Origin of the sequence: Kitasatospora sp. NPDC004745 (assembly GCF_042873275.1) — a bacterium.
Lineage (GTDB): Bacteria > Actinomycetota > Actinomycetes > Streptomycetales > Streptomycetaceae > Kitasatospora.
Genome location: NZ_JBIALK010000004.1, coordinates 1 through 57,671 on the forward strand (window position 1 = coordinate 1; position 57,671 = coordinate 57,671).

A 57,671-nucleotide genomic window follows, 5' to 3' on the forward strand; every position below is an offset into this window, starting at 1 on the left:
GGTGTGGGGGGGGGGGGGGCGGGGGCGGCGGGGGGGGGGGGGGGGGGGGCCCCCCCCGGGGGGGCGGGGGGGGGGGGGGGGGGGGGGGGGGGGGGGGGGGGGGGGGCCGCCCCGGGGGGCCGGGGGCCCCCCACCGCGGGGATCAGCCGGAGTGCGAGGGGGAGCCGAGGTCGTCGAGGACGACCCCGGCCAGCAGCTCCGGCCGGGTGGTGTTGAGGTAGTGCCCGCCGTCGGGGCTGACGACCGTGCGGCTCGCCGGGACGAACAGCTCCCAGTTGGCCAGGGCCGTCGCGTGGTCCGCCATCAGCAGGTCGTCCTCGGCGAACACCACGGTGGCCGGGCACTGCAGGGCGGCCCGCCCGGTGTCGCCGAGCGCGAGGTGGAAGCCGTGCGTGGCCTCGACCGTGTCGTAGCGGAACGCCCGTGCCAGGTCCGCACGTTCGGCCGCGGACAGCGCGTGGACCTCCTCCAGGCCGGTGTTGTCGGCCATCCAGTCCATGATCTGCTGCTCGTTCATGTGCACCACCTCGTTGGCGGCGTGGTCGGCCGGGTCCACCGACCGGAGCAGCTTGGCCACGATCAGCAGGCGGCGCACGTCCCGGCCCCGCCGCTCGAGCGTGCGGACCAGGTGCAGGCCCAGCGAGGAGCCGGCGCAGTGGCCGAGCACCAGCACCGGACGGTCGCCGGCCTCCCGCACCACCTCGTCGGCGAGCTGCTCGGCGAGCACGTCCACCGCGACCATCGGGCGGTCGTCGGCCAGGGTGCGGCCCGGGAGCTCGGCCCCCAGGACCCGGACGGTCGCGCCGGCGTCGGCGAGCTGCCGGGCCAGCGGGACGTAGCTGACCGCGCCGCCGCCCGCGAAGGGGATGCAGACCAGGACGGCCTCGACCGTCTCCAGCCGTGCGCCGGAGGAGGCGGTGAGGTCGACCAGCAGGTCGCGGCGGGCGCCGTCGCGCTCGCCGAAGGCCGCGGCGATCAGCCGGGCCGTGGGCCGCACCAGCAGGTCGCGCAGGGCGATCCGGCCCTGCGAGGTCGCCGCGACCTTCATCGCGGCGATCGAGTGGCCGCCGATCTCGAAGAAGTTGTCGGTGACGCCGACCTCGACCGGCGGCACCCCGAGCACCGAGGCGAACAGGTCACGGACGAACTCCTCGTCCGCGGTGGCCGGCGGCTCCCGGTGGGTGTCGGCGTCCAGGCCGATCGGCCGGGCCGCCAGCACCTTGCGGTCGATCTTGCCGTTGGAGTTGAGCGGGAAGGCCTCCAGCCGGACCAGGATCTCCGGGTGCATGTAGTCCGGGATCAGCTCGGCGAGCCGGCGCTTGAACTCGGTGCGGTCCGGCTCGGCGGCGCCGGTGTAGAAGGTCACCAGCCGCTTCTCGCCGGCCACGTCGCGCGCCAGCGTCACCGCGGTCTCCACGCCGGGCAGCCGGTCCAGCGCACCGTCCACCTCGGACAGCTCGATCCGGTAGCCGCGGATCTTGACCTGGCCGTCCCGGCGGCCGGCGCAGTCGAGCAGGCCGTCGGGCAGCCAGCGGCCGATGTCGCCGGTGCGGTAGAGCAGTTCGGAGCGGTCGTCGAGGGTGTTCGGCGCGAAGGCGGCCGCGGTCCGCTCGGCGTCGTTGATGTAGCCGAGGCCCACGCCTGCGCCGGTCACGCAGATCTCGCCGTAGCTGCCGATCGGGCGCGGCCGCCCGTCGGAACCGACCACGTGGAGGCTGGTGTTGATGATCGGGCGGCCGATCGACACCCGGCTGACGTCCTGGCCCTCCGTCATGAAGAAGTGCGTGACGTCGTCGGAGCACTCGGTGGGCCCGTAGGCGTTGACCGCCGGGATGTCGTAGGTCGCGAACCAGCGCCGGGTCAGCGCCGGCGGCAGCGCCTCGCCGTTGATGATGTTGTAGCGCAGCTCGGGCAGCGGGCGCGGCCGCTGCTCGACCTCGGTGAGCAGCGCGTCGGTGTAGGAGGGCACCGTCTCCAGGATGGTGATGCCGTCGTCGACCAGCGCGGTGAGGAACGCCGGCAGATCCACCACGGTGTCGTGGTCGTAGATGACGGTCCGTCCGCCGGCCAGCCAGGCCACCAGCAGCTGCCAGACCGAGATGTCGAAGCACTGGGTGCTGATCTGGGCGACGGCGTCGGCCTCGGTCAGCTTCAGGTCGACGACCTTGGACAGCAGGTGGTTGAGCATCCCGGAGTGGCGCACGGTGGCGCCCTTCGGCTCGCCGGTGGACCCGGAGGTGAAGATGATGTACGCGGTGTCCGCCGGCGCGGGGCGCGCGGGCGGCTCGACCTGTGCGGCGTCGGCCGCGCCCGGGTCGTCGAGGACCAGGACGGACAGTCCGGGGACCCGCTCGCGCAGCGCGCCGCCGACCGGCTCCGCGTCCGCCGCCTCGGCCACCAGGTGGCGGCAGTCGCTGCGGCGCAGCACGGAGGCGATCCGGTCCACCGGGAAGGCCCGGTCCTGCGGCAGGTAGACGGCGCCGATCTTCAGCAGGGCGAGCATGGTGAGCGCCCAGCGGACGCCGCGCGGCAGCACGGTGGTGACCACGTCGCCGGGGGTGACGCCGGCCGCCAGCAGCTGCGCCGCGTAGCGGTCGGAGGCCCGGTCGAGGGCCGCGTAGGAGAGCCGCTCGTCGCCGTGGACCAGCGCGACGGCCTCCGGCGTGCGGCGCACCTGCTCGGCGAGGAGGTCCAGGAAGGTGCCCTCCGGCAGCGGGTGCGCGGGGCCGGCGGACATCGCCTGGAGCGCGGCCCGCTCCCGCTCGCCGATCAGCGTGCCCGCGGACCGGTCGGCCGACGGGTCCTCGGCCAGCGCCTGCAGGGCCCGCAGGTAGTAGCCGCCGACCCGCTCGGTCTGCGCCTCGGAGTAGACGTTGCGGTGGAAGTGCAGGCTGAGCATCACCTCGTCGCTGACGGCGTCCTGCGAGAACTCGGCCCGCAGCGGGAACTCGCTCTGCACGTTGACGATCGAACGGACCAGCTCGAAGCCGTCCCGCTCGGCCAGGCTCTTCAGCACGTGGAAGTGGGTGAAGTTGAAGACCGTCTCGAACAGGGTGTCCCGGCTGCCGACGGCCCGCTTGATCTCCGCCATCGGGAAGCGCCGGTGCGGCAGCAGCTGCGCCTCCGCGGCGTACACCGCGCGGACCGTGTCCTCCCAGCTGCGGCCCAGGTCGCGGACCCGGAACGGCAGGGAGTTGAGGAAGAGCCCGGCGATGTCCTGGCCGCCCTCGACCTCCGGGCGGCCGGAGTGCTCGTAGCCGGTGACGACGTCCGTGGTGTCGGCGACGAAGCCGAGCACGGCGACGTGGGCGGCCAGCAGGACGGCCTTGACCGGCACCTGGAGCTTGCGGGCGGTCGCGAGGATGCCCGCCGACAGGCCGGCGGGGAAGAGCACGTCGTGGATGCCGACGCCGGCGAACTCCGGGTCGGGGTCGGTGTCGGGGACGACCCGGGTGCTCTCCGCGCCGTCCATGACGTCGAGCCAGAAGGCGCGCTGCGAGGCGGAGGCGACGGCGGCGCGCTCCAGCTCCACGTACTGCCGGTGGGACATGGCGAGCCCGGCGCCGCCGTGCGGTTCCTCGCCGTCCAGGACGGAGAAGTAGGCGGAGAACACGTCGCGGTGGATCGTGTTGACGCTCCAGCCGTCCAGGGCCGCGTCGTGGTAGCTCAGCGAGTACTGGTACTCGTCGTCGGCGAGCAGGTGCAGGTAGACCCGGACGAGGTCGGTGCTGCCGTACCGGAAGCCGCCGCGCAGCTCCAGCTCGGCGAACTGGCGCAGGTCCTCCTCCTGCTCCTGCGGCGACCGGCCGCGCAGGTCGAACACCCGCAGCGGGGAGGGCGCGCTCCCGTGCACCAGCTGGAGCGGCTCGCTGAAGCCCTTGAGGTGGAAGGAGGTGCGCAGCAGGGCGTGCCGGCGCACGACCGAGTCGACCGCCCGCTCGAACAGTTCCGGGTCGACGGTGCCGTGGATGCGGTAGCTGAGGATGTCGTGGTACATGCCCTCGGTGCCGCCGCGCAGGGCCTCGTAGATGAGGCCGATCTGCAGCTGGGACATCGGGTAGGCGTCGACGAGGCCGGTCGGCAGCTGCGCCCGGTCCTCCTCGCCGATCAGGGCGAACGGCTCGGTGGAGACCTCGGCCGCCGGTGCGGCCGGGCCCTGCTCGCGTTCGGCGAGGTACCCGGCGAGCCCGGCGATGGTCGGGTGGCCGAACAGCTCCTGGAAGCTGAAGTCGAGGCCGGCGGCGCGGGCGCGGGCCAGCACGGTGATGAACTTGATCGAGTCGCCGCCGAGCGAGAAGAAGTTGTCGTCCGCGCCGATCGGCTCGACGCCGAGCACCGCGGCCCAGATCGCGGCCAGCTGCTCCTCGACGGGGCCGCTCGGGGCCCGGTGGGCGGCGGTGGCCGCCGGAGCCTCCTGGAGCGGCAGCGGCAGGCCCGACACGTCGCGCTTGCCGTTGTGGTTGGTCGGGATGGCGGGGACCTCGACGTAGTGCTGCGGGACCATGTAGGAGGGCAGTTCGCCCTCCAGGGCCGCGCGCAGGGCGGTCTCCCGGTAGCCCTCGCCGGCGACCAGGTAGGCGACCAGCATGCTGTCGCCGGACTCGCCGGGCCGGGCCACGACGGCGCACTGGCGCACGCCGGCGACCTGCTGCGCGACGTGCTCGATCTCGCCGAGCTCGATCCGGTAGCCGCGGATCTTGACCTGGGTGTCCAGTCGGCCCAGGTACTCGACGGTGCCGTCCGGCAGCCAGCGCGCCAGGTCGCCGGTGCGGTAGCGGCGTTCGCCGTCCTCGCCGGTGACGAAGCGCTCCGCGGTCAGCTCCGGCGCGTGCAGGTAGCCGCGGGCCAGGCCGGTGCCGGCGATGCAGAGCTCGCCCGGGGTGCCGATCGGGGCGAGCGCGCCGGAGCGGGTCCGCACGCTGAGCCGGATGTTGCTGATGGGCCGGCCGATCGGCACCGACCGGGTGACGTCCACCCCGGTGCACGGCTGGTGGGTGACGTCGACGGCGGCCTCGGTCGGGCCGTACAGGTTGACCAGCTCGCGGGCGTCGCCGAGGAGCTCCCCGAACAGCCGCACCTGGTCGACGGCGAGGGCCTCGCCGCTGGCGAAGACCCGGCGGATCGAGCCGAGCCGCTCGCGCTCGCCGGTGGCCTCGACGAAGCCGAGGAAGGCGTGCAGCATCGACGGCACGAAGTGCAGCGTGGTGGCGCGGCTCTGCTCGATCCGGGCGATGATCCGCTCCGGGTCGCGCTCGTCACCGTTCGGCAGGGTGGCGACGGCGGCGCCGGCGATCGACCACCAGAAGATCTCCCAGACGGACACGTCGAAGGTGAACGGCGTCTTGTGCAGGATCACGTCGTCGGCGCCGAGCGGGTAGGCGCTCTGCATCCACCAGAGCCGGTTGACGATGGCCCGGTGCTCGATCATCACGCCCTTGGGGCGGCCGGTGGAGCCGGACGTGTAGATGACGTACGCGAGGTCGTCGGGGCCGGTGACGGGCTCCAGGTCGCCGGCGGGCTGGGCGGCGACGGCCGGGTCGTCGAGCAGCAGCACCCGGTGGCCGTCGGCGACGGCGGCGGTGCCGGCGGTGGCCACCACCAGGCGGGCGCGGCTGTGGTCGAGCAGGTACTCGATCCGGTTTCGCGGCAGGGTCGGGTCGATCGGCAGGTAGGCGCCGCCGGCCTTGAGCACGCCGTAGATGGCCACCAGCAGGTCGGCGGAGCGGGGCACGCAGACGGCGACCGGCTCGCCGGGGGTGACGCCGGCCTCGCGCAGGGTGCGGGCCAGCCGGTTCGCGGCGGCGTTCAGCTCACCGTAGGTGGTGCCGTCGTCGACGACGGCGACCCGGTCCGGCTCGGCTGCGGCCCGCTCCTCCAGGAAGCCGTGCAGCAGGCGCTCCTGCGGGAAGGGCGCCGCCGTGTCGTTGAAGGCGCCGGTGAGCAGGGCCGCCTCCTGGTCGTCGGGGCCGAGCAGCGGGGCGAGGGCCGCCGCCGGGTCCGCGACCAGGGTGTCCAGCAGCCGGGCGAGGGTGGTCGTCAGCCGCTCGGCGGTGGCGGCGGTGAACAGGCCGGCGTCGTACTCCAGTTCGATCCTGGTGTCGTCGCCCGCGAGGTGCAGGTCGAACAGGAGGGGGCACCCGGCGGCCCGGGCGTCCTCGGCGCTCAGCGCGCCGTCCACGGAGAGCATCAGGTCGCCGGGCCGGACGCCGAGCCGGTCGAGCAGGCCGCGGACCGGCACGTCCAGGTGGGCCGAGACCTCCAGGCAGGCGGCCCGGACGGCGGTCAGCAGCTCGCGGCCGGACTCCTGCCCGGTGAGCTCGACGGTGACCGGGACGGCCCGGTCGGTGCCGCGCGGCGCGGGGACGAAGAGGGTGACCGCGGCCAGGTCGGCGGCGCGCGCCGCCAGCAGGGCGAGCGCCGTCGCGCCGACGACGGTGGTCAGGAAGGAGTCGCCGTTGGAGATCCGGCGGACGGCCGGGGCGGTCCCCGCGGCCAGCGCCGCGCTGACCCGGGCGGCGGGCTCCTGCTGGCGGACGTGGTCGCGGGTGACCACCGTGGGCTCGGCCCAGTAGGGCTTGCGGGTGTCCCAGAACTGCGCCTGCGCCGGATGGGCGTTGAGGGCTTGCTGGAGCTGGAGCGTGCTGATCGTCGAGGTTCCGCTAGCGGTTTGAGACATGGCGAGGCCACCCCCGGTGCGTGTGAGTCGGATCGTGGACGGACCGATCGGCCGGCGGCCGCCCCCTGGGCGGACCGGCGGGTCCGGTGTGTGCGTGTGGACGGCGGCCGGGGTGGGCCCGGCCGCCGTGGGCCTGCCTGGGAGGCGTGGGCCTGCCTAGGAGGCGGTGTCGGCCGGGGCCTCGGCCGGGTCGGGCGCGGCGCGCCGCTCCGGGACCGCCGCGGCGGCCTCCCCCTCCGCCGGCACGGGCGTGGCGGCCACGCGTTCGCGGCTCTCCAGGAACGCGGCCAGCGCGGTGCCCGCCAGCGTGCCCACGAACAGGCCGCTCTGGTAGGGCAGGTGGTGCAGCAGCAGGGCCCCCACGCCGGCGACCAGGCCGACGGCCAGGGCGCGCCGCGAGGTGAAGGTGGAGACGACCAGTCCGATGTAGGTGGCGTAGACGGCGAAGTCGAGCCCCCACTCGCCCAGCCCCGACAGGCTGGCCCCGAAGACCCAGCCGCAGAGCGTGCTGAGCGCCCAGGCGGCGTAGATCACGGCCGAACCGCTCAGGACGTACCAGCGCCGGTTGTCCTCCTCGGGCGCCGGCTCGCCGAAGCGCTTGGCGGCCAGCGCGTACACGGCGTCGGTCATCCCCCAGGCGATCCCGAACCGCCACCAGAAGCCCATCGGCCGGACGTACGGCGCCAGCGCGGCCGAGTAGAAGACGTGCCGCAGGTTGATGAGCAGTACGGTCACCACGGTCAGCGGCCAGGCCGCCCCGGCGGTGATCATGCCGAGGCTGACGATCTGGGCGGAGCCCGCGTTGATCAGCAGGCTCATCAGCATGGCCTTGCCGAGCCCGAGGCCGCGCTCCTGGGCGAGCGCGCCGAACAGCAGCCCGAACGGCACCGCGCCGAGCACGACCGGGACGACCGACAGGACACCCTGCGCGGCCTCCGCGCCACGGCTGTGTCGGGGCAACATCAATCCAACCTCTTTCCTGGGCAGGGGCGGGCGGCGCTCAGAGCGCGAACTTGGTGAGCACGTATCCGGCCATGGCGACCAGGAACACGAGGAAGAAGGCGTCCCGCTTGACGGCACCCATCGCGAAGCCGCACACGGCCCCGCCCACGTACGGCGCGAGGGTCCGCAGGTCGCCGCCGCCGTCACCGGGCAGCAGCACCGAGGGCACGATGATCGCCATCAGCACCGCGGGCATGACGTACGGCAGGGTGCTGCGGATCCGCGCGGGCAGGTGCTCCGGCCCGATCGGCCCGAACAGCGCGTAGCGGACCGCGAAGGTCACCGCCCCGCACAGGATGATCGTCAGTGTGGTCATCGGTCCCGTCCCAGGTCAGAAGGAGAAGTCGGCGGCCTCGACGGGCCCGCCGGGCTCGTCCTCGGGCTCCGGCAGGACCCTGCCCCCCGGAGCGCGGTCCAGCTCGTGCAGGGTCTCGACGACGCGGTCCAGCAGGAAGTCCGCGGAGGCCCGCTCGAACAGCGCGGTCGAGTACTCCAGCTCCAGCGCGTACCCGGACGGCTTCCGGAAGGCCTGCAGGTTGAGGTCGAACCGGCAGGTGCCCGCGTGCGGGAGCGTCAGGGTGATCCGCCGGCCGTCCTTGCGGAAGCTGTGGAAGTCGATGTCCTGCAGGGCGAAGAAGGCGTCGAACAGTGCGTTGCGGCTCAGGTCCCGGGGCACGTCGAGCCGCTGGACCAGCGAGGCGAACGGGTACTCCTGGTGGTCGAGGGCGTCGCGGTGCTCCGCGCCGAGCGCCGCCAGCAGCTCCCCGAGGTCCGCCTCCGGCCGCAGCCTGGCCCGCAGCACCACGGTGTTGACGAACATCCCCACCACGGTCTCGAGGTCGGGGTGCGGGCGGCCGCCCATCGGGCTGCCGACGGTGACGTCCGACTGGCCGCAGAGCCGGGCCAGCGTCGCCGTCCAGGCGGTCAGCAGCACCACGAAGGGGGTCGAGCCCTCCCGGTCCGCGATCGCCCGGACCAGCTCGGCGTCCGCCGGGGACAGCTCGCGGACCGCGACGTCGCCGGCCGTGCCCCGCAGGGCCGGCCGCGGCCGGTCGGTGGGCAGGGCGAGGGCGGGCGCGGGCTCGGCGAACTTCGCCAGCCAGTACCGCTCGGAGCGCTCCTGCTCCGCACCCGTCAGCCGGCCGTCCGCCCACTCGGCGGCGGCCGCGTAGCCGACCGGCGCCGTCCGGGGCTCCTGACCGGCGTAGTACTCGAACAGCTCGTCGACGAAGACGCGCAGCGAGATGCCGTCGAAGACGATGTGGTGGAAGTCCAGGTGCAGGACGTCCCCGCCGGGCCCCCGGCGGACCAGCACGGCGCGCATCAGCGGAGCCGCCGCCAGGTCGAACGGGGCGAGGGCGAGCGGGCGCCCGTCCCGCGGTCCGTCGTCGGCCTCCAGCACCCGCAGCTCGACGGACGCCACCCGGTCGACCACCCGGCGCACCTCGCCGTCCGCGGTGACGAAGCGCGTCCGCAGCGCGTCGTGCCGGGCGGTCATCGCCGCGAGGGCCGCGCGCAGCCGCTCCGGGTCGAGGGGGCCGCTCACCTCCAGACGCACCGGGATGTTGTAGACGAGGCTGTTCGGGTCCATCTGCCAGAGCGCGAACAGCGCCCGCTGCTGCGGGTGCAGGACACCGCTGCCGGTCGGCTCCGGGACGGGTGCCAGCGGGGCGGTCGGCGCGGTCTCGACGGCCTTGGCCATCGCGCCGAGGGTGCGCGCCGCGAAGAGCTCGCCGAACCCGAGGGCGGCGCCGGCGTCGCGGGCGAGCCGGCCGATCAGCACCCCGGCGGTGATGGAGCTGCCGCCGAGCAGGAAGAAGTCGTCGTCCAGCCCCAGGCCCTCGGCGTCCACGTGCAGGACGTCGGCCCACAGGGCGGCCAGCCGCAGCTCCGCCGGGGTGGCCGGCGCCCCGCTGGCGCCGCGGCGCGGGGCGGGCTCGGGCAGCCGGGCCCGGTCCACCTTGCCGTTGGCGTTCAGCGGCAGCCGGTCCACCGGGACCAGCACGTCGGGGCACATGTAGGCGGGCAGCCGGCGCCGGAGCTCCACCAGGACGTCCTCGACGGTCAGGCCCGCTCCGAGCACCGCGTGGGTGACCAGCTGCTTGACGCCGCCGGGCCCGCCGCGCGCGTGGGTGTGGCTGTCGACCGTGCCGGGGATCTCCAGCAGGGCGTTGTCGATCTCGCCGAGCTCGATCCGGTGACCGCGGATCTTCACCTGGTTGTCGGCCCGGCCGTGGAAGGCGAGCAGCCCGTCCGCGTCGCTGCTGACCAGGTCGCCCGTCCGGTAGTGGCGCACGCCGTCGACCAGGACGAACTTCTCGGCCGTCAGGGCCGGGTTGTTGAGGTAGCCGCGGGCCAGGCCCGCCCCGCTGGTGTACAGCTCGCCGATCCCGCCGACCGGGACGGGCCGCTGGTCGGCGTCGAGCACCGCGACGGAGGTGCCGCGGATCGGCCGGCCGATCGGGACGGCGGACTCGTGGCGCCGCTCGATCGGGAAGATCGTGGTGAAGGTGGTGTTCTCGGTCGGGCCGTAGCCGTTGAGCACCCGCAGGCCGGGGCAGGCCTCGCGGACGGTGTTGACGTGCCGGCAGGACAGCACGTCCCCACCGACGATGAGGGTGCGCAGCCCCGCGAAGAGGCTGACGTCCTCGTCGGCCAGCTGGTTGAACAGCGGCGAGGTCAGCCAGAGCACGGTGACGTCGGCGGTGTGCAGCGCCCGCTTCAGCAGGGCCGGGGTGAGCAGCGTCTCCTGGTCGACGAGGTGCAGGGTGGCGCCGTTGAGCAGCGCCCCCCAGATCTCGAAGGTCGCGGCGTCGAACTCCAGGGCGCCGGTCTGCAGGAAGCGCTCGTCGGCGGAGAAGTCGAAGTAGTCGGCGTCCCGGACGAGTCGGACCACGCCCGCGTGCTCGACCATCACGCCCTTGGGGCGGCCGGTGCTGCCGGAGGTGTACATCACGTACGCCAGCGGCGAGGCGGGGGCCTCGTCGGCCGGCCCCGCGGCCAGGGCCGGGCGCGGCGGCAGGTGCGGCTCCGCGGCGAGCAGGGCACCGAGTTCGAGCAGCTCGACGCCGGCCGGCACGGCGTCGGCGACGGCGTCCTTCAGTCCGCTTCCGCACAGCACCAGCGGCGAGCGCGAGTCGTCCAGGATGCCGGCGATGCGTTCGGCCGGGTAGGCGGGGCTGACCGGCAGGTAGGCGGCGCCGGCGAGCACCGTGCCGAGGATGGCGACGACGGCCTCGGCGGAGCGGTGGAACGCCAGCGTGACGAGCGTTTCGTCGCGCGCGCCGAGCGCGGTGAGCCGCTCGGCGACGGCGGCGGCGCGCTCGTGCAGCTGACGGTACGTCAGGCGCTCGTCCCCGTGCACCAGGGCGAGGGCGTCCGGCGTGCGCCGGGCCTGGGCCGCGAAGAGGTCGTCGAGCCGGGCGGTGGTGGGCTGGGTGTGGGACATGGTCGCTTCCTGATCAGCTTCTTATCCGCGGGCGAGCTCGACGGCCGGGGTGATCGGCTCCTCGAACGGGTCGAACCGGCCGATGTCGCCGAAGTGCTCCCGGACCCAGTGGTCACTGTAGACGGTGTCGAGATAACGCTCCCCGAAATCCGGGGAAATCGCCACGGCGCAGGCCCCGGGGCGCTCCTCGCGCAATCTCCGGAAAGCCCCGGAAACCACCGTGCCGGTCGATCCGCCGAAAAGGAATCCGCGCCCGGCGAGATATCTGCACGTACGAATGGTGTCTATTTCCTCGACCAGCACGATCTCGTCGACCACGCTTTCGTCGACGATGTCCGGGCGGTGGCTGGACCCGAGCCCGGGAATGAGCCGCCGGCCGGACGGGCCGCCGAAGGTGATGGATCCGACGGCGTCCACGGCCACCACCTTGGCCGGGTGGCCGATCTCCTTCAGGAATCGCCCGCAGCCGGTCAGCGTGCCGGTCGTCCCGGCGCCGACGAAGAGGAATTCGAGATCGGGAAAGCTCCGGACGATCGACGGCGCGGTGGCCTGGTAGTGGGCCCGCCAGTTGCCCTCGTTGGCGTACTGGTTCAGCCAGAGCAGCGACGGGTCGGCCGCGCACGCCTCCTTGACGTGGCGGATCCGGCTCCCGAGGAACCCGCCGTTCTCGTCGGGCTCCGAGATGACCACCACCTCGGCGCCCAGGGACTCCATGAGGAGGATGTTCCGCTCGTTGCAGCGCACGTCCGTGACGCACACGAACCGGTAGCCGCTGTGCGCGGCGATCGACGCCAGGGCGATCCCGAGGCTCCCCGACGACGACTCGATGATCGTCGACCCCGGGTGGAGGCGCCCCGCCTCCTCGGCCGCCCGCACCATTCCGGCGGCGGCCTTGACCTTGACGGATCCGGCGAAGTTGAAGCCCTCGCACTTCAGCGAGAGGGCCTGCCCGAGCATCGGAGAGAGGTCGACGAAAACCTGGTCGAAGACGACGTCGTGCGGCGCCCCGACCCTGATCGTTTCACTAGGCCCATGCGAAGCCATGCGGCTAATTCCTCCCCAAAATCGGCCGCCGCGACATCCGTGGACGGTGGTCCCGTGATGGGTCGCAGAATGTGTTTCCTGTTGGAATACCGGCGCAACGCCTGAACGCATCCTTCCGCATGTGATGACGGTTGATCAAGGTGAGCTTTGTCCGGTTTGCGCCGTACATGCCGACTGATCCGTACATGCAAACTGTCGCGACTCGCGTAGAGTGACGGGCATCACAGCTGAATTTGAGATGGCCGGCGGACGGCTCAACGAATTGTTGACCAAATCCCCGACCGGGCCTTTCGCGACCCGCGGAAGTGATTCGGAACGGACTGCCACGGAAAACCGGCCGACCGGAATTTAGCACTCCGGGATCCGCCCCGCCCGCTGCCGCACGGCACGCCGCACCCCGGCACACCGCCCGCCGCCGGGGACCGGCCGGCGGGCGGGGCCCGCGTCGTTAGGCTGCCGGGCATGAGCCGGAACACGACGCCTGCGGCGACCCCAGCGGACCTCGTCATCCTCGACACCGCGGAGGTGGCCGAACGGGCCGGGGCGGACGGCGAGTTCGCGGCCGGCGCGCACCGGATCCTGGCGGAGCTGGTGGCGGCGGGCGCCGCGCTGGGGTGGCTGGAGCCGCCGTCGGCGGCGGAGGTCGCGGACCTGGTCGAGGAGGTGCTGACCCGCTCCCGGGCCGGGGACGGCGCCCTGCGGGCGGCCTACCTGGGCGGGCGGCCGGCCGGATTCGGCTACTGGCTGCGCCACCGGCGCCCGACCCACCGCCCGCACGCGGACCTGGAGAAGCTCGCGGTCTCCTCCGCCGCCCAGGGGCGCGGCATCGGGCGGGCGCTCACCGCGGCGCTGATCGCGGACGCACGGGCGGCCGGCATCGAGGTGCTCACCCTGGACGCCCGCGGCGACAACGCCGACGCCCTGCACCTCTACGCCTCCCTCGGCTTCACCGAGTACGGGCGGCTGCGGGACTACGTCGCCGTCGGCGAACGCCGCTACGACAAGGTGTTCGCCATGCTGGACCTGCGCCGCAGTTGACCGGCCGTCAGGCGGCGACGCCCCTCCCCCGCACCGGCCGGGGCGCCGTCAGGCCTCCGCCACCGCGGCCTCGGCGAGCGCGTCCAGCACCGGCCGGATCAGCGGGTGGCCGTCGGCCCCGGCCCGGACGGCCGCGAACACCCGGCGGGTGGCGAGCTCGCTGTCCACCCGCCGGACGGCGACCTGCCCGAGCTCGACGCCGCGCAGCGCCGAGCTCGGCACCAGGGCGACCCCGGCACCGGCCGAGGCGAGGGCGACCACGGCCCGGAAGTCGTCGGAGGAGTGCACCAGGCGCGGCTGGAACCCGGCGTGCTCGCAGGCCAGCAGCACCACGTCGTGGCACGGGTTGCCCGGGTAGGGCCCGATCCACGGTTCGTCGGCGAGGGCGGCGACGGCGAGCGCGCCCTCCTCGGCCGCCAGCGGGTGGCCGAGCGGCAGCACCGCCTCGAACGGCTCGGCGTACAGCGGGACGCGGGTGAGCCGGGCGTCGTCGGCCCGCGGGGCGCCCCGGTACTCGACGGCCACGGCGAGGTCGGCCCGGCCGTCCAGGACCATCGGCAGGCTGGCGTCGCCCTCCGCGTCCAGCACCTTGAGCCGGACGCCGGGCGCCCGCCCGGCCAGCAGGCCGATCGCCGGGGCGAGGACGAGCGCGATGCCGGTGGCGAAGGAGGCCACGGTGACCTCTCCGGAGACGCCCGCGCTGTAGGCGGCGAGGTCGGCCTCGGCGCGCTCCAGCTGGGCGAGCACCACGTCGGCGTGGCCGAGCAGGATCTCCCCGGCGGCGGTCAGCCGCACCCCTCGGCCCTCGCGGGCGAGCAGGTGGTGGCCGGTCTCCTGTTCCAGGGCGGCCAGCTGCTGGGAGACCGCGGACGGGGTCAGGTAGAGGGCGGCCGCCGCGGCGGTCACGGTGCGGTGGTCCGCCACGGCCCGCAGGGTCCGCAGCCGTCTTGCGTCGATCACAGGCCAATTCTGCCAGCGTGCGGGGGCCGTCCGGGCGGGTGCGGGCGCGGGCGGCGGCCCGGGTGGTGCCCGGACGCCACCGGCGGTACGACCCCTGGCGTATTTCCGGACGAGATCCCTTCGCCCGGTTGACCGCTCCGGCCGGGCGGCGATTGGCTCGTTCCCGAGCCGGGCCCGGGGGATCCGGCGGCCCGGCGCCGTCATCAGGGGAGGATGATCCATGACCACCGCACGTTCCCGCCGCCGGCTGGCGCGCACCGCCTGCGTCCTGGTCACGGCCGCCGTCGCGGCCGGCGCCGCGCTGCCCGCGGCCCAGGCCCGCCCGCCCAAGGGCGACACCGCCCGGGTGAGCGAGGGCCCGAAGGGCGAGCAGCTGAACGGCGACTCGTACCCGCTCGGGGTGACCGCGGACGGCCGCACGGTGCTGTTCCGCTCCACCGCGACCGGCCTCGCCCCGAGCCACGCCGACGGCAGCGAGGGCCTCTACGTCAAGGACCTCCGCAACGGCCACGTCGCCGAGGTCGGCCTGGCCGGCGACGGGTCCCGGCTGAACGCGGACGTCTACGACGCCACGATCAGCGCCGACGGCCACTACGTCGCGTTCAGCACCGCCGCCACCAACGTGCTGCCCGGGCAGCAGAAGCACGCCTACGACGTCTTCGTCCGCGACCTGTGGACCGGGCGCACCGAGCTGGTCTCCGCCGGTACCGGCGCGACGACCGACGACCAGAGCATCCGGATGGCCGTCAACCCGAGCCTGAGCTGGGACGGCCGCTACGTCGCCTTCGCCTCCGACCGCACCGACCTCGGGGGGAACGTCCGGCGCGGCCGGCAGAACGTGTACGTCACCGACCGCTGGACCGGCACCACCCGGCTGGTCACGGTGGGCGCCGACGGCTCGCCGGCCGACCAGAACTCCTTCGAACCGACCCTGAGCGCGGACGGCCGCACCGTCGGCTTCACCTCGCGGGCGAGCAACCTGCGCCCGCCCGAGGAGACCCCCGCCGACCCCGCCCCCGCCGACCCCGCCCCGGGCGGCGCGGACGACGCCGCGCGGCCCGCGCCCGCCCCCGGCGCCGGACCCCGGCTGGCGGTGCCCCGGTTCTACCCGTTCTACGTCTGGAACGCCGGCACCGGCAGGATCAGCGGCGCGAGCTACGACGAGACCGGGGCGTTCCGGGCCACCGGCCAGGACGGCCGGATCAGCCCCGACGGCCGCTTCGCGGTCTACAGCGTCCCGCAGCCCGGCGGGCGGCCCGGCTCGCACGGGATCCACCTGGTCGTCTACGCCCGCGAGCTGGCGACCGGCAAGGTCACCCAGGTCAGCACCCCGCTGCCCGGCACAAGCACCGACCTGTCCTCCTACGAGGGCGTCATGACCCTGGACAGCCGCTGGGTGTACTTCACCTCCGACGTCGAGACGCTCGTGCCCGACGACACCAACCAGCAGTCGGACGTCTTCCGCCGCGACCTGTGGACCGGCCGCACCGAGCGGGTGAGCCTCACCCGGGACGGCGCGCAGAGCACCGCCTCGTCGTTCACCCCGTACGTGGACGCGCTGGGCGACACCGTGGTCTTCGACGCCACCGACGGCGACCTCGTCCCGGGCGACACCAACAACGTCACGGACGTCTTCCGGCGCCGCCTCTGACCGCCCGGCCGCCCCGCCCCGCCCCGGCCCGGTCCCCGGCCCGACTCCCCGGCGGAATACGTTTGTTGACGTATTTTCCGCCGGGATCACCGATAGCCGTTGACCACCCGCGCCTCCCGGCGATTGGCTCTCCCCGAGCCCGCCGCCGGGAGGGAGCCCGGCCGGGCGATCGAAGGGGAGGACCGACCACATGGCACGCAGCACCCGTACCACCCGCAACCGGTGGCTGGCCGGCGGCGGAAGCGTCCTGGCGGCCGTCGCCGTGCTCGCCGCGACCGCCGCCCCCGCCCAGGCCGCCCCGGCGCCGCGCGGCACCGTCCAGGTCAGTGTCGGCGTGAACGGCACCGCGCCCGACGACCAGTCGTGGGGCCAGGGCGTCAGCGCCGACGGCCACTACGCCCTGTTCACCTCCTGGGCCAAGAACCTGGTGTCCCAGCCGGCCAAGAGCGGGCGGGACGCCTACGTCCGGGACCTTCGCACCGGCCGCACCGAGCGGGTCAACCTGGCCGACGACGGCTCGGCGCTGGACGGCTTCACCGACTACGTCGCGATCAACGCCGACGGCCGCTACGTCGCCTTCGCGAGCGACGCCCAGAACGTCCTGCCCGGCATGCAGCTGCAGGGCCGCTCCGAGGTGTACGTCCGCGACCGCAGGACCGGCCGCACCGAGCTGGTCAGCGGCGGGCTCACCAGCACCGACGGCGACAGGTTCCACGCCTCGTACGCGCCGTCGATCAGCGCGAACGGCCGCTACGTGGCCTTCGTGTCCAGCCGGACCGACCTCGTGCCCGAGCCCGGGGGCGGCGACCCCTCGCTCGCCCGGCCGTACACCTGGGACTACAACGTCTACGTCACCGACCGCTGGACGGGGCGGACCCGCCTGGTCACCCTCGGCACGGACGGCAAGCCGGGCGACGGCATGTCCCTCAACCCGACGATCAGCGCGGACGGCCGCACCGTCGGCTTCACCTCGTTCGCCGGCAACCTGCTGCCGGCCGGGCAGACCCCGGCCCTCGCCGCCCCGGCCGCCGCGGGCGCCGCGGCCGGCGGCGCCGCCGACGTCGAGCCGGCCCCGGGCACCGCCCCCGCCCTGCCCCGCGGCGCCCGCGAGGGCGTGGCGCGGCCGAACCTCGCCCGGCCGACGACCGGCGCCTACTACACCTACGACGTGGCCTCCGGCCGGATCTCCGCCGCCAGCCTCGACCAGGACGGCAAGCTCGGCTTCGCGAGCTTCGACGCGACGATCAGCCCGGACGGGCGGCGCGCGGTCTACGCCCTCCCCGAGCCCGGCGGGTCGACCAACGGCCACCGGTACCACCTCGTGCTGTACGTCCGGGACCTCAGGACGGGCACCGTGACGAAGGTCAGCGGCGGGCTGCCCGGCACCAGCTCGGTCGGCACCTCCGACCACGGCCGGATCACCGCCGACAACCGCTGGGTGTACTTCTCCTCCGCCGCCGACAACCTGGTGGCCGGCCCGCAGCACGCGGGGTGGGACGTGTACCGCCACGACCTGCGCACCGGCCGCACCGAGCGGGTCTCCACCGCCCCGGACGGCTCCCTGGGCAACGGCTCCTCGGTCGACCCCTTCGTGGACGCCGACGGGGACACCGTGGTCTTCGGCTCGACCAGCGGGAACCTGACCGCCGGCGCGGGCGGCCCGGAGAGCACCGGCTACCAGGTCTTCGCCCGCACCACCGGGCAGCACGGCGACGGCGACGACCAGGGCCAGGACGAGGACGACTGACCGGCCCCGCCCCGCGGCGGCGCCCTCCGGGCGGACCGCGCCGGGCGGACGGCCCCGGGGAACGACTCCCGGAGAACGGCTCCCGGGGAACCGCGACGGGGGCGGGACGTCGGCCGGGCCGGCGTCCCGCCCCCGCGGCGGGACGGTGGGGCAGGTGGTTCGTGGTGGTGGGCCCGCGGGCCGGTCCGGTTCCGAGCGGACCGGCCCGCGGGCGTCCGTGCGGGCCCCTGCCGGGCCCGGTGGGGCGTTACTCGCCCAGTGCGGCGCGCGCGTCCACGAAGGCGGCGACGGCGCGCTCGACGTCCTCGGTGGAGTGCGCGGCGGACAGCTGCACCCGGATCCGGGCCTGGCCGTGCGGGACGACCGGGTAGGAGAACCCGATCACGTACACCCCGCGCTCCAGGAGCAGTTCGGCGAGCCGGCCGGCGCGGGCCGCGTCGCCGATCATCACCGGGGCGATCGGGTGGTCGCCCGGGAGGATCTCGAAGCCGGCCTCGGTCATCTTCGAGCGGAACAGCGCGGTGTTGGCCGCCAGCCGCTCGCGCAGCTCGTTGGAGTTCTCGACCAGGTCGAGCACCTTCAGCGAGGCCGCCGCGATCACCGGGGCGAGCGAGTTGGAGAACAGGTACGGGCGGGAGCGCTGGCGCAGCAGGGCGACGATCTCCCGGCGGGCGGCCACGTAGCCGCCGGAGGCGCCGCCGAGCGCCTTGCCGAGGGTGCCGGTGATGATGTCCACGCGGTCCATCACGCCGTGCAGTTCGGGGGTGCCGCGGCCGCCCGCGCCGACGAAGCCGACGGCGTGCGAGTCGTCGACCATGACCATCGCGTCGTAGCGGTCGGCGAGGTCGCAGATCTCCTGCAGCGGGGCGACGTAGCCGTCCATCGAGAAGACGCCGTCGGTGACGATCAGGCGGCGGCGGGCGTCCTGGCTGTCCTGGAGCTGCTTCTCCAGGTCGGCCATGTCGCGGTTGGCGTAGCGGTGGCGGCGGGCCTTGCTGAGGCGGATGCCGTCGATGATGCTGGCGTGGTTGAGCGCGTCGGAGATGACGGCGTCGCGGTCGTCGAGCAGGGTCTCGAAGACACCGCCGTTGGCGTCGAAGCAGGAGGAGTACAGGATGGTGTCCTCCTGGCCGAGGAAGGCCGACAGGCGGTCCTCGAGCTCCTTGTGGACGTCCTGGGTGCCGCAGATGAAGCGCACCGAGGCCATGCCGTAGCCCCAGCGGTCCAGCGCGTCCTTGGCCGCGGCCAGCACCTCGGGGTGGTCGGCCAGGCCGAGGTAGTTGTTGGCGCAGAAGTTCAGCACCTCGCCGGGGCGGCCGCCGCCGGTGACGGTGACCGCGGCGCTCTGCGGGGTGCCGATGACGCGCTCGGGCTTGAACAGGCCCGCCTCGCGGATCTCGTCGATGGTGGTGGCGATGTCGGCGCGCACGTTGTCGAACACTGCGGACTCCTCACAAGTCGGCGGGGTGGCTCAGGCGGTCCAGTCGAGGATGATCTTGCCGCAGTTGCCACTGGCGGCGTCGTCGAACGCGGCCTCGAAGTCGGTGGCGGCGTACCGGCCGGTGATCACCGGGCTGAGGTCCAGGCCGCCCTCCAGCAGCACCGACATCGCGTACCAGGTCTCGAACATCTCGCGGCCGTAGATGCCCTTGATGGTGATCATCGACGTGACGATCGAGGCCCAGTCGACCGGGAACTGCTCGGCGGGCAGGCCCAGCATGGCGATCTTGCCGCCGTGCGTCATGTTGGCGATCATCGACTGCATCGCCTCGGGGCGGCCGGACATCTCCAGGCCGACGTCGAAGCCCTCGCGCAGGCCGAGCTTCTGCTGGCCCTCCTCGATGGTGTGCTCCGCGACGTTCAGCGCCAGCGTGACGCCGACCTCGCGGGCCAGGTCCAGGCGGTACGGGGAGACGTCGGTGATCATCACGTTGCGGGCGCCGGCGTGCTTGGCGACGGCGGCGGCCATGATGCCGATCGGACCGGCGCCGGTCACCAGCACGTCCTCGCCGACCAGCGGGAAGGACAGCGCGGTGTGCACGGCGTTGCCGAAGGGGTCGAAGATCGCGGCGACGTCCAGGTCGACCGGCACCCGGTGCACCCAGACGTTGGACGCGGGCAGCGCCACGTACTCGGCGAAGGCGCCGTCGCGGTTGACGCCCAGACCGACCGTGTTGCGGCACAGGTGGCGGCGGCCGGCCAGGCAGTTGCGGCACTTGCCGCAGACCAGGTGGCCCTCGCCGCTGACCAGGTCGCCGACCGAGATGTCCGCGACGCCGGCGCCGAGCTCGGCGACCTCGCCGACGAACTCGTGGCCGAGGACGAGCGGGGTCCTGATGGTCTGCTGCGCCCAGCCGTCCCACTTGCGGATGTGCAGGTCGGTGCCGCAGATGCCGGTCCGCAGCACCTTGATCAGCACCTCGCCGGGACCGATCTCGGGCTTCGGGACGTCCACCAGCCAGAGGCCGGGCTCGGCCTGCTGCTTGACGAGTGCCTTCACGGGCGACGGCTCCTGACGTGCGAGTGGACGGCCTTCGGGGTGGGCAGGCCGGAGGGCGCCGGTGCGGCCGTCCTCGCGGACGTCCTCCGGGCAGGCAGCAATCTGCCTGGTGGGAGGGGGTGCGGTCCATCGAGGAATTCTTAAGGGCGGCCACAGCTGGGCTAAACGATCGTGCCCGAGCTGGGGACGGGGGCCGGTGCGGCGTGCCGGTGCTCACCCGTCCGGCCGAGCGCGGGGCGCCACCCGCGACACCGACCGCCCGGCGGGCCCCGGTGCCCGGCACCCGGACGGCGGCCCGGCCGGCCGCCCGGTTGGGACACCCGGCTGACCGGGGCAGCCGTTCGGGCCAGCGCCGCCGCCGCCGGCGCGCGGGCGCCCGCCGGCGGTGCTTACCGTGGCGGGGCTCCCCCACGGCCCCGTGGCGCAGCGCTCCGGGGCTCCCGGCCGCAGAGAGGCGCCCGCGCAGATGACCGACACCCGACGGCCGCGTCCGGCCGCACCCCGCACCACCGGCCGCGTGAGCGCCGCCGCGCTGGCCCTGACCGGGCTGCTCGCCGCCGCGGCCTGCTCCGGCGGGTCGACCACCGCCCGGCAGTCCGGCGAGCCGGCCGTGACCGCCGAGCCCGTCGCGGTCAGCCCGTCCGCCGGCACCCCCGGCTCGCAGGCCCCGTCCGCCGCGGGCTCCTCCGGCGCCGTGGTGCCGCTGACGGCCGACGTCACCAAGCAGCTGGACGCCGCGATCACCCGGGTGATGAGCCAGGCCGCCGTCCCCGGCGTCAGCGTCGGGATCACCACGCCCACCGGCACCTACGTGAAGTCCTTCGGCGTCGCCGACAAGGTCTCCGAGACGCCGATGGACCCGGGGCTGCGGATGCGGATCGGCAGCGAGACCAAGACCTTCACGGCGACGGCCGTCCTACGGCTGGTGGACCAGGGCAAGGTCCGCCTGGACGACCCGATCGCGAAGTACGTGGACGGCGTGCCCGGCGGCGACGGCATCACCGTGCGCCAGCTCGGCGAGATGCGCAGCGGGCTGTTCCCGTACTCCTCCGACCCGGACTTCGTGAACACCCTGATCAGCGACCCGAACCGGGTGTTCACACCGGACCAGCTGCTCGCGTACGGGTACAAGCACCCGGCCGTGTTCCCGCCCGGCGCGCAGTTCCAGTACAACAACAGCAACTACATCATCCTCGGCAAGCTGCTGGAGAAGGTCGGCGGGCAGCCGGCCGGGCCGTTCATCAAGGACCAGGCGATCACCCCCGCCGGGCTCGGCCAGACGCTCTTCCCGGTGGGCGCGGAGTTCCCCGACCCGCACGCCCACGGCTACACCGACCAGACGCCCGACGGGTCGATTGAGGACGCCACCGACTGGGACCCGTCCTGGGCCTGGACCGCCGGGGCGATCATCTCCACCCTCGCCGACCTGCAGAGCTGGGCGAAGACCGTGGCGACCGGGACCCTCCTCAAGCCGGCCACCCAGGCCGAACGGCTGAAGACCCTGCCGACCGGCGACCCCGGGGTCGGCTACGGCTTCGGGATCTTCGACAACAACGGGTGGATCGGGCACAACGGCTCGCTGCCCGGCTACGAGAGCGTGGCGGTCTACCTGCCGCAGGCGCAGAGCACGCTGACGATCCTGCTCAACACCGACGTGCTGTACCAGGGTTCGGAGCCGTCCTCGCTGTTCGCGAACGAGATCACGAAGATCATCTCGCCGAGGAACCCCTACTCGATCCCGCCGGCGACCGCCGCCCCGTCCCCGCCGGCCTCCGGGTCGGGTTCGGGTTCGGGCTCCGGCTCCGGCACGCCGACCGGCACCGGATCCCCCTCCACCGTGCGGACCTGACGGTCCGGCGGCAGTCGGCGCGGCGCCCGGCCCCTCCCGGTGGAGGGGCCGGGCGCCGCGGCGTCAGATCCCCAGCACGCGCGCCAGGTCGCACGAGACCGGCTCCTCCAGCTGCGCGTAGGTGCAGCTCTCCGGCGTGCGGTCCGGCCGCCAGCGGCGGAACTGCGCGGTGTGCCGGAAGCGGGTGCCCTCCAGGTGGTCGTAGGCCACCTCGACCACCCGCTCGGGGCGCAGCGCGATCCACGAGAGGTCCTTGCCGCCGGTCCACCGGCTGACCGCGCCGGGCAGCCGCCCCTCGGCGTGGGCGGCCTCGTCCGCCCAGGCCCCCCACGGGTGCCCGGAGAGCTCGGCCATCCGCAACGGGGCCAGCTCCTCGGCCAGTTCGCGGCGCCGGGCCATCGAGAAGGCCGCGCAGACGCCGACGTGCTGCAGCCGCCCCTCGGCGTCGTTGATGCCGAGCAGCAGCGAGCCGACCACCGGGCCGCTCTTGTGCTCGCGGTAGCCGGCCACCACGCAGTCGGCGGTGCGCTCGTGCTTGATCTTGAACATGGTCCGCTCGCCCGGCCGGTAGGGCTGGTCCAGCGGCTTGGCCACCACGCCGTCCAGCCCGGCGCCCTCGTACTCGGCGAACCAGGTCTGCGCCACGTCGCGGTCGGTGGAGGCCGGGGCGGTGAACACCGGGTCCGCCGCCCCGCCGAGCGACGCCTCCAGCGCTTCCCGGCGCACCGACAGCGGCTCGTCCAGGAACGGGACGTCCCCGAGCGCGAGCAGGTCGAAGGCGACGAAGGAGGCCGGTGTCCGCTCCGCCAGCAGCCGCACCCGGCTCGCCGCCGGGTGGATCCGCTCCAGCAGCTCCTCGAAGCGCAGCCGGCCGTCCCGGGCGATCACCACCTCGCCGTCCAGCACGCAGCGGGGCGGCAGCTCGCGCTTCAGCGCCTCGACCAGTTCGGGGAAGTACCTGGTCAACGGCTTGCCGGTGCGGCTGCCGAGCTCCACCTCGTCGCCGTCGCGGAACACGATCGTGCGGAAGCCGTCCCACTTGGCCTCGTACTGCATCCCGGGCGGGATCCTGGCCACCGACTTGGCGAGCATCGGCGCCACCGGCGGCATCACGGGCAGGTCCATGGCTCCGATCCTCGCGCGCCCGGTGCGAAGCCGCGCGCCGGGCGGCAGCCGGCGAGCGGTGGGCACCTGGCGGCGGCGGGCTGCGGGCGGCGGGCGGCGGGCGAAAAGGCGCGCGCCGGGCGCGGCGCCCTTAGCGTGAGAGGCATGGGCTCAGCCGTCGAACTGGATGTCGCCGGGCGCACCGTCCGGCTGTCGAACCCGGACAAGGTGTACTACCCGGAGCGCGGCTTCACCAAGCTGGACGTCGCGCAGTACTACCTGGCCGTCGCCGACGGGGTCCTGCGCGGGCTGCGCGACCGGCCCACCACGCTGCAGCGCTTCCCGGACGGCGTGGAGGGCGAGTTCTTCTACCAGAAGCGCGCCCCCAAGAGCCTGCCGGAGTGGCTGCCCACCGCCCGGATCAGCTTCCCCAGCGGACGCTCCGCCGACGAGATCTGCCCGACCGAACCGGCCGCCGTCCTGTGGGCCGCCAACCTCGGCTGCCTCACCTTCCACCCCTGGCCGGTCCGCCGCACCGACACCGAGCACATCGACGAACTGCGCGTCGACCTCGACCCGCAGCCCGGCACCGACTTCCGTGACGCCGTCCGCGCCGCCCACGAACTGCGTTCCCTGCTCGGCGAGTTCGGACTGCGCGGCTGGCCCAAGTCGTCCGGCGGCCGCGGCCTGCACGTCTACGTGCCGCTCGCACCCGAATGGACCTTCACCGACGGGCGGCACGCCGTGATCGCGCTCGGCCGCGTCCTGGAACAGCGGATGCCCGGCCGGGTCACCACCGCCTGGTGGAAGGAGGAGCGCGGCGAGCGGATCTTCGTCGACTACAACCAGATGGCCCGCGACCGCACCATCGCCTCCGCCTACTCGCTGCGCGCCCGCCCCCGGGCCACCGCCTCCACCCCGCTGCGCTGGGAGGAGCTCGACGACGCCTCCCCCGAGGACTTCGACCTGCGCACCGTCCCCGCCCGATTCGCCGAACTCGGCGACCTGAACGCGGAGATGGACGGCCAGGCGTTCCGGCTGGAGGGTCTGCTGGAGCTCTACGACAAGCAGCTCCACGACGAGGGCCTCGGCGAGCTGCCCTACCCGCCCGACCACCCCAAGGCCGCCGGTGAACCGACCAGGGTCCAGCCCAGCCGCGCCAGGAAGCAGTGACCGGCCGCGCCCACCGAGTGGTCGACTAGGCTGACGCCGCCCGGGGGGACGGCCGGGCGTCGGGACGACCGGGTGACGGGGCGACGGAGGGGTGCGGATGGGCACGCGGGGGCTGGCGGGGATCCTGGCGGACGCGGCGGGCGGCGTGTTCCCGCCCCCGGACGGGACCGTGACGGTGGTGCCGCAGCCGTCCCCGCGCGAGGCCGGGGTGCTGTCGCTCTCCGCCCACGCCGTCGTCTTCACCGACGAGGACCCGGCCTGGGTGCACCGGGCCCTCGCGGACTCCCCCGGCGACCGGCTGGCGGCGCCGCTCTGCCCGCCGTTCCTCACCGCCCTCGCCCGGCGCACCGGCCGGGTCGTCAACAACATCGACCTGCTGACCGTGGCCCCCCGGCTGCCCGGCCCGCCGCCGCTGCCGCTGACCCCGGTCGAGGACCGGGAGCACCCGCGCGTCGTCCGGGCGCTGCGCTACCGCGACGACGTCCGGGTGTACACCACCGACGGCGGCGTGCTGGTCCTGGGCCGCGGCGTCGCCGGGCGCTGGGAGTGCGCGGTCGAGGTCGACCCGCAGGCGCGCGGGCGCGGCCTCGGCCGGGCCCTGGCCACCGGCGCCCGGCACCTGCTGCCCGAGGGCGACGTCGTCTGGGCGCAGCAGGCGCCCGGCAACGCCACCAGTGTCCGGGCCTTCCAGGCCGCCGGCTACCGGCCCGTCGGCGCCGAGACGCTGCTGGTGGTGGACCCGTGACGCACCCGGCCGCCGACCCCGGCGCCGCCCCGGCCCGGCCCGGCGGGCCTCACTGACCGGTCATGGTCAGCGCGAACCAGAAGACGCCCCCCAGCGCCACCAGGGTCGCCAGCAGGACGCCCGCCACCACCCCGGACAGCACCAGCCCCCGCCCGACCGGCCACGCGTACAGCCCGGCGCCGGCGGCGAGCACCCCGGCCACGGCGGGCACCAGGGCCAGCGCCAGCAGCGTCAGCGTGCGGGCCACCTCGGCGTCCGAGACCACGTGGCAGTCGTCGCCCCGGCAGCCCACCCGGACGTCCGAGCCGACCGTCGCCCCGGCGAACACCCGTGCCTGCTCCAGCGCCGGTCCGCCGTCGTCCGGGTGGAACACCCCCCGGCAGTCCGAGGGCGGCGGCCCGTCCTCGTAGGCCGGGATCAGGCACCGCTCCGCCCGGAACACCCCGGGCACGCCGACCCAGCCGGCCGCCTGCCCGAACTGGCGCACCGGGCCGCCCGCGAGCCACACGGCCAGCCACACCAGCGCCATCCCGGCCATCACCGGCCCCCAGCGCCGAGCCGTCACCGCCATCCGCCACCCCCCGGTCCGCCCACCCCGTGCGTGTGACGCCGCGGACGCCCGGACGGTTGCACCGGCGGGGCGGGAACGGCACCGCCGAGCCGACGGGGTGACCGCCCGCCGGCGTCGGGATCAGCCGCCAGCCGGGCGGAGGGGCAGCGAGAACCTGACCTTGGGCCGGGCCAGGGCCCCCGCGCGGCGGTAGAAGCGGATGGCGTCGGCGTTCCAGTCGGGTGTCTGCCACTGCAGCTCCCCGGCGCCGCGGGCGGCCGCCGCGTCCCGCACGGCGTCGAGCAGGGCGCGGCCCCAGCCCGCTCCCCGGTGCGGCTCGGTGACGAACAGGCAGTCCAGGTGGGCGTGGTCGGCCGCCTGCCAGGTGGAGAACTCCAGGGACCAGGTGGCGTAGCCGACCGGTTCGCCGCCGTGGTCGACGACGAGGCACCAGGCTCTCGGGCGCGCCGCGAACAGGGCGGGCGCCAGGCGGTCGGCGAGGTCGGCGGGCACCGGTCCGGCCTGCTCGTGGGCGGCGTGGGCGGCGCACAGGCGGGCCAGGGCGGGCAGGTCGGCGGCGGTGGCCGGGCGGATCACACCGCCCGGCCGCGCGGTGTCCGTCAGCATGCGCAGGAGATGCCCGAGCGCGGGGCGGTCAGGTCGTCGACGGGGCGCTGCTCCGCCCCGGCGGCGCTGTCGTAGGCGAAGCCCTCGCGCACCCAGTACTCGAAGCCCCCGAGCATCTCCTTGACCTGGTAGCCGAGGCGGGCGAAGGCCAGCGCCGCGCGGGTCGCGCCGTTGCAGCCGGGGCCCCAGCAGTAGGTGACCACGGTCCGGGCCGGGTCGATCAGCTGCGGCGCGAGTTCGGCGATCCGGGCGGTGGGGATGTGCAGGGCGCCGGGGATGCGGCCCTGGTTCCAGCCGGCCTCGCTGCGGGTGTCGACCACCACGACCCCGGGCACGCCGGCCAGCAGGTCGGCGTGCACGTCGGAGACGTCGGCCTCGAAGGCGAGCCGGGCGGCGTAGTGGGCGGCGGCCTCGGCCGGGGCGGCGGCGGGCACGCTCAGGACGGCACTGGCGATCTCGGCGGAAGCGGTCGAAGACATCCGGGCACCTCGTGTTCTCGCTGGTCAGGGCGGGTTTCGCCGGGCCGTTCCGGGCTTCCCGGTCGGCGACGGCTCCATCCTCCGACCCCGGGCCCCGCCCCCACGAGTGGCGTGAACGCCTGAGGTCGTGAAGATCCCGCCAGCCCCGGGCCCGGCGTGCCGCCGGGGGCGCCGGCCGGGAACCGGGTTGGTGATCTCCGCCCGGTGCCGTACAGTCGGTCTCACCGACGCGGGGTGGAGCAGCTCGGTAGCTCGCTGGGCTCATAACCCAGAGGTCGCAGGTTCAAATCCTGTCCCCGCTACCACGTAGCCCGAAGGGGCGGACACGCAACGCGTGTCCGCCCCTTCGGCGTTCCGGCACCCCGCGGGGCGCCGGGGCCGCCCCGGTCAGTGCTCCCGGGCGCCCGCCGGGGCCAGCTCCGCGATGATCCGCACCGCGTCGGCGACCTGGGCGTCCGTCAGGTCGCCGCGCGCCGTCAGCCGCAGCCGGGACACCCCGTCCGGGACGGACGGCGGGCGGAAGCAGCCCACGGCCAGGCCGGCCCGGCGGCAGTCGGCGGCCCAGGCCACGGCGGCCTCCGGCCCCGGGGCCCGGACCGACACCACGGCCGCGTCCGGCTCGCAGGCCCGCAGCCCGGCGGCGGTGAGCCGGGCGGCCAGGGCGCGCGCCACTTCGCGGGTGCGCTCGGCCCGGTGCGGCTCGGCGCGCAGCAGGCGCAGCGCGGCGAGCGCGGCGCCGGCGGCGGCCGGGGCGAGGCCGGTGTCGAAGATGAAGGTGCGGGCGGTCTCGGTGAGGTGGCGGATCACCCGGTGCGGCCCGAGCACGGCGCCGCCCTGCGAGCCGAGCGACTTGGAGAGGGTGACGGTGGCGACGGTGTCCGGCTGCCCGGCGAGCCCGGCGGCCGCCAGGGCCCCGCTGCCGCCGGGGCCGAGGACGCCCAGCCCGTGCGCGTCGTCGACCAGCAGCGCCGCGCCGTGCGCGCGGACCGCGGCGGACAGCCCGGCCAGCGGCGCGGCGTCGCCGTCCACCGAGAACACCGAGTCGCTGACCACCAGCGCCCGCCGCCGGGTGCGGCCGGCGAGCACCTCCCGGACGGCGTCCGGGTCGCTGTGCGGGGCCCGGTGGACGTCCGCGCGGGCGAGCCGGCAGCCGTCGATCAGCGAGGCGTGGTTGTAGGCGTCCGACACGATCAGGGTGTCCGGGTCGGTGAGCGCGGTCAGCGCGGCGAGGTTGGCGGTGTACCCGGAGGAGAACACCAGTGCGGCCTCCACCCCGCAGAAGTCCGCCAGCTCCTGCTCCAGTTCGGTGTGCAGGGCCGTCGTGCCGGTCACCAGCCGCGATCCGGTCGACCCGCCGCCCCAGCGCAGGGCCGCCTCGGCCGCCGCGGCCGTGACCGCCGGGTGCCGGGTCAGCCCCAGGTAGTCGTTGCCCGCCAGGTCGAGCACCGCGTCCTCGGCCGACCGGCTGCGCAGGGTGCGCGTCAGCCCGGCGTCGGCGCGCAGCCCGGCGGCCTCGTCCAGCCAGTCGAACACGGCCTCCGGGGCCAGGTCAGTGGTGTGCGTCGGGGACGCGAGCGGGTGGACCATGCCCGGCACTCTGGCACGCCCGGCACCCCCGATCAATGTGCGCCTCCGCACAGCCCGCGCACCGCCCGTCCGGGGCCGCGCGGCGCCCGCCCCGGCCCGCGGCCCGGTCGTGCCCCGGTCGTGCCCCGGTCGCGGCCCGGTCGTGCCCGGGCCGGGCTTTGCCCGCGGTGGCGGCCAGCAGGCAAGATAGCCGGGTGACCCTCCTTGATCTGATGCCGAAGCCCGCCACGCCCGATGCGCTGTACGAGACGTTCGCCGCGTGGACGGAGGAGCGCGGGATCACGCTCTACCCGGCGCAGGAGGAGGCGCTGATCGAGCTGGTGTCGGGGAACAACGTCATCCTGGCCACGCCGACCGGGTCGGGGAAGAGCCTGGTGGCGGCGGGGGCGCACTTCGCGGCCCTGGCGGAGGGCCAGCGGACCTTCTACACGGCGCCGATCAAGGCGCTTGTGTCGGAGAAGTTCTTCGACCTGGTCAAGATCTTCGGCACCGAGCAGGTCGGCATGATGACCGGCGACGCGAGCGTGAACCCGACCGCGCCGATCATCTGCTGCACGGCCGAGGTGCTGGCGCAGATCGCGCTGCGGGACGGCTCCCGGGCGGACATCGGCCAGGTCGTGATGGACGAGTTCCACTTCTACGCCGAGCCGGACCGCGGCTGGGCCTGGCAGATCCCGCTGCTGGAGCTGCCGCAGGCGCAGTTCCTGCTGATGTCCGCGACGCTGGGCGACGTCCGCCGGTTCGAGGAGGACCTGACGCGCCGCACCGGCCGGCCGACGACGGTGGTGCGCAACGCGACCCGTCCGGTGCCGCTGTTCTACGAGTACCGCCGCACCACCCTGCACGACACCCTGGAGGAGCTGCTGCAGACCGGCCAGGCGCCGGTCTACGTCGTGCACTTCACGCAGAAGGAGGCGGTGGAGCGGGCGCAGTCGCTGATGAGCATCAACATGTGCTCGAAGGCGGAGAAGGAGGCCATCGCCGACCTGATCGGCAACTTCCGCTTCACCACCAAGTTCGGCCGCAACCTGTCCCGTTACGTGCGGCACGGCATCGGCGTGCACCACGCGGGCATGCTGCCGAAGTACCGCCGGCTGGTCGAGCGCCTCGCCCAGGCCGGCCTGCTGAAGGTGATCTGCGGGACGGACACCCTGGGCGTCGGCGTGAACGTGCCGATCCGCACGGTGCTGTTCACGGCGCTGTCCAAGTACGACGGCAACCGGGTGCGGATCCTGCGCGCCCGCGAGTTCCACCAGATCGCCGGCCGGGCCGGCCGGGCCGGCTTCGACACCGTCGGCCAGGTGGTGGCGCAGGCGCCGGAGCACGTGATCGAGAACGACAAGGCGATCGCGAAGGCCGGCGACGACCCGAAGAAGAAGCGCAAGGTGGTGCGGAAGAAGGCCCCGGAGGGCTTCGTCGGCTGGACGGAGGAGACCTTCGACCGGCTCATCGCGGCCGACCCGGAGCCGCTGGTCTCCCGGTTCAAGGTGAGCCACGCGATGCTGCTGTCGGTGATCGGCCGCCCGGGCAACGCCTTCGAGGCGATGCGCAAGCTCCTCACCGACAACCACGAGGACCGGCCGGCGCAGCGCCGGCACATCCGCACCGCGATCGCGATCTACCGCTCCCTGCTGGTCGGCGGCGTGGTCGAGCGGCTGCCGGAGCCGGACCCCGAGGGCCGGATCGTCCGCCTCACCCTGGACCTGCAGGAGAACTTCGCGCTCAACCAGCCGCTCTCCACCTTCGCGCTGGCCTCCTTCGAGCTCCTCGACCCGACCTCGCCCTCGTACGCGATGGACGTCGTCTCGGTGGTCGAGGCCACCCTCGACGACCCGCGGCAGATCCTCGCCTCGCAGCAGAACAAGGCCCGCGGCGAGGCCGTCGGCGAGATGAAGCGCGACGGCGTCGAGTACGAGGAGCGGATGGAGCGGCTGCAGGAGATCACCTACCCGAAGCCGCTGGAGGAACTGCTCACCCACGCCTACGAGGTGTACCGCCGGGCGCACCCGTGGATCGGCGACCACCAGCTGGCGCCCAAGTCCGTGGTCCGCGACCTGTACGAGCGGGCGATGACCTTCTCGGACTACGTCGGCTTCTACGAGCTGGCGCGCACCGAGGGCATCGTGCTCCGCTACCTGGCGGGCGCCTACAAGGCGCTGGAGCAGACCGTCCCCGAGGACGTGAAGACCGACGACCTGAAGGACGTCATCGCCTGGCTCGGCGAGCTGGTCCGCCAGGTCGACTCCAGCCTGCTGGACGAGTGGGAGCAGCTGGCCAACCCGACCGACCCGCAGGCCCCCGAGGTGACCCTGGACGACCGGCCGGCGCCGGTCACCGCCAACGCGCGGGCGTTCCGGGTGCTGGTGCGCAACGAGATGTTCCGCCGCGTGGAACTGTGCGCGCTGGAGCACTACGAGGAGCTCGCCGAGCTGGACGGCTCCTACGGCTGGGACGCGGACCGCTGGGCGGACGCCATGGACGGCTACTGGGACGAGTACGACGACCTGGGCACCGGCCCGGACGCGCGCGGCCCGAAGATGCTGCTCATCGAGGAGGAGGACTCCGCCTGGCGGGTCCGGCAGATCTTCGACGACCCGGAGGGCGACCACGACTGGGGCATCAGCGCCGAGGTCGACCTGTTCGGCTCGGACGAGGAGGGCCGCGCGGTGCTGCGGGTCACCGCGGTGGACCGGCTCGGCGGCTGACCGGCAGCCGCCCCGGCCGACCGCTCGTGGAACGGCCGGGGCCCGGAGGGGACGCACCCCCTCCGGGCCCCGGCCGTTCGTCAGGTCCGGGCTCTCGTCCCGGCCCGCCGTCACATCCAGACGAACGGCGCGCCCGCGGCGTAGGAGAGCGCCCGGTTGGCCTCGTCCAGGATTTGCTCGTTGCTGGGCGCCGGCCCCGACGGCACCGGGACCGGAGCGCTCGGGACGGGCGAGGCGCCGGCGCCGGGCGTCCGGGCGTCGCTCAGCCGCGAGTTGGTCACCGTCACGTAGTGCCCGACGGCCGCGACCCGCGGCTCCACGGCCGCCTTGGGCGCACCGGACGGCGCCACGGGAGCGGCGGAGGCGTCGGGGAGGATGAAGGCGAGCGCCCCGGGCTTGCCCCGCAGGGTCTCCGCCGCCTTGACGGCGGCGGCCTGGTCGCCGAAGCGCAGCACGGTCACGCTGCTGAGCACCGGGCGGTCCTGGCCGGTGAAGCTGAGGGTCAGGTAGGCCTGGCAGCCGCTGTCCCTGAGCAGCTCCTGGGTGCGGTCCTGCAGCACCTCGGTGCAGTTCTCGCCCTGCCGGATGCCGTTGCGCCGGGCCTTGTACGCGCCCGCCTCGATCGGGCGCTGGGGCGGGAAGTAGGCGTCCGCGACGAGGCCCTCCGGGTCGGTGCGCGGCGGCGGGGCGCCGACCACCGGCGGGGTCCTGGACGCGTCCTTGCTGGAGGGGCCGAGCCCGGGTATGTAGTCACCGGGCATCGGGCGGGTGATGATCCATCCGCCGGCGGCGACCACGCCGACCACCACGACCCAGCCGACCGCCCGGCGGGCCGTCAGGCGCCGGTTGCGGCCGCCGGTCCGGCCGGGTGACCGGCCGCCGGTGAGGTCCTGCTCCGTGCCGGCGGCATCCCCGCCCGCAAGCTCCGCGCCCGCGCCGGCGGCCCCGCCGGTCCGCCGCCCTGCCTGGCCGTTCAGGCCCTCTCCCGGAGTCGGGGTGCGCTCCCCCTGCGTGGTCATGGCGCAGATTCTAAGCAACCGCCGGGTGGCCCAGGTCACGGGGTGGGCGGTTGTCGATCATCGTCGGCGGAGCCCCGGGCCGGGCCGCCCGCCGTCCCTGCCGGCCCGCGCGGACTACCCGCCGGTAGCCCCGGCTCCGCGCCGGCGTCAAGCGCGTGACCAGGGGCGACGCCGTGAGCTTCGACACTGTGGCAAGTGGCACATCCTTCCACGGATCTTCTGGCGGGTTTCCTCTGGCGTCATTCGAGCGGCACCAGGCAGGATCGCCCCATGGATCTGCTCGATACCCTCACCGCCAAGGGCCTGCGCGGCGAAGTCCCGACCCGCGAGGAGGCGCTGGCCGTCCTCGCCACCACCGACGACGAGCTGCTGGACGTGGTCGCCGCGGCCGGCAAGGTGCGCCGCCGCTGGTTCGGCCGCCGCGTCAAGCTCAACTACCTGGTGAACCTGAAGAGCGGGCTCTGTCCGGAGGACTGCAACTACTGCTCGCAGCGGCTGGGCTCCAAGGCCGAGATCCTCAAGTACACCTGGCTCAAGCCGGACCAGGCCGCCGACGCCGCCCGCGCCGGTGTGGCCGGCGGCGCCAAGCGGGTCTGCCTGGTCGCCAGCGGCCGCGGCCCGACGGACCGTGACATCGACCGGGTCACCGACACCATGGCCGCCATCAAGGAGGCCGACCCGGCGGTCGAGATCTGCGTCTGCCTGGGCCTGCTCTCCGACAACCAGGCGGAGCGGCTGAAGGCGGCCGGCGCGGACGCCTACAACCACAACCTCAACACCTCCGAGGCCACCTACGGCGACATCACCACCACCCACACCTACGCGGACCGGGTGGACACCGTGCAGAAGGCGCACGGCGCGGGCCTGTCGGCCTGCTCCGGCCTGATCGCGGGCATGGGCGAGAGCGACGAGGACCTGGTCGACGTGGTGTTCGCGCTGCGCGAGCTCGGCTCGGACTCCGTCCCCGTCAACTTCCTCATCCCCTTCGAGGGCACCCCGCTCGCCAAGGAGTGGAACCTCACCCCGCAGCGCTGCCTGCGCATCCTGGCGATGGTCCGCTTCGTCAACCCGGACACCGAGGTGCGGATCGCCGGCGGGCGCGAGGTGCACCTGCGCTCGATGCAGCCGCTCGGCCTGCACGTCGCCAACTCGATCTTCCTCGGCGACTACCTGACCAGCGAGGGCCAGGCCGGGCAGGCCGACCTCGACATGATCAAGGACGCCGGCTTCGAGGTCGAGGGCGCCGGCGAGGCCACCCTGCCGCGCCACCGCGCCGACGTCGCGGCGGCGGCCTCCGGCTGCGGGACGACCGCCTCCTCCCCCTGCGGCACCGCCGCGTCCGCCTGCGGCAGCGGCGGCGGCTGCGGGCCGTGCGGCGGCCACGGCCACGCCGAGCCGGCCGCGGACGCCCCGGCCGCGGAGCCGGTCGACGAGCTGCGCGACGACCTCGTCAAGGTCCGCCGTCGCGGCGCCGGCACCGAACTCGCGCCCAACGCCTGACCGTTCCACCACCCTGGAGTCGCCCACCATGCCCCCGCTCCCCGCGGACTCGCTGCTCGCCCTCGACCGCGCCCACGTCTGGCACCCGTACGGACCGATGCCCGGCACCGCCACCCCGTACGTGGTCGAGTCCGCGTCCGGCGTCCGGCTGCGCCTGGCCGAGCCGGTCGCGGGCGGGCACCGCGAGCTCGTCGACGGGATGTCGTCCTGGTGGGCGGCCATCCACGGCTACCGGCACCCGGTGCTGGACGAGGCCGTGCGCGAGCAGCTGGGGCGGATGAGCCACGTGATGTTCGGCGGGCTCACCCACGAGCCCGCCGTGCGGCTCGCGGCGAGGCTCGTCGAGATCACCCCGGAGCCGCTGCAGCACGTCTTCCTCGCCGACTCGGGCTCGGTGTCCGTCGAGGTCGCGATGAAGATGTGCCTGCAGTACTGGCGGTCCACCGGGCGCCCGCAGAAGCACCGGCTGCTCACCTGGCGCGGCGGCTACCACGGCGACACCTTCCACCCGATGTCCGTCTGCGACCCGGACGGCGGCATGCACCACCTGTGGGGCGGGGTGCTGCCCGGGCAGCTCTTCGCGCCGCAGCCGCCGGCCGGCTTCGACGCGCCGTTCGACGCCGGGTACGCCGCGTCCTTCGAGGAGCTGATGGCGCGCCACGCGGACGAGCTGGCCGCCGTGATCGTCGAGCCGGTCGTCCAGGGCGCCGGCGGGATGCAGTTCCACTCCCCCGCCTACCTGCGGATGCTGCGCGAACTCTGCGACCGCTACGGGGTGCTGCTCGTCTTCGACGAGATCGCCACCGGTTTCGGCCGCAGCGGCGCGCTGTTCGCCGCCGACCACGCGGGCGTCTCCCCGGACGTGATGTGCCTGGGCAAGGCGCTCACCGGCGGGTACCTGACGCTGGCCGCCACCCTGTGCACCGGCGAGATCGCCGACGGCATCAGCCGCGGCGAGGTGCCGGTGCTCGCGCACGGCCCGACGTTCATGGGCAACCCGCTGGCCTGCGCGGCCGCCAACGCCTCGCTGGACCTCCTGCTGGGCCAGGACTGGGCCGTCGAGGTGAAGCGGATCGAGACCGGGCTGCGGGCCGGCCTCGCCGGGGCGGCCGGACTGCCGGGCGTGCGGGACGTGCGGGTCCGCGGGGCCATCGGCGTGGTGCAGCTGGACCACCCGGTGGACGTCGCCGCCGCCACCGGGGCCGCCGCCCGCGAGGGCGTGTGGCTGCGCCCCTTCCGGGACCTGATCTACACCATGCCCCCCTACGTGTCGCAGGACGAGGACGTGGCCCGCATCGCGGCCGCCGTGACCGCCGCGGCGGTGGCGGGGTGAGCGCGCGCGTCCTGTTCGTCACGGGCACCAACACGGACGTCGGCAAGACCGTCGCGACCGCCGCCGTCGCCTCGGCGGCGCTGCAGGGCGGCCTGCGGGTCGCCGTCCTCAAGCCCGGGCAGACCGGCGTCACCCCGGACGAGCCCGGCGACGCCGCCGAGGTCCGGCGGCTGGCCGGCGCACCGACGACCGGCGAGCCGGCGACCGGTGCGCTGACCACCACCGAACTGGCCCGCTACCCGGAGCCGTTGGCGCCGGACACCGCCGCCCGGCGGGCCGGGCTGCCCTTCCTCTCCCCCGCCGACGTGGCCGGGGCCGTCGCCGAGCTGGCCGCCACCCACGACCTGGTCCTGGTCGAGGGCGCCGGCGGGCTGCTGGTCCGCTACGACGACGACGGCCGCACCCTCGCCGACCAGGCCCGGGCCGTCCTGGACGCCGGACTGCCGGCCGAGGTGCTGCTGGTGGCCGCCGCCGCATTGGGCACGCTGAACATCGTCTCGCTCACGGCCGAGGCCCTGGCCGCCCGCCGGCTCCCGCTCGCGGGCGTCCTGGTCGGCTCCTGGCCGGAGCGGCCGGGCCTCGCCGAGCGGTGCAACCTCGCCGACCTGCCGCGCTCGGCCGGCGCCCCGCTGCTCGGCGCACTGCCCGAACGGGCCGGCGCCGCCGCCGACTTCCCGGCCCTCGCGCTCGCCTCGCTGGCCCCCGGACTGGGCGGCACCTGGGACGCCCAGCAGTTCGCCGACGCCCACCGGCCCGAACCGCCGCCGCTTCGCTCGAAGGGGTGACGCCCCGCCCCGAACCGGGGACCGGACGGGCGGCGGATCACTACCGTGCTCGCATGACGGACGGGATGACGGTGGACGAGTCGCTGCGGGCGCTGGCCGCCCTGGAGGCGGCGTGGAAGGACGACGACGAGGCGCTGGCCGCCCTGGCCGCGGGCGGCGCCGACGAGCGCGCGCTCCCGGCGCTGGTCGCCGCGTACGGCGAGCACGCGATGGACACCCTGATGGCGCTGGCGCTCGGGTTGCGCTCCAGCATGAGCGACGAGGAGATCGCGGAGCTCTCCGACGCCGTCGGCTCCACCATCGGCGCCCGGATGAGCACCCTGCTCACCCGGGCCCTCAAGACCTGGGGCGAGCTCGCCGACCGGGACGACCTCACGGCGACCAGGGCCATCGCCCACGCCGTGATCGACGCCATGCGCGCCGTCACGGAGGACCCGAGCCGGACCGAGGTCCTGCCGCTGCTCGCCACCTTCCGCAGCTACGCCCTCGCCCACCCCTGAGCACCGGCCGGATGGGTCGGCGCCACAGGCCTGCCCCGCCCCGCCTGTCCTGCCTGCCCTTCCTGCGGTCAGGCCGACACCCGGGGCGGCGGGTTGTCGCGCAGGAGGTCGTGGCCGACCTCGGTGACGGTGTGGCGGACCTGCTTGCCCTCACGCCGGGTGCCGATCAGGCCGGCCGCGCGCAGCGCGGCGGCGTGGGCGGAGGCCGAGGGCGGGGTGACGCCGAGGCGCCGGGCGAGTTCGGTGGTGGAGCAGCCCCCGGCGACGGCGCGCAGGACCCGGGCCCGGGCGGGGCCGAGGGCCGCGGCGAGTCCGTCGGCGGCCTGCGGCCGGGGCGCGGGCTCGGCGGCCGGGGCGCCGAGCGGGTGCAGCAGCAGGCTCTGGCGGTCCGGTCCGGCCAGGAGGCCGATGCTCTGCTGGACGAAGTAGTTGGGCCGCAGCTCCAGGCCCCGGCCGGCCAGGTCGAAGGAGCCCTCCAGCTCGCCGAGGGTGCACTCCAGCACGCCCTCGTCCCGCCAGACCGCGTTGGGGTGGAGCGAGTCGAGCATCGCGCCGATCCCGGAGCGGGCTGCGGTGCGGGCCCGCACCGCGATGTCGGCCTCCAGGGCGCGGCGGATGTCGGGCCAGTCCGGGGCGAGGCAGGAGCGGAACAGCGCCCAGGCGCCGTCGCCGACCTCGCGCAGGCCCCGGGCGCCGTCGTCGCGCAGCCGGGCGAGGGCGGTCGGGAGGCCGGCCCCGCTGCCGAACATCGCGACGCCCTCCTCGACGGCCTGTTGGGGGACGGCGAGGAGGGCGTCGAGTTCGTCGTCCAGCTGCCGGCGGACGGCGTCGAGGTCCGCCACCATGAAGTCGGGGACTCCGATCGCACTCGCGTTGACCACGTCGAGGAAGCGCCGGGCCCGGTCGGGCACGTGGCGGCGGGCGTCCCGCCACCAGCGTTCGCTGCGCGAGCCGGTGCCCTGGTGCACGCCCTGCCGGGCCGAGCCGGCCATCAGGTGGTCGAGCGGCGATATGACGAAGCGGGTCCTCGCGAGGTCCGCGACCCCGAACCTCAGTGCGATCACGAACCTTCCTCCGGCTCCCCGCAGCCACCCCTGACCTGGCGCGATCTTGACTATTAGGCCCAGAGGCTAATACATGGCCGTCCGGCGGCCGCCCTTGGCATGCTCGTCCCGTCGGCGCGACGGGGACCCGCTCCGGCCCCCACCGCGAGGGGAGTGGGGGCCGGAGCATCCCCGGCCGCCCGTTCGGTTCAGCGAACGAACGGCGGCCCTGGCGAACCGCACCGGTTCAGTGCGCGCTCCCCGGCGACGACCCCAGGGCCGGTCGGGCCGCGGGCTCCAGCGCCGCCCGCCCGGCCGCCCCGTCCGGCACCGCTCCGTCCGGACCCGCTCCGCCGTCCGTGACGTGCAGCCGCTGCTCCGCCCGGTACTGCAGCAGCAGCACCGAACGGACCGGCTCGCCGCCGACGGCGGTGTAGGAGTGCGGCAGGGAGGCGTCGAAGCCGACGTAGTCGCCGGGGCCCAGCTCCAACTCGCGGCGGCCCGCCCTGACCCGCAGTCGGCCGGACTGCACGACGGTGTGCTCGGTGCCGGTGTGGCCGGCGGAGATCTGCGTGCCGTCGGTGCGCACCTGCTGGTCGTAGACCTCGAACACCACGCCCTCCGCCTCGATCCGGCGCAGCGGGCGCAGGTCGACGCCGCGCCCGCTCAGCACCTCGGCGTCGGCCGCCCGCACCACGGTGACCTCCTCGGCGGGCCGCCCCTCCACGAGGTCGGAGATCGGCACGCCGAGCACCCGGGAGAGCCCGAACACCGTCTCCAGGGTCGGGTTGCCGGTGCCGGACTCCAGCTGGGAGAGGGTCGCCTTGCCGATCCCGGCCCGCCGGGACACCTCGGAGAGCGACAGCCCCTGCTGGGCCCGGACACGCTTCAGGTTGGCGGCGAGGACGCCCCGGACGGATCCCTCGGAGTCGCTCACGCTCGACCTCTTCTCTTCGGACTCTGTTCGATATACCGTACGGGACGCATGCCGACGGACGGGTCAGCGTAGCGAGACACCCCACGTCCACCACCCTCACCAGGAGACCGCAGTGACCGAGTCCGCCGACACCATCACGTACCGGAAGAACGGCCTGACCCGCGGGGTGACCGAGGAGCTCGCCGAGAGCATGAAGCACGGCTGGGCCGACACCGAGCGGTCGGACCTCGCGCCGCTCCCGCAGGCCGGGCACACCGCCCGCCGCCGCGCCGAGCTGTCCGCCGCCTTCCCCGGCGAGCTCCTGGTGGTCCCGGCCGGCAACCCCAAGGTGCGGGCCAACGACACCGACTACCCGTTCCGCCCCACCTCGGACTACGCCTACCTCACCGGCGACCGCTCCGAGGACGCGGTGCTGGTCCTGGAGCCCACCGGCGACACCGGCCACCGCGCCGCCGTCTACCTGCGCAACCGCTCCGACCGGGAGAACGGCGAGTTCTGGCTCGACACCCACGGCGAGCTGTGGGACGGCCGCCGCAACAGCCTGACCGAGAACGAGCGCCTGCTCGGCCTGCCCTGCCGGGACGTCCGCGGCGTCCGGGCGGACCTGCAGGCCGCCACCGCGCCGGTGCGGGTGCTGCGCGGCCACGACGCGGGCGTCGACGAGACCCTGCGCGAGCGGGCCACCGCCGAGCGGGACGAGGAGTTCCGGGTCTTCCTGTCCGGCCAGCGCCTGGTCAAGGACGCGTTCGAGATCGCCGAGCTGCGCTTCGCCTGCGAGGCCACCGCCCGCGGCTTCGAGGACGTCGTGCGGGTGCTCGGCGCCGACACCGAGACGGCGGAGCGGCTGATCGAGGGCACCTTCTTCGTCCGCGCCCGGGTCGAGGGCAACGACGTCGGCTACGGCACGATCGCGGCGGCCGGCGCGCACGCCACCACCATGCACTGGGTCCGCAACGACGGCCGCGCGAAGCCGGGCGAGCTGCTGCTGCTCGACGCGGGCGTGGAGACGCACCACCTCTACACCGCCGACATCACCCGCACGCTGCCCGTCGACGGCCGGTTCAGCGACCTCCAGCGCAAGGTCTACGACGCCGTGTACGCGGCGCAGGAGGCGGGTATCGCCGCGGTGCGGCCCGGCGCCGACTTCCGCGACTTCCACCGCGCCGCGCAGCGCGAGCTCGCCGAACACCTCACCTCCTGGGGCCTGTTCGGCGACCTCACCGCCGACAAGGTCTACGAGCTGGGCCTGCACCGCCGGTTCACCCTGGCCGGCACCGGCCACATGCTCGGCATCGACGTCCACGACTGCGCCCACTCCCGCACCGAGATCCACGTCGACGGCCCGCTGCGCCCGGGCATGGTGCTCACCGTGGAGCCGGGGATCTACTTCCAGCAGGACGACCTGACGGTGCCGGCCGAGTACCGCGGCATCGGCGTCCGGATCGAGGACGACATCCTGGTCACCGAGGACGGCAACGAGAACCTCTCCGCAGCCCTCCCCCGCCGCTCCGACGAGGTCGAGGCCTGGCTGGCCGCCCTGCGCGGCTGACGGAGGCGCCGCCCGCCCCCGGCCCGGTCGACGGGCGGGGGCGGGCGGCGGCCGGGGCGGACCGGGCCGGGGGCGGATCAGGCCGGCAGTGGCTTGACCCAGCGGCTCCACTGCGGCTCCGGCCGGTACCCGGCGGCCTGCCAGGTGCGGTGGCCCAGGGCGTTGTCGTCGAGCACCATGGCGTCGGCACGGCGGCCGCCCAGCGCGGCGAAGCGCCGCTCCGCGGCGGCCAGCAGGGCGGCGCCGATGCCGCGCCGGCGGTGGTCGGGGTCGACGGCGAGCCGGTAGAGGTGGCAGCGCCAGCCGTCCCACCCGGCGATGACGGTGCCGAGGACGGTCGCCGGGTCGCCGGCCGGGGTGGCGACGATCAGGCACTCGGGGTCACGGGCGAGCAGCGCGGCCACGCCCGCCGGGTCGTCCGTGATGCTGGCGCCCTTGGCCGCCCTGGCCCAGAGGGCCAACAGGGCGGGGATCTCGTCGGGGGTGGCGGTGCGCAGGGCGATCTGTTCGGTCATGCGGGCCTGTCTAGCAGCGGGCCCCGGGCCGCCACCGGGAATTCCGCTCCGCGGACGGCCCTCGGCGGGGACGACGGCGCCGCCCGCCCCGGCCCGGTCGACGGGCGGGGCGGGCGGCGGCGCGAACGCGACGACCGTCAGAAGTGGCAGCCGTCAGAAGTGGCGGCCGTCAGAAGTGGCGGCCGGACTCCCGCTCGGACTTCTCGATCTGGTCGATCCGGCGCTGCAGCTGATCGGCCTGGGCGCGGGCCTTGCGGGCGGCGTCCCGCTCGCCCTCGTGGTCCAGGCGGTTGGCCTTCTGGCGGAGGTCCTGGACCTGCTGGCGCATCTTGTTGAGGTCAACGGTGACGGAGGCGGCCGCCGCGGGCTGGGCGGCGGCGACCTGGGCGACCGTCGCCAGGGCGCCCCCGGCCAGGGCTGCGGTCAGGACGAGGGCCGAGATGCGTCGACGCATGGTGACTCCTTACGGTGGTGCGGTTTCACTGGCCGGGAACCATCTGATTACCGGCCGGTAACCATGGTGGCATGACCGTGCGTCACCGATGGCACCACCGGTGCCCGGGCACCACACCCGCACCACACCCGCACCGAAACCCCATCGCTCCGAAACCCCTCGCACCGAAAGCCCGTCGCTCCGGCACCGGGTGAGCACCCGTCAGCCGAGCCGCCACACCGTGGTGGTCTTGACGGCGGTGTCCTCCAGGTCGGCGACCACCGGCACCCGGTAGTCGGCGAGCGCGGTGAACCGGTCCCGGGGCAGGTAGGCCCGCCCGGGGTCGCCGACGACGACGGTCGCGCCGCGGGCGGCGGCCCGCTCCAGGAAGGGCAGGAAGCGGGCGGCCATCTCCCGCTCGTAGAAGACGTCCCCCGCGAGCACCACGTCGGCCGGGGCGCCGTCGCCGTCGACCAGGTCCACCAGGGCGGCCTCCACCCGCACGCCGTTGGCCCGCGCGTTCAGACCGATCGCGGCCACCGCGTAGGCGTCGATCTCGGCGGCGTACACCGACCGCGCCCCGCACAGGGCGGCGGCGACCCCGACCACCCCGGACCCGGCCGCCACGTCGAGCACCGTCCGCCCGGCGACGAGCTCGGGGTGGTCCAGCAGGTGGCGGCTGACGGCCACCCCGCCGGCCCAGGCGAAGGCCCAGAACGGCGGCGGCAGCCCCACCTCGCCGCGGGCCCGCTCGGTGGTCTCCCACAGGGCGATGGCGTCCTCGGCCATGTGCAGCCGGACCTCGGGGACGAACGGGACGGGCTTCAGCTCGGTCGCGCTCCGCACGAAGGCGAGGTCGGTCTCCGGCTGAAGAGTGCGCAGCTCACTCGGCATGTCGGCAGCATAGGGCCCGCGCCGGGGTGCTCACGCCCGGCCGGCCGCCTTCTGGGTGCGCCGGGCCAGCGAGTCGACCACGACGGCGGCCAGCAGCACCAGACCGGTGATCATGAACTGGATGGCGTTGCTCAGGCCCTGGATGTTCATGCCGGACTGGATCGAGCCGATCACCAGGGCACCGAGCAGCGCCGACCAGGTCTTGCCGCGGCCGCCGAACAGGCTGGTGCCGCCGATGACGGCCGCCGCGATGGCGTTCATCAGCAGGTTCCCGCCGCCGGAGGTCTGGCTGGCGGACTGGATCTGCGCGGCGAGGAAGAGGCCGCCGACCGCCGCCATGGTGGAGCAGATGGTGAAGACGCTGATCCGGATCCAGGACACGTTGATGCCGGCCCGGCGGGCGCCCTCGATGTTGCCGCCGAGCGCGAACACCTGGCGGCCGTAGGCGGTGCGGCGCAGCACGAAGTCCAGCACCACGATGAAGACCAGGAAGATCAGCAGGGCCAGCGGCAGCCCCTTGTACTGGTTGAGCGTGTAGGCGGCCAGGAAGGCGATGATCGCCAACAGGACGGTGCGCAGCACGACGTCGGCCACCGGCCGGTACGGCACCCCGGCGGCGCGGCGCCGCCGGGCGTCCAGCAGCGAGGCGAGGACGAACAGCGCGACGCCCACCACCGCCGCCCCGTAGGCGGCGGCCTGCTGCCCGTAGATGGTGCTGTAGAGCCGGGAGACGATGTCGGTGCCGGGGAGGTTGACGGTGCCGGTCGCACCGAGCACCTGGAGCATCAGGCCGTTCCAGCCCAGGTTGCCGGCGAGGGTGACGACGAACGCCGGGACGCCGACCTTGGCGAAGAAGACGCCCTGGATGAGGCCGACGACGGCACCGCCCGCGAGGGCGACCAGCAGCGCCACCCACTGGTTGACGCCGTGGGTGACCAGCAGGACGGCGTAGATCGCCGCGCACAGGCCGCTGACCGAGCCGACCGAGAGGTCGATCTCGCCGAGCAGCAGCACGAAGACCACGCCGATCGCGATCATGCCGGTCCCGACGATCTGCTGGGACAGGTTGGAGAGGTTCTGCGCGGACAGGAAGCTGCTGTTCAGGCTGCCGAACACGGCCCAGATCACGATCAGGGCCAGCACCACCGGCAGCGAGCCGAGTTCGCCGCTGCTGAGGCGGCGGCGGAACTCGCCGACGTAGCCCTTGACGCCCTCCTGGCGGACGATCAGCCGCGGGTCGACGGCCGGGGTCGCCTCGGGGGCGACCGGGACGGGCGCGTTGACGCCGCCCTTGGGCATGCTGTCCTCGGGCAGCGGGACGTGCTGGCGCTCGGGCTCGCCGCCGGGGGCGCCCCCGGGGAAGTTCTCGGTCACTGGGAGCCCTCCGTGCCGCGGGCCTGCCGGCGGGTCACGGCGTTGTCCGTGGCGCCGGTGATGGCCGAGATGATCTGTTCCTGGTTGGTGTAGCGCTTGTCGAAGACGCCGTTGTTGCGGCCGAGGCGCAGCACCGCGACGGTGTCCGCGACGGCCATCACGTCCGCCATGTTGTGGCTGATCAGGATCACCCCGAGGCCCTGCTCGCGCAGCCGCTCGACCAGGTCGAGCACCTGGGCGGTCTGCTCGACGCCGAGGGCGGCGGTGGGTTCGTCCAGCATGACGACCTTGGGCGAGCCGATCAGCGCGCGGGCGATCGCGACCACCTGGCGCTGGCCGCCGGAGAGCGAGGCGACGGGGATGCGCACGCTCGGGATGCGGATGGAGAGGGTGTCCAGCAGCGTCCGGGAGCGCTTCTCCATCGCGACCTCGTCGAGGATGCTGAAGCGCCGGATCTCGCGGCCGAGGAAGAGGTTCCCGACCACGTCGAGGTTGTCGCAGAGCGCGAGGTCCTGGTAGACCGTCGCGATGCCCAGGTGCTGGGCGTCCTGCGGCCGGTGGATGGACACCCGGCGGCCCTGCCACTCGATCGACCCGTCGTCCGGCTGGTGCACGCCGGCGATCGACTTCACCAGGGTGGACTTGCCGGCGCCGTTGTCGCCGACCAGGGCCAGCACCTCTCCGGCGTGCACCTCCAGTTCGATGTCGGTGAGCGCCTGGACGGCGCCGAACCGTTTGGAGACCCCGCGCAGGGCCAGTACGGTCTCACCTGCCACAGTGACCAACTCCCTTGCCCCGCCTCCGGTGTGGAGGCGGGGCCTGCTCGTTACGGGACGCCGCGGACTACTGGAGGCCGGCCGCGGTGCAGGCGGCGGCGTACTCCGGGGTGCAGATCTGGGCGACGGTGTACAGGCCGTCCTGGACCACGGTGGTCTTGACGTTGTCCTTGTTGACCACGATCGGCGTGATGAGGTTGGACGGCACCTTGTTGCCGCTGCCGCTGGTCGACGAGGTGGGCACCACGGTGGAGGGCAGCGACTGGCCCTGGGCCAGCGTGACGGCCATCTGCGCGGCGGCGTCGGTCTCCGGCTTGAACGGCTTGTAGATCGTCATGGTCTGGGTGCCGACCAGGATCCGCTGGATGGCGTCGAGCTGGGCGTCCTGCCCGGTGAGCGGGGTGTTGATCCCGGCGGCCTTCTGCGCGGTGGCGATACCGGCGGCCATGCCGTCGTTGGCGGAGTAGATGCCGACCACGTTGTTCGGGCCGATCGCGGTGATGCCGGCGGCGGCCTCCTGGTTGGCCGTGTTCGGGTCCCACTGCGGGGTGTCGTACTCCTTGCCGATCTTCAGCTTGCCGTCGATGGCGCTGTGCGCGCCGGCCTTGAAGTCGGCCGCGTTGGGGTCGGTGGGCGAGCCGTTGATCATGATGATCTGGCCGCTGTTCGCCTTGTCCCCGACCGCCGCCACCAGGGCCTGGCCCTGGAGTTGGCCGACCTTGTGGTTGTCGAAGGACACGTAGGCGTCCGCCGGGCCCTGGGCGAGGCGGTCGTAGGCGACCACCTTCACGCCCGCGTCGTGGGCCTTCTGGACGGAGGACTGGATCGACTTGGAGTCCACCGCGTCCAGGATCAGCACCTGGTCGCCCTTGGTCAGGGCGGTGTCCACCTGGGTCTGCTGGAGCGTCGCGTCCTGGTTGGCGTTGTAGTAGTCGATCTGCGCGTCCGGGGCCAGTTCCTTGATCTTCTGCTCGATCAGCGGCCGGTCGAACTGCTCGTAGCGGGTGGTCTTGCTCTCCGGCAGCAGCAGGCCGATCCGCACGGCTCCCCTGCCGCTCACACTCGCGCCGCCCGAGCTGCCCGAGGAGCCGCCACTGCTGGTGGTGGACTGCTTGGCACTGCCGCAGGACGCCGCGCCCAGGCCGAGGGAAACCACTGCGGTCACCGCGAGGACGCGGCGAAGCCCGATGCTCATGAGGAAGCCTCTCCGGTTGAGTTCGCCCCCGCTCCTCCGAGTCTGGGAACCTCCGGCCGTCACCACGATCCCGGCTGGGCCGAACGGGTCACCGGGAGCGTCCGGGCTCGGCCGTCGGAGGGAGCCGCGCACCCGTCGGCGCCCGCCGAGGGCCGTCGACGGCCGTCGACGATGCCGGGCGGGGCCGGCGGCGCGTCCGGTGTCCGACCGTCAGCATTCGCTCCGCGCTCACCGCGCGGCGGTCACCGTCCCGCGATCGCCGTCCCGCGGTCACCGGTCCCCCGGTCACCGTCCCGCGGTCACCGGTGCGGGGCCGCCATCGGGAGCTCCGCCCTCAGCCGGGTGCCGGACGGCGCCGGTACGACGGCCAGGGTGCCGCCGTGGTGGCGGGCGATGTCCCGGGCGATCGAGAGGCCGAGTCCGCTGCCGCCCTCGTCCCGGCTACGGGCGTCGTCCAGCCTGGTGAAGCGTTCGAAGACCCGCTCGTGGTCGGCCGGCGGGATGCCCGGGCCGTCGTCCTCCACGTCCAGGACGGCCACGCCCCGGCCGGGGTCGGCGGCCAGCCGCACGTGGACGGCGCCGGCCGCGTGCCGGTCGGCGTTGTCGAGCAGGTTGGTGAGCAGCCGCCCGAGCCAGAGCGGGACGCCGTCGACGGCCACCCCCGGGGCGAGGTCGGTGGTGCGCCGGTGCGCCCCGGCCGGGCGGCCCAGCACGGTCGCGGCGACCAGCCCGGTGAGGTCGGTCCGCTGCCGGGGCCGCTCCTCGGCCCCGCCGCCCGCGTCGAGCCGGGCGAGCAGCAGCAGGTCGGTGGCGAGGCCCTGCAGCCGGTCGGTGTCCTGGAGCGCGCCGTGCACCAGCTCGGCCCGCACCGCCGGGTCGGGGTGGGTGTCGGCGACCTCCAGCTGCGTGCGCAGCACCGCCAGCGGGCTCCGCAGTTCGTGCGAGGCGTCGGCGATGAACCGGCGCTGGCGCCGTCCGGTGTCCTCCAGCCGGTCGAGCATGGCGTTCATGGTGGCGGCGAGCCGGGCGATCTCGTCGGCGGTGCCGGGTTCGGGCACCCGGCGGTGCAGGTCCTGCCCGGTGATCGCGTCGACCTCGGCCCGGATCGCCTCCACCGGCCGCAGCGCGTGCCCGGTCACCCGCCAGGTCACGACGACCCCGGTGAGCAGCAGCAGCGGGCAGCCGACGGCGAGCGCGGCCCGGGTGGTGTCGAGGGCCTCGTCGGCCGCCCGCAGCGAGGTGCCCGCGTAGACGGTGACCGGCCCGTCCGGGGTGTCGGTGGTGACGGCGGTGAGCCGCTGGCGGTGGTGGTCGTGCAGCGGATCGACGTCGTGGGTGGTGTGCGAGCCGGCCCGGCGGGCGGCGGTGAGGGCCGGCCGGCCGCTCAGGTCCGGGCTGGCGGCGAGCACGGTGCCGTGCGCGTCGACGGCCTGCAGGAAGTCGGTGCCGTGTCCGGCGTGCAGCACGGGCGTGAGCCGCCCCTGGGCGGCGAGTTGGGCGACGGTCTCGGCCTGCTGGCGGGTAGCCGAGGCGGCGGAGGCGACCAGGTCCGCGCGCACGGTGGCGAGCAGTCCGGCGCCGGCCAGGGCGAGGGCCGCGGCGAGCACCGTCCCGGCGGCGGCGGTGGCCCGGGCTCGCACCGACCGGGGGACGAACCGGTGCAGCCGGCGCGGGAGCCGCGGGAGCCGCGGGGCACGGAGGGCGCTCCGGAGCCGGGGGACGCGCGGGTGCACCTCAGCCGCCGTCCGGGGCGAGCCGGTAGCCGGCGCCGCGCATGGTCTGCAGCGCGGTCCGGCCGAACGGGGCGTCGATCTTGCGGCGCAGCGCGTGGACGTGGACCTCGACGACGCTCGGGTCGGCGTCGTGGTCGGCGTCCCAGACCTGGTCGAGGATCTCCCGCTTGGAGACCACCGTCCCGGCGCGCGCCGCCAGGCACTCCAGGATCGCGAACTCCCGGGCGGTCAGGTGGACGGGCGTGCCGGCCCGGGTGCAGGTGAGGGCGTTGGCGTCCAGGACGAGGTCGCCGAGGGTGTGCAGGCGCGGGCGCCGCAGGTCGACCCGGCGATGCAGGGCGCGCAGGCGGGCGAGCAGCACGACGAAGGAGAACGGCTTGGAGAGGTAGTCGTCGGCGCCGGTGTCCAGCGCCTCCGCCTCGTCCCACTCGCCGTCCTTGGCGGTGAGCATCAGGATCCCGGCCCGGCAGCCGTCGGCGCGCAGCCTGGCGCAGACCCGGTAGCCGTCCAGGCCGGGCAGCATGATGTCGAGGACGATCACGTCGTAGGGGTGGCGGCCGGCGAGGACGAGGCCGTCGGGCCCGTTGGCGGCGGTGTCGACGGTGTGGCCGTCCGCCTCCAGGCCCCGGCGCAGCGCCGTGGCCATCCGGTGTTCGTCCTCGACGACGAGTATGTGCATCCGCTCAGGGTGCCAGGTGGCCCCGCGCGCCCCGCCGCCGGGCGGGTCCCACCGGGGGGGGGCGGGTCCCAACGGGGGGGCGGGTCCCAACGGGGGGCGGGGCGGTCTTAAGCGGGGGTTCAGGAAGGGTCCGCCATGATCGCCGGGCGCGACCCGGGGGTTCCGGGCGCGATGAACAGCCCAGGCAAGGAGAACGCCCGATGAGCGACGCCACGTCCTCCACCACCCCGCTGCCCGAGGGCCCGGAGTGGCAGCCCGAACCGGCGCCGAAGCGCTCCCGGGCGGCCCGGCTGCGCGGCTGGGCGAGCGGTCAGGAGAAGCGGATAGCCGCCGGGGTCGCCGCGGTCGCGCTGGTCGGCGCGGGCGCGGTGGTGGTCTCCGTCGCGCACGAGGGGATGGCGCGCGGGCACCACGGCGCGCTCGACCGGGCCGGGGACGGTCCGGTCGGGAAGGGCCCCTGGTCGCACGGCGGCCGGGGCGAGAACGGCCGGGGCGACGAGGGCGGCTCGCACGACCACGGCGACCTGGGCGGCCGCGGCGGCGACGAGCACCGGGCCGGTGCCGGCCGGCACCACGGCGGCGGGCAGGGCGAGGGGCGCGGCGACGGGCCGGGCGCCGACGCCGGCCGCCCGGCCCCGGCACCGCTGCCGTCGCTGGGCGCCTCCGCCGCGCTGGACAAGGCGCAGGCCGCCGTGCCCGGCGGGCGGGCCGAGTCGCTGAACCGGGTCACCGCGCAGGGCGGCTCGGCGGCCTGGGCCGTCGTGGTCATGGGCCCGGACGGCGTGCGCCACCGGGTGACGGTGGACGGCACCAGCGGCGAGCTGACCGGGAACACCGTCGTCGACGGCTCCGGGCGCTGAGGCGACCCGGCACGCCGGACGCCCCGGCCGGGGAGGGAACGGTCGGGGTGCCCGGGGAGAGTGAGCCGGGACCGGCTCCGGGACGGGACCGGCTGCGGGACGGCCCGGCTCCGGGACGGACGGGACCGGTGAGCCCCCGGCCGGCGCGCGGTGGCGGCGGACGCTCGGCGGACGAACGGCGCGCGGTGGCTGGACGGCACCCGGACCAGCCGTCTACATTTCTGTAGACGTCGGAGGCGTACGGCATCACCCCCCGGACAGCCGTGCGCCTCCGACCTCCTCGCGCACCCCGCGCACCGTGCGCCGCGCCTACCGCCGACACCACGCCGCACCGCACCGCACCGCCGCGAGCAGCGCGAACGGCGCCCCGGCCCCGCACCGTCAGCCGCGCTCGTCGACCACCCGCTTGATCTTCCCCACCGACCGCTCCAGCGTGTACGGGTCCACCACCTCGACCTCGACGGTGACGCCCACCCCGTCCTTCACCGCCCGGGCGATCTCCTCCCGCGCGGCCGCCCGTCGTTCGGCCGGCGCGTCCGGGCGCGCCTCGACCCGGACGGTCATCGCGTCCAGCCGCCCCTGCCGGGAGAGCCGCAGCTGGAAGTGCGGCGCGACGCCCGGGGTGCGCAGCAGGATCTCCTCGACCTGGGTCGGGAAGAGGTTCACGCCGCGCAGGATGATCATGTCGTCGCTACGCCCGGTCACCTTCTCCATCCGCCGGAAGGCCGGCCGCGCGGTGCCGGGCAGCAGCCGGCTGAGGTCGCGGGTACGGTAGCGGACGACGGGCAGCGCCTCCTTGGTGAGCGACGTGAAGACCAGCTCGCCGCCCTCGCCCCCGGGCAGCACCCGGTCGGTGAACGGGTCGACGACCTCCGGGTAGAAGTGGTCCTCCCAGATGTGCAGCCCGTCCTTGGTCTCCACGCACTCCTGCGCGATGCCCGGACCGACCACCTCGGAGAGGCCGTAGATGTCGACGGCGTGCAGGTCGAGCCGGTCCTCGATCTCCCGGCGCATCTCCTCGGTCCACGGTTCGGCCCCGAAGATGCCGATGCGCAGCGAGGTGTCGCGCGGGTCGACGCCCTGCCGCTCGAACTCGTCGAGGAGCGTCAGCAGGTAGGAGGGGGTGACCATGATGATCTCGGGGCGGAAGTCCTGGATGATCTGCACCTGCCGGGCCGTCATGCCGCCGGAGGCCGGGATGACGGTGCAGCCGGCCCGCTCGGCGCCGTAGTGCGCGCCCAGGCCGCCGGTGAACAGCCCGTAGCCGTAGGCGATGTGGACCTTGTGACCGGGCCTGCCGCCGGCGGCGCGGATCGAGCGGGCGACGACGTCGGCCCACATCGACAGGTCGGCCTCGGTGTAGCCCACGACGGTCGGGCGCCCGGTGGTGCCGCTGGAGGCGTGGATCCGGCGGACCCGCTCCATCGGGACGGCGAACATCCCGAACGGGTAGCCCTCGCGCAGGTCGGCCTTGGTGGTGAAGGGGAAGCGGGCGAGGTCGGCCAGGGTGCGGCAGTCCTCGGGGCGGACGCCGGCCGCGTCGAACTTCCGGCGGTACAGTTCGACCTCCCCGTACGCGTGGCGCAGGGTGGCCCGGAGCCGCTCGAGCTGGAGGGCGCGCAGTTCGTCGAGGCCCAGCCGTTCGCCGTCGTCCAGCAGGGCGGGCGGGATCGGCTCCCCGAGCCGTCGGTGCGGGTCGGGCGGGGTGCCGGTCATCGTCGCTCCTCCACGGGTCGGCCGATCCGGGTGCCTACCGATCGTTCGGTCAGGCTCCCACGGCCAAGTAACCCAGCGCCCGGAGCGCCTGTCAAGGAGTCGATCACCCTTCCGGAATGCGGAGTTCCATCCGCTTCGGGCGGAGATCGTCCGACCGCTTTGGCTGGCCGATATGAAAATCATTACGGAATCTTGACCCGTGCACGGCAGCGCCCGACCCGGCCGCATGGTTCAGTAGTGCGGCTTCCCCCCACACCCCGGAGTGATCACCGTGCCCCCGACCCCTGCCCTGGTCAGCGCGCTGCGCGAACTCGGCGACCGGCCCGCCGTCGTCGCCGGCGGGCGCGCGATCAGCGGCATCGGCCTGCTGCTCGGAGTCTCCCCGCCCGGCGGCCTGCCCCGGGCCCTCGCCGAGCGGGTCGCCGCCCACGCCGCGCTGGCCCCCTCCGCCGCCCGCACCGCCGAACAACGGCTGCGGCACTGGGCCGGCGTCCTCGGGGCCCCGCCCATCCGGCACACCGTCCTCCACCCCGCCACCGACCTCGCCGTCGAACTCGCCCTGGCCACCCTCCTCGCCGGCGGCACCGTCCACTGCGGCGACCTCGACCAGGAGCCCCACCAGCAGCTCACCGCTCTCGCCGACAGCGCCACCACCCACCTCAGCCTGCCCTCCACCCTGCTCTGGCGCCTCAGCCGCGACCCCGGCCTCCCCGGCCACGACCTCGGCGCGCTGCGGCTCGTCCTGCACGTCGGCCCCGAACCCCGGCAGGACGACGTGTACGCCGCCGTCGACGCGCTCGGCGCCGTCCTCGCCCACGTCCGCGCCCCGCACAGCCCCGCCGAGGCCGCCGACCGGCGCCTGCGCGGCGCCGTCGCCACCGCCTCGGCCGCCGCGTGGAAGCACACCATCGGCATCACCCCCGAGCAGGTCCGGGCCTTCGGCGCCCAGCTCGACCACGCCGTGCTCACGGCCCTGCTGCTGACCCTCCAGCAGAGCGACGTCCTCACGGACCCCGCGCGGGGACACACCGAGGACGAGATCCTCGCCGCCACCGGCACCACCCCCGCCGAACGCCCCCGGGTCACCCGCTGGCTCGACGCCCTCCACCGGCACGGCCTGATAGCCCGCCACGGCGACGCCCTGCACGGCCGCTCCGCCCCCACCCCGGCCGAGGCCCGGGAGTCCTGGCGGCCCGCCGTCGAGACCTGGACCGACGGCCTCGGCCCGGTCACCGCCCTGGACCGGGTCCGGCGCGGCGCCCTGCGGCTCCCCCGCCTGATCACCGGGCAGGACGAACCCCGGGCCGCCGCCACCCCGGTCCGCTGGGCCGCCTCCCGCGGCTACCTCGGCGCCGCCCTCGGCGCACTCGTCCGCGGCCTCGCCGAGGCCCACGACGGGCCGGCCCCGCTGCGCGTGCTCGAACTCGGCCCGGACGGAGCCGACTCCGCCGTCGCCCGGGCCCTCGCCGCCCGCCCCCGGCGCACCGCCGACCACCACCAGCAGCCCGACGGCGACCGCTACGACGTCCTCGTGGCCACCGTCGGCGACACCGGCGACCCGGCCGGGGCCGGTGGCCTCGCGGGCCCCGCCTGCCCCGGCCTCGCCGAACTGACCGACCTGCTGGTACCCGGCGGCCTGCTGCTGCTCCTCGCCCCGACCGACGAACAACTGGACCTGCTGATCACCGGCCGGGCCGGGGGCGACCCCGCCCGCCCCGCGGAGCACTGGCGGGCCGCGCTCACCGCCGCGGGCTGCCCGACCGTCCTGGTGCTGCCCGAGGACGGCCACCCGATGGGCCTGCTCGGGCAGCGGCTGTTCGCCGCCGTGACCCCCTGACCCGGCAGCACCATAGCCGACCGATCCCGGTGCCGGGCCGCCGCCCCGCCCGTACCCGCCTCCGGGCCGCTCCGGGGGCCCCGGTACGGGCCGTCCGTGGTCGAGCGGTGAAGCCCGGGTCACGCACCGCCACCCGATGCGTACCATTTCGATACCGAAGCCTGGATGAGCTGCGGGGATTCTCGCCCGCCGGGCCCGCCCCCGGGTAGGCTCCCGCATGTCCTCCGGCCCTGGCGCGGGCGGCCCCCTGCCGGCGCGCCGTGACCGGACGGCACACCCCCGCGGGCCATTCGGTGGGCACCGCGCACTCGACACCGCGCGCCAGGGCAGTCGCGCGAACGGCGAAGGGCATCGCATTGGCGGATCGGCTCACCGGAGGAGACTCCTCACTGCTGCGGCGGATCAACGCGGCGGTCACGCTTCGGGCGCTGCGGACCGGCCACTCCGTGACCCTCACCCAGCTCGTCGGCGAGACCGGACTCTCCCGCCCCACCGTCGAGGGCGTCATCGAGGGCCTGGTGGAGACCGGCCTGGTGGCCGAGGTCGAGCAGCCCAAGGACGACGGGCAGAGCGGCGCCGGCCGCCGCGGCCGCCCGGCCCGCTGGTTCCGGTTCCGCGCCGAGGCCGGGCACATCCTCGGCATCGAGATCGGGGTGCACGACATCCGGGTCGTCCTCGCCGACCTCACCGGCGAGGTGGTGGGAAGTCACTTCAAGCCGGTGGACGAGACCCTGGAGGCCGAGGACCGGCTCGCCGCCGTCCGCACCGCCGTCGCCGAGGTGCTGCGCAAGGCCGGCATCTCCCGCGACAACCTGTGGGCCGTCGGCGTCGGCACCCCCGGCATCGTCGACCGCGAGGGCACCGTCCAGCTCGGCACCGCCATGCCCGGCTGGACCGGACTCGACCTCGGCGCCCGGCTGCGCCGCTCCTTCCGCTGCCCCGTCCTGATCGAGAACGACGCCAACCTCGCCGCCATCGCCGAACACTGGCAGGGCGCCGCCGTCGGCGCCGGCGACGTCGTCTTCGTCATGGCCGGCCTCAGCCCCGGCGCCGGCTCCCTGATCGACGGTCGGCTGCACCGCGGCTTCGGCGGCGCGGCCGGCGAGATCGGCGCCCTCCACCTGCTCGGCCAGGAGGTCACCCCGGAGCGCCTGCTCTCCACCACCGGGAAGCCGCTCAACCCGCTCGACGAGGCCGCCGTGGCCCGCGTCCTGCGGCTCGCCCGGGAGGGCGACGAGGTGGCCAAGGTCGCCATGGACCGCTTCCTCACCCGGCTGGTGCAGGGCGTCGCCGCGCTCGTCCTGGCCATCGACCCCCGGCTGGTGGTGATCGGCGGCTGGGCCGCCGGCCTGGACGGCGTCCTGGAACCGCTGCGCGAACGCCTGGCCCAGTTCACCCTGCGCGCCCCCGAGGTCGCGCTCGCCGCGCTCGGCTCCGAGGTCGTGGCCATGGGCGCGCTGCGCGTCGCCCTCGACCAGGTCGAGGACCAGCTCTTCGCCGTCGACCCGCCGACCACCGGCAACGGGCGCGCCTGACGCGTGCCGGGCCGGGCTTCGGGCACGGGAGGCGGGCCCGGGCTTCGGGCACCGGTTTCCGACACGGGCGAGGCCCGGACACCGCGCGGGTGTCCGGGCCTCGCCCTGAGGGTTTCGGAGGGTGGATCAGGAGGCGGTGCGCACCTCGGAGCCGGCGGCGACCGGGGTGACCTCCACCAGACCGGTCTCACCGAAGGTCAGCTTGCAGGTGTCGGCCCGGTAGGTGGAGACGGCCAGTGCCACCAGACGGCCGGCCGCGGCGTACTGGGTGGTCATCACCAGTACCGGCGAGCCCGGCGGGCGCTCCAGCAGGACGGCCTCGCTGGCCTCGGCGACGCCCAGCTCGACCGAGCGGGACTCGCCGTCCACCTCCAGGCGCTCCAGCTGGCGCAGCACCGAGCGGGCGCGGTCGCTCTCGGCCCGGAAGCCGGGCAGGTGCGGCAGCGCGGCGGCCGGGACGTGCAGCGACTCGCTGGCCACCGCCCGGCCCTCCACCAGGCGGACCCGGCGGACGGTGTGCACGGTGGCGCCCTCGGGGATGCCCAGGTTCTTGGCCAGCTGCGCGGAGGCGGGGGCGGTGGTGCAGTCGACCGTCCGCCAGGCGTGGCTGCGGGCGGCGCCGGGCCAGCCCTCCTCCTGCCGGTTGACCGGGACGCCGACGCGCGGGGCGGCGACCAGGGTGCCGATGCCCCGGCGGCGGACCAGACGGCCCTCCAGCTCCAGCTGGTCGAGGGCCTGCCGCAGGGTCGCGCGGGCGACGCCGAAGCGGGCGGACAGCTCGCGCTCGTTGGGCAGGACCTGGCCGGTGGAGAACTCCGAGTCGATGGCCCGCAGCAGCACCGTGCGCAGGTGCCAGTACTTCGGTTCCGGCACCGCCGAAAGCTGTCCTGTCGTCCCCACCGTGTCCTCCACCTGGTTCTGTCCGCCCTGCACCGAGGAGGGCGGATGCCGGGCCCGCTGTCCGCTGTTGCGGCAGGTGGGAGAGCGGGCTTTTATCCGTCCTTCTTTATTAAAGGTCTTTGCAGTAAGCGACCCTAGGGGCTTCGTCCGGAGATGGTCAAGACCAATGGCAGGCCTTGGTGCGACTGTCGCACATATTCATGCCGCGTTCACGTCATACCGCGACCGCGCGCGTCACGCTTCGGCCGCGGCCCGGACGCTCGGTAGGCTGCCCGGGTGATCGTGGTGACGAGTGTGAACGTGAACGGAATCCGGGCGGCGGCCAAGAAGGGCTTCATCGAGTGGCTGGCCGCCACCGAGGCGGACGTCATCTGCCTGCAGGAGGTGCGCTCCGAGCCCGGGCAACTGCCCGTCGAACTGCGCGACCTGGACGGCTGGCACGCGGTCTGGGCCCCCTCCGCCGCCAAGGGCCGGGCCGGCGTCGCCGTCCTGTCCCGACAGGAGCCCCTGCGGAGCGTCATCGGATTCGCGTCCGAGGAATTCGACAATTCGGGCAGGTACGTGGAAATCGACCTCCCGGGCCTGACCGTCGCCAGCCTCTACCTCCCCTCCGGAGAAGTCGGCACCGAGCGCCAGGACGAGAAGGAACGCTTCATGGCGGAATTCCTCGACCACCTCACCGCCCTCCGCACCCGCGCCGCCGCCGAGGGCCGCGAGGTCGTCGTCTGCGGCGACTGGAACATCGCCCACCGCCCCGAGGACCTCAAGAACTGGAAGGCCAACCAGAAGGCCGCCGGCTTCCTCCCCGAGGAGCGCGCCTGGCTCTCCCGCGTCTACGACGAGGCCGGCTACGTCGACGTCGTCCGCGCCCTCCACCCCGACCGCACCGGCCCCTACACCTGGTGGTCCTACCGCGGCCGCGCCTTCGACAACGACTCCGGCTGGCGCATCGACCTCCAGGTCGCCACCCCCGCCCTCGCCGAGCGGGCGACCGACGCCCGCGTCGAACGCGCCGACACCCACCCCGAACGCTGGAGCGACCACGCGCCGGTCACCGTGGCGTACGACATCGGCGGCTGAGGTCCCGGTCGGGTCCGCGGTTCGCGCGTCGATGCCGAGGCCGCGCCCCCTGGATAGACTGACCAGGCGTTCCAGGAACGGACCGGGCGCGGGCGGCGGAGCACCTACGGCGCCACGTCGTCGCGCGTGTACGCCACTCTCCGTGACCGCAGCGGGCAGGGGCGAGCCGGTCGTGGAGGATCCGGCGGCGGGCCATCGATCGGACGGGAGCCCTGCCATGGCAAACGCGTCCAGGTCTCCGGGCGGCTACGACCCCCGGATCACCCGCCCCGTGTCCGCCCGCGCCCCGTCGCCGTCGGCGGCCCGCCAGGGCGCCGCCGAGCCGACCGCGGCCAACGACCGGCTGGCGCTCAACGGCATGGGCAGCTTCGACTGGGACCTCGACAAGGACACCTACCACCTCGACGACGTGGGCCTGGACGTGTTCGACCTCCGGGCCGACGAGTTCGACGGACACCCCTCGTCACTCTCCGCCAGGGTGCTGCCGGCGGACAGCGAGCGGCTCGACGAGGCCGTCTCGCTCGCGCTGCGCGAGGGGCACCTGACCTTCGCGTGCTACTTCCGCCTGGTCTGCCGCGACGGATCCCTGCGCTGGGCGCACACCCAGGGGCGCGTCCTGCGGGACCCGCAGGCCCGGCCGTACCGCATCGTCGGCATCGTCCGCAACGCCGAGGAGGAGCTGGCCCACGCCGAGGGGATGCGCACGCTCGCCGCCGACCGGCGCCGCCAGACCGACTCCGTGCGCGCCACCACCGAGGCCCTCGCCCGCGCCATCACCGTCCGCGACGTGACCGGCGTGCTGACCGACAGCGAAGGGCTGCGACGCTTCGGCGCGGACGGACTGGCCCTCGGGCTGGTCGACGGGGACGTGATGCGCCTCGTCGCCGCGACCGAGCAGCCGTCGGCGGAGCTCAGGGCCCGGGACGACCTGTCGCTGACCCACCTGGGCGACGGCCTGCCGCTGTCCGAGGCCGTGCTCACCCGGCGCCCGCGGTTCGTCAGCACCAGGGAGGAGCTCACCACCCGCTACCCCCGGCTGCTGCCCTACGCCGAGGAGATGGGGATCGAGGCGGCGGCCTTCCTGCCGCTGGCCGCCCAGGCCCGCTCCATCGGCGCGCTGGGCCTGTTCTACCGGGACGGGCGCCCCTTCAGCACCGAGGACCGCAATATCTGCATCGCGCTCAGCAGTGCCGTCGCACAGTCCCTGCAGCGCGCCATGCTCTTCGACCAGGAGCGCGAGTTCGCGACCACGCTCCAGAACACCATGCTGCCGCGCCGCATCCCCGAGATCACCGGCGGCGAGGTGGCCGTCCGCTACCGTGCCGGCCACAGCGGACGCGAGGTGGGCGGGGACTGGTACGACGTCATCCCCCTGCCCGGCCGGCGGGTCGGTCTCGTGGTCGGCGACGTGGAGGGGCACGACAGCCACGCGGCCGCCATCATGGGCCAGTTGAGGATCGCCCTGCGGGCCTACGCCACCGAGGGACACACGCCCGCCACGGTGATGGCCCGCGTGTCCAGGTTCCTCGCCGACCTCGACACCGAGCGGTCCGCGACCTGCATCTACGTCGACGCCGACCTGGAGACCGGAACACTGCGCCTGGTGCGGGCCGGCCACCTCGAACCGCTCGTGCGGCGCGGCACCGGCCTGACCGCCTGGGCCGGCGTCCGCGGCGGTCTGCCGCTCGGCGTGGCCACGGTGTTCGGCCAGGACTCCTACCCCGAGACCCGCCTCGACCTCAACCCCGCGGACACCCTGCTGCTGTGCACCGACGGAATGGTCGAACACCCCGGCCGGGACATCACCGACGGCCTCGACGCGCTCGCCGCCGCCCTGCGCGCCGGCCCGCTCGACACCGAGGCGCTCGCCGACCACCTCTGCGGCAGCCACCCCAGCCGCCTCGACAACAGCGACGACCTGGCGCTCCTGCTGCTGCACCGCGCAGCCGTACCCGGCGCCCACACCACCCGGCAGATGACCCAGCACGTCCACCAGGCCGACCCGGAGGGGCTGGCGGAGACCCGGGCCATGCTCCGCCAGGCCCTGGCCGCGTGGGGTGCGACCGACCTGCTGTCGGACGTCGAACTCACGGCGGACGAACTGATCACCAACGCCCTGGTCCACACCGACGGGGGCGCACTGCTCACCATCGAACTGCGGGCCGGAACCGCCCCCTGCATCCGCCTGGAGATCCGGGACCGCTCCAGCGTCCTGCCGCGCCGCCGGGCCCCCGGCGAGACGGCCACCTCCGGCCGCGGGCTGCTGCTGGTGGACGCCCTCGCCGGGAGCTGGGGCGTGGAGCCGCTCGGCAGCGGCAAGAACGTCTGGTGCGAGTTCCCGCTGGCGGCCTGACCGCCGCGCCTGACCGCCGCGCCCGGCCGACCGCGGCACGGCCCGCGGCCGCGGGGCCAGCGGCGGTGGGGTCAGCGGCCGCGGGGTCAGCCACGGTGGGGTTGCGGGGCGCCGAGGCAGGGGGACGGGTGCGGGGTGGTGGGGGCCGTCGCGTCCCAGGCCTGGAGGGCGGCGAGGGCGGCGGCGCGTTCGGCCGGTGCCGGCCGGTCGCCCTCCGCGGTGAGCAGGTAGTCGGCGACC

General features: G+C 74.7%; 44 protein-coding genes and 1 tRNA gene (1 of these 45 running past the window's edge). 18 read left to right on the forward strand and 27 right to left on the reverse strand.

The features are described from left to right. Nucleotides 1–142: 142 nt before the first annotated feature. The 5 genes from ACFYUY_RS09185 to sbnA all read right to left on the reverse strand — a co-directional run bounded on the left by ACFYUY_RS09185 (nt 143) and on the right by sbnA (nt 12,170). Nucleotides 143–6,676 (reverse strand): amino acid adenylation domain-containing protein, encoded by a 6,534-nt coding sequence (locus ACFYUY_RS09185; RefSeq protein WP_387899567.1) that lies wholly within the window; start codon nt 6,674–6,676, stop codon nt 143–145. Between the two features lie 156 nt (nt 6,677–6,832). Continuing rightward, nucleotides 6,833–7,639 carry an AzlC family ABC transporter permease gene (locus tag ACFYUY_RS09190; protein WP_360210230.1) on the reverse strand — a complete coding sequence of 269 codons (807 nt, stop codon included), beginning with the start codon at nt 7,637–7,639 and terminating at the stop codon, nt 6,833–6,835. Between the two features lie 37 nt (nt 7,640–7,676). Beyond that, nucleotides 7,677–7,994, reverse strand: a complete 318-nt coding sequence (locus ACFYUY_RS09195) for an AzlD domain-containing protein (RefSeq protein ID WP_360210228.1) — start codon at nt 7,992–7,994, stop codon at nt 7,677–7,679. A gap of 15 nt (nt 7,995–8,009) precedes the next feature. Beyond that, nucleotides 8,010–11,126: an amino acid adenylation domain-containing protein gene (locus tag ACFYUY_RS09200; RefSeq protein ID WP_387899571.1), complete on the reverse strand. Its 3,117-nt coding sequence runs from the start codon at nt 11,124–11,126 to the stop codon at nt 8,010–8,012. A 21-nt stretch (nt 11,127–11,147) separates the two neighbouring features. After that, nucleotides 11,148–12,170, reverse strand: coding sequence for a 2,3-diaminopropionate biosynthesis protein SbnA (gene sbnA / locus ACFYUY_RS09205; RefSeq protein WP_360210224.1), 1,023 nt, complete (start codon nt 12,168–12,170; stop codon nt 11,148–11,150). Between the two features lie 462 nt (nt 12,171–12,632). On the opposite strand from sbnA, the gene ACFYUY_RS09210 reads away from it, so the two are divergent. Beyond that, nucleotides 12,633–13,208, forward strand: coding sequence for an N-acetyltransferase (locus ACFYUY_RS09210; protein WP_360210222.1), 576 nt, complete (start codon nt 12,633–12,635; stop codon nt 13,206–13,208). A gap of 48 nt (nt 13,209–13,256) precedes the next feature. Here the strand turns inward: ACFYUY_RS09210 and ACFYUY_RS09215 are convergent, their stop codons facing one another. Then, nucleotides 13,257–14,168, reverse strand: coding sequence for a LysR family transcriptional regulator (locus ACFYUY_RS09215; RefSeq protein ID WP_360210220.1), 912 nt, complete (start codon nt 14,166–14,168; stop codon nt 13,257–13,259). Between the two features lie 220 nt (nt 14,169–14,388). On the opposite strand from ACFYUY_RS09215, the gene ACFYUY_RS09220 reads away from it, so the two are divergent. Next, a complete protein-coding gene (locus ACFYUY_RS09220; RefSeq protein ID WP_387899575.1) occupies nt 14,389–15,819 on the forward strand; it encodes a TolB family protein in 1,431 nt (476 codons plus the stop codon). 190 nt (nt 15,820–16,009) lie between these two features. Then, nucleotides 16,010–17,566, forward strand: coding sequence for a TolB family protein (locus ACFYUY_RS09225; protein ID WP_387899578.1), 1,557 nt, complete (start codon nt 16,010–16,012; stop codon nt 17,564–17,566). 247 nt (nt 17,567–17,813) lie between these two features. On the opposite strand, the gene ACFYUY_RS09230 is transcribed toward ACFYUY_RS09225, so the two are convergent. Then, the gene (locus ACFYUY_RS09230; RefSeq protein ID WP_360219418.1) at nt 17,814–19,007 is read right to left on the reverse strand and encodes a glycine C-acetyltransferase; all 1,194 of its coding nucleotides are present in this window, start codon (nt 19,005–19,007) and stop codon (nt 17,814–17,816) included. A 30-nt stretch (nt 19,008–19,037) separates the two neighbouring features. Continuing rightward, nucleotides 19,038–20,066 (reverse strand): L-threonine 3-dehydrogenase, encoded by a 1,029-nt coding sequence (tdh, locus tag ACFYUY_RS09235; RefSeq protein ID WP_360219421.1) that lies wholly within the window; start codon nt 20,064–20,066, stop codon nt 19,038–19,040. A 466-nt stretch (nt 20,067–20,532) separates the two neighbouring features. Here tdh and ACFYUY_RS09240 point away from each other — a divergent pair, with 466 nt between their 5' ends. Continuing rightward, the gene (locus ACFYUY_RS09240) at nt 20,533–21,915 is read left to right on the forward strand and encodes a serine hydrolase domain-containing protein (RefSeq protein ID WP_387899583.1); all 1,383 of its coding nucleotides are present in this window, start codon (nt 20,533–20,535) and stop codon (nt 21,913–21,915) included. A 63-nt stretch (nt 21,916–21,978) separates the two neighbouring features. Here the strand turns inward: ACFYUY_RS09240 and ACFYUY_RS09245 are convergent, their stop codons facing one another. Beyond that, the gene (locus tag ACFYUY_RS09245) at nt 21,979–23,040 is read right to left on the reverse strand and encodes an ATP-dependent DNA ligase (protein WP_387899585.1); all 1,062 of its coding nucleotides are present in this window, start codon (nt 23,038–23,040) and stop codon (nt 21,979–21,981) included. Nucleotides 23,041–23,184: 144 nt separating this feature from the next. Between ACFYUY_RS09245 and ligD the strand changes: the two genes are divergently transcribed. Continuing rightward, nucleotides 23,185–24,192, forward strand: a complete 1,008-nt coding sequence (gene ligD / locus ACFYUY_RS09250) for a non-homologous end-joining DNA ligase (protein WP_387899588.1) — start codon at nt 23,185–23,187, stop codon at nt 24,190–24,192. A 97-nt stretch (nt 24,193–24,289) separates the two neighbouring features. Further along, complete coding sequence (locus ACFYUY_RS09255) at nt 24,290–24,937, forward strand: GNAT family N-acetyltransferase (RefSeq protein ID WP_387899591.1); 648 nt, start codon at nt 24,290–24,292, stop codon at nt 24,935–24,937. Nucleotides 24,938–24,986: 49 nt separating this feature from the next. On the opposite strand, the gene ACFYUY_RS09260 is transcribed toward ACFYUY_RS09255, so the two are convergent. The 3 genes from ACFYUY_RS09260 to ACFYUY_RS09270 all read right to left on the reverse strand — a co-directional run bounded on the left by ACFYUY_RS09260 (nt 24,987) and on the right by ACFYUY_RS09270 (nt 26,593). Next, nucleotides 24,987–25,508: a hypothetical protein gene (locus ACFYUY_RS09260; RefSeq protein ID WP_387899594.1), complete on the reverse strand. Its 522-nt coding sequence runs from the start codon at nt 25,506–25,508 to the stop codon at nt 24,987–24,989. 120 nt (nt 25,509–25,628) lie between these two features. Then, nucleotides 25,629–26,114, reverse strand: coding sequence for a GNAT family N-acetyltransferase (locus tag ACFYUY_RS09265; protein ID WP_387899597.1), 486 nt, complete (start codon nt 26,112–26,114; stop codon nt 25,629–25,631). Next, nucleotides 26,108–26,593, reverse strand: a complete 486-nt coding sequence (locus ACFYUY_RS09270; RefSeq protein WP_360219442.1) for a rhodanese-like domain-containing protein — start codon at nt 26,591–26,593, stop codon at nt 26,108–26,110. Before ACFYUY_RS09270 ends, ACFYUY_RS09265 begins: the two co-directional genes overlap by 7 nt. 228 nt (nt 26,594–26,821) lie before the next feature. Here ACFYUY_RS09270 and ACFYUY_RS09275 point away from each other — a divergent pair. Further along, nucleotides 26,822–26,898, forward strand: a tRNA-Met gene (locus ACFYUY_RS09275). A gap of 82 nt (nt 26,899–26,980) precedes the next feature. Here the strand turns inward: ACFYUY_RS09275 and ACFYUY_RS09280 are convergent. Beyond that, the gene (locus ACFYUY_RS09280; RefSeq protein WP_360219445.1) at nt 26,981–28,180 is read right to left on the reverse strand and encodes an 8-amino-7-oxononanoate synthase; all 1,200 of its coding nucleotides are present in this window, start codon (nt 28,178–28,180) and stop codon (nt 26,981–26,983) included. 212 nt (nt 28,181–28,392) lie between these two features. Here ACFYUY_RS09280 and ACFYUY_RS09285 point away from each other — a divergent pair, with 212 nt between their 5' ends. Continuing rightward, a complete protein-coding gene (locus ACFYUY_RS09285) occupies nt 28,393–30,885 on the forward strand; it encodes a DEAD/DEAH box helicase (RefSeq protein ID WP_387900008.1) in 2,493 nt (830 codons plus the stop codon). A 110-nt stretch (nt 30,886–30,995) separates the two neighbouring features. On the opposite strand, the gene ACFYUY_RS09290 is transcribed toward ACFYUY_RS09285, so the two are convergent. Next, complete coding sequence (locus ACFYUY_RS09290) at nt 30,996–31,904, reverse strand: hypothetical protein (protein WP_387899601.1); 909 nt, start codon at nt 31,902–31,904, stop codon at nt 30,996–30,998. Between the two features lie 270 nt (nt 31,905–32,174). On the opposite strand from ACFYUY_RS09290, the gene bioB reads away from it, so the two are divergent. From bioB to ACFYUY_RS09310, 4 genes are read left to right on the forward strand one after another with little or no spacing between them, the layout of a single operon-like run. After that, on the forward strand, nt 32,175–33,404 hold the full coding sequence (gene bioB / locus ACFYUY_RS09295; RefSeq protein ID WP_360219454.1) for a biotin synthase BioB: 1,230 nt from the start codon (nt 32,175–32,177) through the stop codon (nt 33,402–33,404). A gap of 28 nt (nt 33,405–33,432) precedes the next feature. Continuing rightward, complete coding sequence (locus ACFYUY_RS09300; RefSeq protein ID WP_360219457.1) at nt 33,433–34,737, forward strand: adenosylmethionine--8-amino-7-oxononanoate transaminase; 1,305 nt, start codon at nt 33,433–33,435, stop codon at nt 34,735–34,737. Next, nucleotides 34,734–35,522 carry a dethiobiotin synthase gene (gene bioD / locus ACFYUY_RS09305; RefSeq protein WP_360219460.1) on the forward strand — a complete coding sequence of 263 codons (789 nt, stop codon included), beginning with the start codon at nt 34,734–34,736 and terminating at the stop codon, nt 35,520–35,522. Before ACFYUY_RS09300 ends, bioD begins: the two co-directional genes overlap by 4 nt. Nucleotides 35,523–35,575: 53 nt before the next feature. After that, nucleotides 35,576–36,022 (forward strand): hypothetical protein, encoded by a 447-nt coding sequence (locus tag ACFYUY_RS09310; RefSeq protein ID WP_387899606.1) that lies wholly within the window; start codon nt 35,576–35,578, stop codon nt 36,020–36,022. A gap of 68 nt (nt 36,023–36,090) precedes the next feature. On the opposite strand, the gene ACFYUY_RS09315 is transcribed toward ACFYUY_RS09310, so the two are convergent. Together ACFYUY_RS09315 and ACFYUY_RS09320 are read right to left on the reverse strand one after the other, a co-directional pair. Next, complete coding sequence (locus tag ACFYUY_RS09315) at nt 36,091–37,086, reverse strand: helix-turn-helix domain-containing protein (protein WP_387899609.1); 996 nt, start codon at nt 37,084–37,086, stop codon at nt 36,091–36,093. 226 nt (nt 37,087–37,312) lie between these two features. Continuing rightward, complete coding sequence (locus ACFYUY_RS09320) at nt 37,313–38,002, reverse strand: helix-turn-helix domain-containing protein (RefSeq protein ID WP_387899612.1); 690 nt, start codon at nt 38,000–38,002, stop codon at nt 37,313–37,315. Nucleotides 38,003–38,114: 112 nt separating this feature from the next. Here ACFYUY_RS09320 and ACFYUY_RS09325 point away from each other — a divergent pair, with 112 nt between their 5' ends. Further along, nucleotides 38,115–39,551 (forward strand): aminopeptidase P family protein, encoded by a 1,437-nt coding sequence (locus tag ACFYUY_RS09325; RefSeq protein WP_360219471.1) that lies wholly within the window; start codon nt 38,115–38,117, stop codon nt 39,549–39,551. A gap of 77 nt (nt 39,552–39,628) precedes the next feature. On the opposite strand, the gene ACFYUY_RS09330 is transcribed toward ACFYUY_RS09325, so the two are convergent. From ACFYUY_RS09330 to ACFYUY_RS09365, 8 genes are all read right to left on the reverse strand, one after another. After that, nucleotides 39,629–40,066, reverse strand: coding sequence for a GNAT family N-acetyltransferase (locus tag ACFYUY_RS09330; RefSeq protein ID WP_387899615.1), 438 nt, complete (start codon nt 40,064–40,066; stop codon nt 39,629–39,631). Between the two features lie 169 nt (nt 40,067–40,235). Beyond that, the gene (locus ACFYUY_RS09335) at nt 40,236–40,520 is read right to left on the reverse strand and encodes a hypothetical protein (RefSeq protein ID WP_360219477.1); all 285 of its coding nucleotides are present in this window, start codon (nt 40,518–40,520) and stop codon (nt 40,236–40,238) included. A 201-nt stretch (nt 40,521–40,721) separates the two neighbouring features. After that, nucleotides 40,722–41,393, reverse strand: coding sequence for a 50S ribosomal protein L11 methyltransferase (locus ACFYUY_RS09340; RefSeq protein ID WP_360219480.1), 672 nt, complete (start codon nt 41,391–41,393; stop codon nt 40,722–40,724). Between the two features lie 30 nt (nt 41,394–41,423). Continuing rightward, complete coding sequence (locus tag ACFYUY_RS09345; RefSeq protein WP_360219513.1) at nt 41,424–42,692, reverse strand: sugar ABC transporter permease; 1,269 nt, start codon at nt 42,690–42,692, stop codon at nt 41,424–41,426. A 71-nt stretch (nt 42,693–42,763) separates the two neighbouring features. Continuing rightward, on the reverse strand, nt 42,764–43,543 hold the full coding sequence (locus ACFYUY_RS09350) for an ATP-binding cassette domain-containing protein (protein WP_387899619.1): 780 nt from the start codon (nt 43,541–43,543) through the stop codon (nt 42,764–42,766). A gap of 67 nt (nt 43,544–43,610) precedes the next feature. Beyond that, a complete protein-coding gene (locus tag ACFYUY_RS09355) occupies nt 43,611–44,738 on the reverse strand; it encodes a substrate-binding domain-containing protein (RefSeq protein ID WP_360219486.1) in 1,128 nt (375 codons plus the stop codon). Between the two features lie 299 nt (nt 44,739–45,037). Further along, nucleotides 45,038–46,378: a HAMP domain-containing sensor histidine kinase gene (locus ACFYUY_RS09360; RefSeq protein ID WP_360219489.1), complete on the reverse strand. Its 1,341-nt coding sequence runs from the start codon at nt 46,376–46,378 to the stop codon at nt 45,038–45,040. A 94-nt stretch (nt 46,379–46,472) separates the two neighbouring features. Further along, complete coding sequence (locus ACFYUY_RS09365; protein WP_360219492.1) at nt 46,473–47,150, reverse strand: response regulator transcription factor; 678 nt, start codon at nt 47,148–47,150, stop codon at nt 46,473–46,475. 200 nt (nt 47,151–47,350) lie between these two features. Between ACFYUY_RS09365 and ACFYUY_RS09370 the strand changes: the two genes are divergently transcribed. Then, nucleotides 47,351–48,010, forward strand: coding sequence for a hypothetical protein (locus ACFYUY_RS09370; protein ID WP_387899624.1), 660 nt, complete (start codon nt 47,351–47,353; stop codon nt 48,008–48,010). A 381-nt stretch (nt 48,011–48,391) separates the two neighbouring features. On the opposite strand, the gene paaK is transcribed toward ACFYUY_RS09370, so the two are convergent. Beyond that, nucleotides 48,392–49,726, reverse strand: a complete 1,335-nt coding sequence (gene paaK / locus ACFYUY_RS09375; protein ID WP_387899627.1) for a phenylacetate--CoA ligase PaaK — start codon at nt 49,724–49,726, stop codon at nt 48,392–48,394. A 271-nt stretch (nt 49,727–49,997) separates the two neighbouring features. Here paaK and ACFYUY_RS09380 point away from each other — a divergent pair, with 271 nt between their 5' ends. Together ACFYUY_RS09380 and ACFYUY_RS09385 are read left to right on the forward strand one after the other, a co-directional pair. After that, nucleotides 49,998–51,563: a hypothetical protein gene (locus tag ACFYUY_RS09380; protein WP_387899629.1), complete on the forward strand. Its 1,566-nt coding sequence runs from the start codon at nt 49,998–50,000 to the stop codon at nt 51,561–51,563. Between the two features lie 356 nt (nt 51,564–51,919). Then, nucleotides 51,920–53,098, forward strand: coding sequence for an ROK family protein (locus tag ACFYUY_RS09385; RefSeq protein ID WP_360219504.1), 1,179 nt, complete (start codon nt 51,920–51,922; stop codon nt 53,096–53,098). 126 nt (nt 53,099–53,224) lie between these two features. Here the strand turns inward: ACFYUY_RS09385 and ACFYUY_RS09390 are convergent, their stop codons facing one another. After that, a complete protein-coding gene (locus ACFYUY_RS09390) occupies nt 53,225–53,998 on the reverse strand; it encodes a GntR family transcriptional regulator (RefSeq protein ID WP_360219507.1) in 774 nt (257 codons plus the stop codon). A gap of 285 nt (nt 53,999–54,283) precedes the next feature. Here ACFYUY_RS09390 and ACFYUY_RS09395 point away from each other — a divergent pair, with 285 nt between their 5' ends. Next, on the forward strand, nt 54,284–55,078 hold the full coding sequence (locus tag ACFYUY_RS09395) for an exodeoxyribonuclease III (protein ID WP_387900011.1): 795 nt from the start codon (nt 54,284–54,286) through the stop codon (nt 55,076–55,078). Nucleotides 55,079–55,295: 217 nt separating this feature from the next. Then, entirely contained in the window at nt 55,296–57,431 is a 2,136-nt protein-coding gene (locus ACFYUY_RS09400; RefSeq protein WP_360211017.1) for a SpoIIE family protein phosphatase, read from the forward strand. Nucleotides 57,432–57,517: 86 nt separating this feature from the next. On the opposite strand, the gene ACFYUY_RS09405 is transcribed toward ACFYUY_RS09400, so the two are convergent. Then, nucleotides 57,518–57,671: the final stretch of a hypothetical protein gene (locus ACFYUY_RS09405; RefSeq protein WP_360211019.1), read on the reverse strand. Its footprint extends 920 nt past the window's final position; 154 of the gene's 1,074 nt are visible here — the last part of the coding sequence; its start codon lies off the right edge, out of view; the stop codon is at nt 57,518–57,520.

Bases quoted from the DNA above. Each gene is read 5' to 3' on its own strand.
- ACFYUY_RS09185 (WP_387899567.1), bottom strand. From the start codon at position 6,676: ATGTCTCAAACCGCTAGCGGAACCTCGACGATCAGCACGCTCCAGCTC.
- ACFYUY_RS09190 (WP_360210230.1), bottom strand. From the start codon at position 7,639: ATGTTGCCCCGACACAGCCGTGGCGCGGAGGCCGCGCAGGGTGTCCTG.
- ACFYUY_RS09195 (WP_360210228.1), bottom strand. From the start codon at position 7,994: ATGACCACACTGACGATCATCCTGTGCGGGGCGGTGACCTTCGCGGTC.
- ACFYUY_RS09200 (WP_387899571.1), bottom strand. From the start codon at position 11,126: ATGTCCCACACCCAGCCCACCACCGCCCGGCTCGACGACCTCTTCGCG.
- sbnA (WP_360210224.1), bottom strand. From the start codon at position 12,170: ATGGCTTCGCATGGGCCTAGTGAAACGATCAGGGTCGGGGCGCCGCAC.
- ACFYUY_RS09210 (WP_360210222.1), top strand. From the start codon at position 12,633: ATGAGCCGGAACACGACGCCTGCGGCGACCCCAGCGGACCTCGTCATC.
- ACFYUY_RS09220 (WP_387899575.1), top strand. From the start codon at position 14,389: ATGACCACCGCACGTTCCCGCCGCCGGCTGGCGCGCACCGCCTGCGTC.
- ACFYUY_RS09225 (WP_387899578.1), top strand. From the start codon at position 16,010: ATGGCACGCAGCACCCGTACCACCCGCAACCGGTGGCTGGCCGGCGGC.
- ACFYUY_RS09240 (WP_387899583.1), top strand. From the start codon at position 20,533: ATGACCGACACCCGACGGCCGCGTCCGGCCGCACCCCGCACCACCGGC.
- ACFYUY_RS09245 (WP_387899585.1), bottom strand. From the start codon at position 23,040: ATGGACCTGCCCGTGATGCCGCCGGTGGCGCCGATGCTCGCCAAGTCG.
- ligD (WP_387899588.1), top strand. From the start codon at position 23,185: ATGGGCTCAGCCGTCGAACTGGATGTCGCCGGGCGCACCGTCCGGCTG.
- ACFYUY_RS09255 (WP_387899591.1), top strand. From the start codon at position 24,290: ATGGGCACGCGGGGGCTGGCGGGGATCCTGGCGGACGCGGCGGGCGGC.
- ACFYUY_RS09260 (WP_387899594.1), bottom strand. From the start codon at position 25,508: ATGGCGGTGACGGCTCGGCGCTGGGGGCCGGTGATGGCCGGGATGGCG.
- ACFYUY_RS09265 (WP_387899597.1), bottom strand. From the start codon at position 26,114: ATGCTGACGGACACCGCGCGGCCGGGCGGTGTGATCCGCCCGGCCACC.
- ACFYUY_RS09270 (WP_360219442.1), bottom strand. From the start codon at position 26,593: ATGTCTTCGACCGCTTCCGCCGAGATCGCCAGTGCCGTCCTGAGCGTG.
- ACFYUY_RS09280 (WP_360219445.1), bottom strand. From the start codon at position 28,180: ATGGTCCACCCGCTCGCGTCCCCGACGCACACCACTGACCTGGCCCCG.
- ACFYUY_RS09285 (WP_387900008.1), top strand. From the start codon at position 28,393: ATGCCGAAGCCCGCCACGCCCGATGCGCTGTACGAGACGTTCGCCGCG.
- ACFYUY_RS09290 (WP_387899601.1), bottom strand. From the start codon at position 31,904: ATGACCACGCAGGGGGAGCGCACCCCGACTCCGGGAGAGGGCCTGAAC.
- bioB (WP_360219454.1), top strand. From the start codon at position 32,175: ATGGATCTGCTCGATACCCTCACCGCCAAGGGCCTGCGCGGCGAAGTC.
- ACFYUY_RS09300 (WP_360219457.1), top strand. From the start codon at position 33,433: ATGCCCCCGCTCCCCGCGGACTCGCTGCTCGCCCTCGACCGCGCCCAC.
- ACFYUY_RS09310 (WP_387899606.1), top strand. From the start codon at position 35,576: ATGACGGACGGGATGACGGTGGACGAGTCGCTGCGGGCGCTGGCCGCC.
- ACFYUY_RS09330 (WP_387899615.1), bottom strand. From the start codon at position 40,066: ATGACCGAACAGATCGCCCTGCGCACCGCCACCCCCGACGAGATCCCC.
- ACFYUY_RS09335 (WP_360219477.1), bottom strand. From the start codon at position 40,520: ATGCGTCGACGCATCTCGGCCCTCGTCCTGACCGCAGCCCTGGCCGGG.
- ACFYUY_RS09340 (WP_360219480.1), bottom strand. From the start codon at position 41,393: ATGCCGAGTGAGCTGCGCACTCTTCAGCCGGAGACCGACCTCGCCTTC.
- ACFYUY_RS09345 (WP_360219513.1), bottom strand. From the start codon at position 42,692: ATGCCCAAGGGCGGCGTCAACGCGCCCGTCCCGGTCGCCCCCGAGGCG.
- ACFYUY_RS09355 (WP_360219486.1), bottom strand. From the start codon at position 44,738: ATGAGCATCGGGCTTCGCCGCGTCCTCGCGGTGACCGCAGTGGTTTCC.
- ACFYUY_RS09365 (WP_360219492.1), bottom strand. From the start codon at position 47,150: ATGCACATACTCGTCGTCGAGGACGAACACCGGATGGCCACGGCGCTG.
- ACFYUY_RS09370 (WP_387899624.1), top strand. From the start codon at position 47,351: ATGAGCGACGCCACGTCCTCCACCACCCCGCTGCCCGAGGGCCCGGAG.
- paaK (WP_387899627.1), bottom strand. From the start codon at position 49,726: ATGACCGGCACCCCGCCCGACCCGCACCGACGGCTCGGGGAGCCGATC.
- ACFYUY_RS09400 (WP_360211017.1), top strand. From the start codon at position 55,296: ATGGCAAACGCGTCCAGGTCTCCGGGCGGCTACGACCCCCGGATCACC.